Annotated in this window: 57 protein-coding genes and 1 tRNA gene (1 of these 58 only partly in view); 23 read left to right on the plus strand and 35 right to left on the minus strand. The window is 71.2% G+C overall.

The features are described from left to right. Both Aau02nite_RS42955 and Aau02nite_RS42960 read right to left on the minus strand, forming a co-directional pair. Nucleotides 1-364, minus strand: a 364-nt coding sequence (locus tag Aau02nite_RS42955) for a DUF485 domain-containing protein (protein WP_212994446.1), incomplete at its 3' end; no start/stop codon positions are given. Between the two features lie 110 nt (nucleotides 365-474). Beyond that, on the minus strand, nucleotides 475-1,014 hold the full coding sequence (locus Aau02nite_RS42960) for a flavin reductase family protein (RefSeq protein ID WP_212994447.1): 540 nt from the start codon (nucleotides 1,012-1,014) through the stop codon (nucleotides 475-477). A 162-nt stretch (nucleotides 1,015-1,176) separates the two neighbouring features. On the opposite strand from Aau02nite_RS42960, the gene trpS reads away from it, so the two are divergent. After that, nucleotides 1,177-2,202 carry a tryptophan--tRNA ligase gene (gene trpS, locus Aau02nite_RS42965; protein WP_212994448.1) on the plus strand — a complete coding sequence of 342 codons (1,026 nt, stop codon included), beginning with the start codon at nucleotides 1,177-1,179 and terminating at the stop codon, nucleotides 2,200-2,202. On the opposite strand, the gene Aau02nite_RS42970 is transcribed toward trpS, so the two are convergent. The 12 genes from Aau02nite_RS42970 to Aau02nite_RS43025 all read right to left on the minus strand — a co-directional run bounded on the left by Aau02nite_RS42970 (nucleotide 2,196) and on the right by Aau02nite_RS43025 (nucleotide 16,365). Further along, nucleotides 2,196-3,794 (minus strand): ABC transporter permease, encoded by a 1,599-nt coding sequence (locus tag Aau02nite_RS42970; RefSeq protein ID WP_212994449.1) that lies wholly within the window; start codon nucleotides 3,792-3,794, stop codon nucleotides 2,196-2,198. The genes trpS and Aau02nite_RS42970 overlap by 7 nt on opposite strands. Beyond that, on the minus strand, nucleotides 3,785-4,561 hold the full coding sequence (locus Aau02nite_RS42975; protein WP_212994450.1) for an ABC transporter ATP-binding protein: 777 nt from the start codon (nucleotides 4,559-4,561) through the stop codon (nucleotides 3,785-3,787). The genes Aau02nite_RS42970 and Aau02nite_RS42975 overlap by 10 nt, the downstream gene beginning before the upstream one ends. Nucleotides 4,562-4,650: 89 nt before the next feature. Continuing rightward, nucleotides 4,651-5,280 (minus strand): SCO2207 family protein, encoded by a 630-nt coding sequence (locus Aau02nite_RS42980; protein WP_212994451.1) that lies wholly within the window; start codon nucleotides 5,278-5,280, stop codon nucleotides 4,651-4,653. Nucleotides 5,281-5,389: 109 nt separating this feature from the next. Beyond that, on the minus strand, nucleotides 5,390-7,027 hold the full coding sequence (locus tag Aau02nite_RS42985) for a sodium/solute symporter (protein WP_212994452.1): 1,638 nt from the start codon (nucleotides 7,025-7,027) through the stop codon (nucleotides 5,390-5,392). Next, nucleotides 7,024-7,419 carry a DUF485 domain-containing protein gene (locus Aau02nite_RS42990; RefSeq protein WP_212994453.1) on the minus strand — a complete coding sequence of 132 codons (396 nt, stop codon included), beginning with the start codon at nucleotides 7,417-7,419 and terminating at the stop codon, nucleotides 7,024-7,026. The genes Aau02nite_RS42985 and Aau02nite_RS42990 overlap by 4 nt, the downstream gene beginning before the upstream one ends. 73 nt (nucleotides 7,420-7,492) lie before the next feature. Further along, nucleotides 7,493-9,046, minus strand: a complete 1,554-nt coding sequence (locus Aau02nite_RS42995; protein WP_212994454.1) for a DUF4153 domain-containing protein — start codon at nucleotides 9,044-9,046, stop codon at nucleotides 7,493-7,495. A gap of 554 nt (nucleotides 9,047-9,600) precedes the next feature. Next, entirely contained in the window at nucleotides 9,601-10,752 is a 1,152-nt protein-coding gene (locus tag Aau02nite_RS43000) for a sensor histidine kinase (protein WP_212994455.1), read from the minus strand. After that, a complete protein-coding gene (locus tag Aau02nite_RS43005; RefSeq protein ID WP_212994456.1) occupies nucleotides 10,749-11,444 on the minus strand; it encodes a response regulator transcription factor in 696 nt (231 codons plus the stop codon). The genes Aau02nite_RS43000 and Aau02nite_RS43005 overlap by 4 nt, the downstream gene beginning before the upstream one ends. 224 nt (nucleotides 11,445-11,668) lie before the next feature. Continuing rightward, entirely contained in the window at nucleotides 11,669-12,412 is a 744-nt protein-coding gene (locus Aau02nite_RS43010) for a LytR/AlgR family response regulator transcription factor (protein WP_212994457.1), read from the minus strand. A gap of 43 nt (nucleotides 12,413-12,455) precedes the next feature. After that, complete coding sequence (locus tag Aau02nite_RS43015; protein ID WP_212994458.1) at nucleotides 12,456-13,667, minus strand: sensor histidine kinase; 1,212 nt, start codon at nucleotides 13,665-13,667, stop codon at nucleotides 12,456-12,458. Nucleotides 13,668-13,712: 45 nt separating this feature from the next. Then, nucleotides 13,713-15,209 (minus strand): sugar transferase, encoded by a 1,497-nt coding sequence (locus tag Aau02nite_RS43020; protein WP_212994459.1) that lies wholly within the window; start codon nucleotides 15,207-15,209, stop codon nucleotides 13,713-13,715. A 253-nt stretch (nucleotides 15,210-15,462) separates the two neighbouring features. Beyond that, the gene (locus Aau02nite_RS43025) at nucleotides 15,463-16,365 is read right to left on the minus strand and encodes an Fpg/Nei family DNA glycosylase (RefSeq protein ID WP_212994460.1); all 903 of its coding nucleotides are present in this window, start codon (nucleotides 16,363-16,365) and stop codon (nucleotides 15,463-15,465) included. Nucleotides 16,366-16,390: 25 nt separating this feature from the next. Here Aau02nite_RS43025 and Aau02nite_RS43030 point away from each other — a divergent pair, with 25 nt between their 5' ends. After that, the gene (locus Aau02nite_RS43030; RefSeq protein ID WP_212994461.1) at nucleotides 16,391-17,581 is read left to right on the plus strand and encodes a glycosyltransferase family 4 protein; all 1,191 of its coding nucleotides are present in this window, start codon (nucleotides 16,391-16,393) and stop codon (nucleotides 17,579-17,581) included. A gap of 31 nt (nucleotides 17,582-17,612) precedes the next feature. Beyond that, nucleotides 17,613-19,133, plus strand: a complete 1,521-nt coding sequence (locus Aau02nite_RS43035; RefSeq protein WP_246595870.1) for an arylsulfotransferase family protein — start codon at nucleotides 17,613-17,615, stop codon at nucleotides 19,131-19,133. A 1-nt stretch (nucleotide 19,134) separates the two neighbouring features. Here the strand turns inward: Aau02nite_RS43035 and Aau02nite_RS43040 are convergent, their stop codons facing one another. Genes Aau02nite_RS43040 through Aau02nite_RS43055 form a run of 4 tightly spaced genes read right to left on the minus strand, consistent with a single transcriptional unit; the run spans nucleotide 19,135 to nucleotide 22,129 of the window. Next, nucleotides 19,135-19,872, minus strand: a complete 738-nt coding sequence (locus Aau02nite_RS43040) for a CDP-alcohol phosphatidyltransferase family protein (RefSeq protein WP_212994463.1) — start codon at nucleotides 19,870-19,872, stop codon at nucleotides 19,135-19,137. Further along, on the minus strand, nucleotides 19,847-20,908 hold the full coding sequence (locus Aau02nite_RS43045) for an iron-containing alcohol dehydrogenase family protein (protein WP_212994464.1): 1,062 nt from the start codon (nucleotides 20,906-20,908) through the stop codon (nucleotides 19,847-19,849). The genes Aau02nite_RS43040 and Aau02nite_RS43045 overlap by 26 nt, the downstream gene beginning before the upstream one ends. Then, entirely contained in the window at nucleotides 20,896-21,627 is a 732-nt protein-coding gene (locus Aau02nite_RS43050) for a phosphocholine cytidylyltransferase family protein (RefSeq protein WP_212994465.1), read from the minus strand. Before Aau02nite_RS43050 ends, Aau02nite_RS43045 begins: the two co-directional genes overlap by 13 nt. A 52-nt stretch (nucleotides 21,628-21,679) precedes the next feature. Beyond that, entirely contained in the window at nucleotides 21,680-22,129 is a 450-nt protein-coding gene (locus tag Aau02nite_RS43055) for an NUDIX domain-containing protein (protein WP_212994466.1), read from the minus strand. Nucleotides 22,130-22,168: 39 nt separating this feature from the next. On the opposite strand from Aau02nite_RS43055, the gene Aau02nite_RS43060 reads away from it, so the two are divergent. The 3 genes from Aau02nite_RS43060 (at nucleotide 22,169) to eccB (ending at nucleotide 26,235) form a co-directional block, all read left to right on the plus strand. Then, nucleotides 22,169-23,263: an aminotransferase-like domain-containing protein gene (locus tag Aau02nite_RS43060; RefSeq protein ID WP_212994467.1), complete on the plus strand. Its 1,095-nt coding sequence runs from the start codon at nucleotides 22,169-22,171 to the stop codon at nucleotides 23,261-23,263. Nucleotides 23,264-23,576: 313 nt separating this feature from the next. Continuing rightward, nucleotides 23,577-24,716 (plus strand): magnesium/cobalt transporter CorA, encoded by a 1,140-nt coding sequence (gene corA / locus Aau02nite_RS43065; RefSeq protein ID WP_212994468.1) that lies wholly within the window; start codon nucleotides 23,577-23,579, stop codon nucleotides 24,714-24,716. A gap of 64 nt (nucleotides 24,717-24,780) precedes the next feature. Beyond that, the gene (gene eccB / locus Aau02nite_RS43070; RefSeq protein WP_212994469.1) at nucleotides 24,781-26,235 is read left to right on the plus strand and encodes a type VII secretion protein EccB; all 1,455 of its coding nucleotides are present in this window, start codon (nucleotides 24,781-24,783) and stop codon (nucleotides 26,233-26,235) included. Between the two features lie 69 nt (nucleotides 26,236-26,304). Here eccB and Aau02nite_RS43075 read toward each other — a convergent pair whose 3' ends face one another. Further along, nucleotides 26,305-27,027 (minus strand): hypothetical protein, encoded by a 723-nt coding sequence (locus Aau02nite_RS43075; protein ID WP_246595871.1) that lies wholly within the window; start codon nucleotides 27,025-27,027, stop codon nucleotides 26,305-26,307. A 201-nt stretch (nucleotides 27,028-27,228) separates the two neighbouring features. On the opposite strand from Aau02nite_RS43075, the gene Aau02nite_RS43080 reads away from it, so the two are divergent. Both Aau02nite_RS43080 and Aau02nite_RS43085 read left to right on the plus strand, forming a co-directional pair. Next, nucleotides 27,229-27,753: a peptidylprolyl isomerase gene (locus tag Aau02nite_RS43080; protein ID WP_212994471.1), complete on the plus strand. Its 525-nt coding sequence runs from the start codon at nucleotides 27,229-27,231 to the stop codon at nucleotides 27,751-27,753. Nucleotides 27,754-27,785: 32 nt separating this feature from the next. Then, complete coding sequence (locus Aau02nite_RS43085; protein ID WP_212994472.1) at nucleotides 27,786-28,700, plus strand: rhomboid family intramembrane serine protease; 915 nt, start codon at nucleotides 27,786-27,788, stop codon at nucleotides 28,698-28,700. On the opposite strand, the gene Aau02nite_RS43090 is transcribed toward Aau02nite_RS43085, so the two are convergent. Together Aau02nite_RS43090 and Aau02nite_RS43095 are read right to left on the minus strand one after the other, a co-directional pair. Then, entirely contained in the window at nucleotides 28,673-29,359 is a 687-nt protein-coding gene (locus Aau02nite_RS43090) for a PASTA domain-containing protein (RefSeq protein ID WP_212994473.1), read from the minus strand. The genes Aau02nite_RS43085 and Aau02nite_RS43090 overlap by 28 nt on opposite strands. A 91-nt stretch (nucleotides 29,360-29,450) precedes the next feature. Next, entirely contained in the window at nucleotides 29,451-29,873 is a 423-nt protein-coding gene (locus Aau02nite_RS43095; RefSeq protein WP_212994474.1) for a PH domain-containing protein, read from the minus strand. 37 nt (nucleotides 29,874-29,910) lie between these two features. On the opposite strand from Aau02nite_RS43095, the gene Aau02nite_RS43100 reads away from it, so the two are divergent. Both Aau02nite_RS43100 and Aau02nite_RS43105 read left to right on the plus strand, forming a co-directional pair. After that, nucleotides 29,911-31,041, plus strand: a complete 1,131-nt coding sequence (locus tag Aau02nite_RS43100) for a thiolase family protein (RefSeq protein ID WP_212994475.1) — start codon at nucleotides 29,911-29,913, stop codon at nucleotides 31,039-31,041. A gap of 58 nt (nucleotides 31,042-31,099) precedes the next feature. Further along, nucleotides 31,100-31,555 (plus strand): hypothetical protein, encoded by a 456-nt coding sequence (locus Aau02nite_RS43105; protein ID WP_212994476.1) that lies wholly within the window; start codon nucleotides 31,100-31,102, stop codon nucleotides 31,553-31,555. Here Aau02nite_RS43105 and Aau02nite_RS43110 read toward each other — a convergent pair. Both Aau02nite_RS43110 and Aau02nite_RS43115 read right to left on the minus strand, forming a co-directional pair. Next, entirely contained in the window at nucleotides 31,552-32,439 is an 888-nt protein-coding gene (locus tag Aau02nite_RS43110; RefSeq protein ID WP_212994477.1) for a transketolase family protein, read from the minus strand. The genes Aau02nite_RS43105 and Aau02nite_RS43110 overlap by 4 nt on opposite strands. 5 nt (nucleotides 32,440-32,444) lie before the next feature. Further along, complete coding sequence (locus Aau02nite_RS43115; RefSeq protein WP_212994478.1) at nucleotides 32,445-33,125, minus strand: thiamine pyrophosphate-binding protein; 681 nt, start codon at nucleotides 33,123-33,125, stop codon at nucleotides 32,445-32,447. A 40-nt stretch (nucleotides 33,126-33,165) separates the two neighbouring features. Here Aau02nite_RS43115 and soxR (Aau02nite_RS43120) point away from each other — a divergent pair, with 40 nt between their 5' ends. Then, nucleotides 33,166-33,615, plus strand: a complete 450-nt coding sequence (gene soxR / locus Aau02nite_RS43120) for a redox-sensitive transcriptional activator SoxR (RefSeq protein WP_212994479.1) — start codon at nucleotides 33,166-33,168, stop codon at nucleotides 33,613-33,615. Here the strand turns inward: soxR (Aau02nite_RS43120) and Aau02nite_RS43125 are convergent. Both Aau02nite_RS43125 and Aau02nite_RS43130 read right to left on the minus strand, forming a co-directional pair. Further along, nucleotides 33,599-34,174 carry a DinB family protein gene (locus Aau02nite_RS43125; RefSeq protein ID WP_212994480.1) on the minus strand — a complete coding sequence of 192 codons (576 nt, stop codon included), beginning with the start codon at nucleotides 34,172-34,174 and terminating at the stop codon, nucleotides 33,599-33,601. The genes soxR (Aau02nite_RS43120) and Aau02nite_RS43125 overlap by 17 nt on opposite strands. A gap of 32 nt (nucleotides 34,175-34,206) precedes the next feature. After that, nucleotides 34,207-34,506, minus strand: coding sequence for a hypothetical protein (locus Aau02nite_RS43130; protein ID WP_212994537.1), 300 nt, complete (start codon nucleotides 34,504-34,506; stop codon nucleotides 34,207-34,209). A gap of 76 nt (nucleotides 34,507-34,582) precedes the next feature. Between Aau02nite_RS43130 and Aau02nite_RS47100 the strand changes: the two genes are divergently transcribed. After that, nucleotides 34,583-34,714 carry an AraC family transcriptional regulator gene (locus Aau02nite_RS47100; protein ID WP_307857981.1) on the plus strand — a complete coding sequence of 44 codons (132 nt, stop codon included), beginning with the start codon at nucleotides 34,583-34,585 and terminating at the stop codon, nucleotides 34,712-34,714. 147 nt (nucleotides 34,715-34,861) lie between these two features. On the opposite strand, the gene Aau02nite_RS43140 is transcribed toward Aau02nite_RS47100, so the two are convergent. Together Aau02nite_RS43140 and Aau02nite_RS43145 are read right to left on the minus strand one after the other, a co-directional pair. Further along, nucleotides 34,862-36,454, minus strand: coding sequence for a peroxidase family protein (locus Aau02nite_RS43140; RefSeq protein WP_212994482.1), 1,593 nt, complete (start codon nucleotides 36,452-36,454; stop codon nucleotides 34,862-34,864). Between the two features lie 517 nt (nucleotides 36,455-36,971). After that, nucleotides 36,972-37,059 (minus strand) — tRNA-Ser (locus Aau02nite_RS43145). 235 nt (nucleotides 37,060-37,294) lie between these two features. Here Aau02nite_RS43145 and Aau02nite_RS43150 point away from each other — a divergent pair. Then, a complete protein-coding gene (locus tag Aau02nite_RS43150; RefSeq protein ID WP_212994483.1) occupies nucleotides 37,295-38,269 on the plus strand; it encodes an NAD(P)H-quinone oxidoreductase in 975 nt (324 codons plus the stop codon). Nucleotides 38,270-38,533: 264 nt separating this feature from the next. Here the strand turns inward: Aau02nite_RS43150 and Aau02nite_RS43155 are convergent, their stop codons facing one another. After that, nucleotides 38,534-39,229, minus strand: a complete 696-nt coding sequence (locus Aau02nite_RS43155) for a hypothetical protein (protein ID WP_212994484.1) — start codon at nucleotides 39,227-39,229, stop codon at nucleotides 38,534-38,536. 75 nt (nucleotides 39,230-39,304) lie between these two features. Beyond that, nucleotides 39,305-39,730: a redox-sensitive transcriptional activator SoxR gene (gene soxR / locus Aau02nite_RS43160; protein WP_212994485.1), complete on the minus strand. Its 426-nt coding sequence runs from the start codon at nucleotides 39,728-39,730 to the stop codon at nucleotides 39,305-39,307. Nucleotides 39,731-39,819: 89 nt separating this feature from the next. Here soxR (Aau02nite_RS43160) and Aau02nite_RS43165 point away from each other — a divergent pair, with 89 nt between their 5' ends. The 3 genes from Aau02nite_RS43165 to Aau02nite_RS43175 are packed head-to-tail and all read left to right on the plus strand — an operon-like array spanning nucleotide 39,820 to nucleotide 41,880. Next, on the plus strand, nucleotides 39,820-40,353 hold the full coding sequence (locus tag Aau02nite_RS43165) for an NADPH-dependent FMN reductase (protein WP_212994486.1): 534 nt from the start codon (nucleotides 39,820-39,822) through the stop codon (nucleotides 40,351-40,353). Between the two features lie 10 nt (nucleotides 40,354-40,363). Then, nucleotides 40,364-41,044: an antibiotic biosynthesis monooxygenase gene (locus Aau02nite_RS43170; protein WP_212994487.1), complete on the plus strand. Its 681-nt coding sequence runs from the start codon at nucleotides 40,364-40,366 to the stop codon at nucleotides 41,042-41,044. Nucleotides 41,045-41,100: 56 nt separating this feature from the next. After that, nucleotides 41,101-41,880: a TIGR02452 family protein gene (locus tag Aau02nite_RS43175; RefSeq protein WP_212994488.1), complete on the plus strand. Its 780-nt coding sequence runs from the start codon at nucleotides 41,101-41,103 to the stop codon at nucleotides 41,878-41,880. On the opposite strand, the gene lipB is transcribed toward Aau02nite_RS43175, so the two are convergent. Beyond that, entirely contained in the window at nucleotides 41,849-42,481 is a 633-nt protein-coding gene (gene lipB, locus Aau02nite_RS43180; protein ID WP_212994489.1) for a lipoyl(octanoyl) transferase LipB, read from the minus strand. The two genes, Aau02nite_RS43175 and lipB, sit on opposite strands and share 32 nt — an antisense overlap. A 48-nt stretch (nucleotides 42,482-42,529) precedes the next feature. On the opposite strand from lipB, the gene Aau02nite_RS43185 reads away from it, so the two are divergent. Together Aau02nite_RS43185 and Aau02nite_RS43190 are read left to right on the plus strand one after the other, a co-directional pair. Next, nucleotides 42,530-42,823: a hypothetical protein gene (locus Aau02nite_RS43185; RefSeq protein ID WP_212994490.1), complete on the plus strand. Its 294-nt coding sequence runs from the start codon at nucleotides 42,530-42,532 to the stop codon at nucleotides 42,821-42,823. Nucleotides 42,824-42,827: 4 nt separating this feature from the next. Further along, entirely contained in the window at nucleotides 42,828-43,289 is a 462-nt protein-coding gene (locus Aau02nite_RS43190) for a DUF427 domain-containing protein (RefSeq protein ID WP_212994491.1), read from the plus strand. On the opposite strand, the gene Aau02nite_RS43195 is transcribed toward Aau02nite_RS43190, so the two are convergent. Further along, the gene (locus Aau02nite_RS43195) at nucleotides 43,258-44,469 is read right to left on the minus strand and encodes an RNA polymerase sigma factor (RefSeq protein ID WP_212994529.1); all 1,212 of its coding nucleotides are present in this window, start codon (nucleotides 44,467-44,469) and stop codon (nucleotides 43,258-43,260) included. The two genes, Aau02nite_RS43190 and Aau02nite_RS43195, sit on opposite strands and share 32 nt — an antisense overlap. Continuing rightward, nucleotides 44,457-44,798 (minus strand): YciI family protein, encoded by a 342-nt coding sequence (locus tag Aau02nite_RS43200; protein WP_212994492.1) that lies wholly within the window; start codon nucleotides 44,796-44,798, stop codon nucleotides 44,457-44,459. The genes Aau02nite_RS43195 and Aau02nite_RS43200 overlap by 13 nt, the downstream gene beginning before the upstream one ends. A 337-nt stretch (nucleotides 44,799-45,135) precedes the next feature. On the opposite strand from Aau02nite_RS43200, the gene Aau02nite_RS47105 reads away from it, so the two are divergent. Beyond that, the gene (locus Aau02nite_RS47105; RefSeq protein ID WP_246595872.1) at nucleotides 45,136-45,900 is read left to right on the plus strand and encodes a C40 family peptidase; all 765 of its coding nucleotides are present in this window, start codon (nucleotides 45,136-45,138) and stop codon (nucleotides 45,898-45,900) included. A 43-nt stretch (nucleotides 45,901-45,943) separates the two neighbouring features. Further along, nucleotides 45,944-46,585 carry a GNAT family N-acetyltransferase gene (locus tag Aau02nite_RS43210; RefSeq protein ID WP_212994493.1) on the plus strand — a complete coding sequence of 214 codons (642 nt, stop codon included), beginning with the start codon at nucleotides 45,944-45,946 and terminating at the stop codon, nucleotides 46,583-46,585. 338 nt (nucleotides 46,586-46,923) lie between these two features. Here the strand turns inward: Aau02nite_RS43210 and Aau02nite_RS43215 are convergent, their stop codons facing one another. Next, a complete protein-coding gene (locus Aau02nite_RS43215) occupies nucleotides 46,924-48,126 on the minus strand; it encodes a GAF domain-containing sensor histidine kinase (RefSeq protein WP_212994494.1) in 1,203 nt (400 codons plus the stop codon). A 356-nt stretch (nucleotides 48,127-48,482) separates the two neighbouring features. Here Aau02nite_RS43215 and Aau02nite_RS43220 point away from each other — a divergent pair, with 356 nt between their 5' ends. Then, nucleotides 48,483-49,013 carry a YbhB/YbcL family Raf kinase inhibitor-like protein gene (locus Aau02nite_RS43220; protein WP_212994495.1) on the plus strand — a complete coding sequence of 177 codons (531 nt, stop codon included), beginning with the start codon at nucleotides 48,483-48,485 and terminating at the stop codon, nucleotides 49,011-49,013. Between the two features lie 74 nt (nucleotides 49,014-49,087). Here Aau02nite_RS43220 and Aau02nite_RS43225 read toward each other — a convergent pair whose 3' ends face one another. Continuing rightward, nucleotides 49,088-49,801, minus strand: coding sequence for a class I SAM-dependent methyltransferase (locus tag Aau02nite_RS43225; protein WP_212994496.1), 714 nt, complete (start codon nucleotides 49,799-49,801; stop codon nucleotides 49,088-49,090). Between the two features lie 265 nt (nucleotides 49,802-50,066). Here Aau02nite_RS43225 and Aau02nite_RS43230 point away from each other — a divergent pair, with 265 nt between their 5' ends. Beyond that, a complete protein-coding gene (locus Aau02nite_RS43230; protein WP_212994497.1) occupies nucleotides 50,067-52,034 on the plus strand; it encodes a DUF6311 domain-containing protein in 1,968 nt (655 codons plus the stop codon). A 91-nt stretch (nucleotides 52,035-52,125) separates the two neighbouring features. On the opposite strand, the gene Aau02nite_RS43235 is transcribed toward Aau02nite_RS43230, so the two are convergent. Continuing rightward, nucleotides 52,126-52,842 carry a hypothetical protein gene (locus tag Aau02nite_RS43235; RefSeq protein ID WP_212994531.1) on the minus strand — a complete coding sequence of 239 codons (717 nt, stop codon included), beginning with the start codon at nucleotides 52,840-52,842 and terminating at the stop codon, nucleotides 52,126-52,128. A gap of 398 nt (nucleotides 52,843-53,240) precedes the next feature. On the opposite strand from Aau02nite_RS43235, the gene Aau02nite_RS43240 reads away from it, so the two are divergent. Further along, nucleotides 53,241-53,946, plus strand: the beginning of a protein-coding gene (locus tag Aau02nite_RS43240; RefSeq protein ID WP_212994498.1) for a peptide deformylase. It continues 854 nt past the right edge of the window; the window shows 706 of its 1,560 coding nt (coding positions 1-706); it begins with the start codon at nucleotides 53,241-53,243; its stop codon lies beyond the right edge, outside the window.

Below are 53,946 nucleotides of genomic sequence, written 5' to 3' on the forward strand. Positions count from 1 at the left end.
GGGCAGCGGGGGCAGCGGGGGTCGCGGCGGAACGGGCCGCGGCGGCGGCGGTGAGGTCGTCGCGGATCTTGCCGCTGATCGGGTCGATCTGCCGGTCCGCGAACCGGGAGTAGTACCAGGCGATCACGAACGTCGAGACGAACTGCAGCAGGCCGAGCAGCAGCGCGACGTTGATGTTCCCGATGAGCTTCACGGACATGAAGCCCCGGGCGTACGCCGAGAGCAGGACATAGAGCGCGTACCAGAGGAAGAACGCGACGGTCACGGGGAAAATGAAGTTGCGCAGCTTGCGGCGCAACCCGGCGAATTCATCGGATCGCTGGACCTCGAGATACTTCTCGGTCGGGGTCGCTTCGGTTGTCAACGTGGCTCACCACCTTCGTGGGGGCGGGTCTTTTCCGGCACCGTACGAAGCAGTGGTGGCGATCACTGGCTGCCGGTCGCCGGGTGCGCCGAGCGGCGTCCCTGTTGCGCTTACCGGTCGAGCCCGCGGTACCGGCCGCGGAAGTGGAGCAAAGGGACGAGCCCGGCGTCATCGAGCTGAATCGACTCGATCGTGGCCTCGACGAGCAGACCCCAGCCGTACGGCCGCTGCCCGTCGAGCCGGCAGCCCGCCCACGTCCCGGCGCCCGCCGGCACCGGCCCGTACCCGGTCGCGGTCCAGCCGTCGCCGGCGAACAGGCCGCCCGGGGCGGGCATCAGCCCGGCGAAACGATCGGCCAGCTGCTGGTCGCCGGGGCCGAGCGGGGTGACGGCGAAGCGCCCGGCCACCGAGACGGCGTCCCAGAAGTCGCTCTCCTCATCGACCAGCCCCAGGACGCGGCCGGGCTCGCCGTCGGCGACGAGCATGGAGGACACGGTGAGGCCGGCCGGGCCGGGAGCGGTCCAGAGCGTGACGGGCGCGGCCAGCCGTCCCCGCAGCCGCCGGACCGCGGACTTGTCCTGCTCCGGGGTGGCGAACGGGTCACTGGAGTGGATGTGCGCGCCGGGCTCGACAGGGTTCACGGGGAACATTGTGCCGTCCGCGGCGGTACGATCGGCCGCGTGAACACCGCGTGCCCGCAGAACTGGCGTCCGTCCTAGCGACGGCTGCCACCTCCGCACGCGCGGGCCGTCCCATCCGGACGGCCCGTTCTGTGTTTCCCGGGTCGTCCACGACCTCCCCGGGAGACAGAGATGACCACCCAGACCCTGAGCCTCGAGGACCGGATCGCCGCCCGGCCCGGCGACTTCCGCGTGCTGACCGGTGACCGGCCCACCGGGCCCCTGCACCTCGGCCACTACTTCGGCACCCTGCGCAACCGGGCCCGGCTGCAGCACAGCGGCGTCGACCTGGTCGTGGTCGTCGCCGACTACCAGGTGCTGACCGACCGCGACGTCGCTGAACGGCTGGTCCCGACGGTGGAGGGGTTGATCCTCGACTACCTCGCCGCGGGGCTCGACCCGGACCGGGCCACGATCTTCACGCACAGCGCGGTGCCGGCGCTCAACCAGCTCGTCCTGCCGTTCCTGAGCCTGGTCAGCGTGCCCGAGCTGCAGCGCAACCCGACCGTCAAGGACGAGATCGCCCACTCGCGGCAGAGCTCGGTCAGCGGGCTGATGTTCACCTATCCGGTGCACCAGGCCGCCGACATCCTCTTCTGCAAGGGCAACCTGGTGCCGGTCGGCCAGGACCAGCTGCCGCACGTCGAGGTCACCCGCACGGTGGCCCGGCGGTTCAACGAGCGCTACGGACCGGTCTTCCCGGTGCCGGAGGCGTTGCTGGGTGCCGCACCGCTGCTGCTGGGCACCGACGGGACGAAGATGAGCAAGAGCCGCGGCAACGCGATCGCCCTGTCCGCCACCGCGGACGAGACCGCCCGGCTGATCCGCGGCGCCAGGACCGATGCCGACCGGCACATCACCTTCGACCCGCAGACCCGGCCGGAAGTGTCCGGGCTGGTGCAGCTCGCCGCGCTCTGCCTGGACGAGGACCCGCATCAGGTGGCCGCGACGATCGGTGCCGCCGGGGCCGCCGCCCTGAAACGGACGGTCACCGAGGCGGTCAACGAGTTCCTGGCGCCGATGCGGGCGCGGCGGGCCGCGTACGCGCAGGAACCGGGGCTGGTGCGGGATGTGCAGCGGGCCGGCAACGCGCGGGCCAACGCCGTCGCGGACCAGACCCTGTTGGAGGTACGGGAGGCGATGGGCACCCGTTACTGACGGGCGGTCACCGTGGCCAGCAGCTCGGGCATCCGCCTGTCCAGCATCGGGCCGGCCAGGCGGAGCCCGAGCAGCAGTGCGCCGCCGCCGTAGAGCAGGCCCAGCGGGAGACCGGCCCACAGCCAGACGTCGTGGGCCAGGAACGCGACGAGCTGCATCGGCACGGTGATCAGCGCCGCACCGAACAGCGCCGCGAAGGTCAGCAGCCCTTTGGCCATGCCCCCGCCCGAGGACAGGGCGAACGGGTTGGCCGTGTCGGGCAGCGCGTAGGCGACCCGGACCGAGATCGGCAGGACCAGGGCGAGGCCCACGCCGTACGCCGCGGCCAGCATGCCGACCAGGGCCGGGATCGTCTCCGGGCGGCCCACGGCGAGACCGACCACGATCGCGATCACCAGCAGCGACGGGACCACGTACACGGAGAAGCCGGCGACCCGCGAGGTCAGCTCCAGCCGGCCGGGGACGCCGGCCACGACGTTGGCCGCGTAGGCGCTGCCCTCGAAGCCGAACTGGTTGGCCAGGCTCACCGCGGCCAGCGCGCCGACGAAGACCAGCATGCCGGTCGGGGCGCCGACGGTGCCGCTGCTCACGCCGATGAAGACGGGCAGGAAGATCCCCACCACGCTGAACGTGATCAGGCTGGCCCGCCGCCGCGTCTCACGCCACCAGTACCGCATCTCCCGCGCGGTCAGCGCGCCGAACCGGGTGCGCGGCAGCCAGCCGGGCACGAGCTGGGCGACCGGCTTGCGCGCCGAGGCCGCCCGCTCCCGCGGGCCGGACCGGCCGACCGAGCCCAGCATCGCGCGCTCGAGAGTCGCGGACCACCACCACAGCAACAGGCCGATCGTGGCCAGGACCAGAGCCAGCTTCACCGGTACGGCCCACAACCGTCCCGCGGCCACATCCTGGCCCATGCTGTACGGCGCCCCGAACGGCGTCCACGCGATGACGTCGGCCACCCGGGCGATGCCGGTCCAGTCGGCGTTCTCGGCTCCGGCCAGCGCGGCCAGTTGCAGCGGCCCGAGCAGCGCGGCGACACAGGCCAGCAGCACGGTCGCCAGATCGCGGGCCCGCCGAGACCGCAACGCCGTCGCGAAGGCGCTGGTCAGCGACCGGCTGACCGCCGCGCAGAGCAGGATGCCGGTGACCACGCCGACGAACTGGACCAGTGCGGCAGCCGGCCCGCCGAGTCGCGCCGCCGAGTCGACCATGCCCAGCGTCCCGGCGAACGTCGCCAGCGCGGGTACCCCGGCCAGCGATGCGACGAACAGGCCCCGGATCAGCGTGCGCCGGGGCAGTGGCAGCAGGGCGAAGCGGGCGGGGTCCAGCGATTCGTCCACGCCGAAGAAGACCAGCGGCAGGAACAGCCAGCCCAGCACGACCAGACCACCGGCCAGGGGCAGCGCCACCTCGGCGGCGCGCTGCTCATCGAGCAGGCCGGGCAGGCTGAACAGGGCGTACCCGCCGACCGCGGCGCAGGCGGCCAGCACCGCGCCGAGCACGAACAGAGCCACCCGCCAGGTCTGACCCCGCAGGCCGTTCGCGGTGATGCGCAGCTTGAGCTTGACGAAGTGCCGGACGCCTACAGCCACGCGAGTTCCGACCCGGTCGCTGTGCGGCCGCCGACGACCTCGACGAAGACGTCCTCCAGCGAGCGCCCGCCGCGGACCTCGGCGAGCGTGCCGCGCATCCGGATAGTGCCGTCGGCCAGGATCGCGACGTGGCTGCACAGCCGCTCGACCACGGCCATGACGTGGCTGGAGAAGACGACCGTCCCGCCGCCGGAGACGTAGCGCTGCAGGATGTCGCGGATCAGCGCCGCCGACACCGGATCGACCGCCTCGAACGGCTCGTCGAGCACCAGCAGCCGGGGCGCGTGCAGCATCGCGCAGGCCAGGCCGATCTTCTTCTTCATGCCCGCGGAGTAGTCGACGACCAGGGTGCGGTTGTCGGCGCCCAGGGCCAGGACGTCCAGCAGCTCGGCGGAGCGCTGGTCGACGACCTCGGCGTCCATGCCGCGCAACAGCCCGTGGTACGCCAGCAGTTCGGTGCCGGTGAGCCGGTCGAAGAGGCGGACACCGTCGGGCAGCACGCCGATCCGGGCCTTCGCCGCGGCCGGGTCGGCCCAGACGTCGTACCCCAAAATCCGGGCCTGGCCCGCGTCGGGCCGCAGCAGGCCGACGGCCATCGACAGGGTGGTGGTCTTGCCGGCCCCGTTGGGGCCGAGCAGGCCGAAGAACGAGCCGGCCGGGACGTCCAGGTCGATGCCGGCGACCGCCGGCTTGGCGTCGAAACTCTTGACGAGACCACGCAGCGCGAGCGCCGGATCCGGGCTCAGGCGCTGGTGGGGAACCGTCATGCCCAGAACCTAACGGTTGGTGAGCGGCCCGGGCCACCCCTGCGGATGGTCCGGGCCACTTGTCACACCCTTCAAAGGGCGGACCCCCGTCATCCCACCCGTTCGATCACGGCGCGCCTGATGAGGAACTTGCCCGCCTCGCGGACCTCCTCGAAGGCGGCGTTGTTGAGCAGGATGCAACTGCCCGACGGGGTCGCCACCTTGACGGTGATGCTCTTGTTGTTGTCGAGGTTCGTCACCTTGAGCGTGGTGCCGACCGGGAACGTGCCGCTGGACGCGGCGGGCGCGCCACCCTCACCGGACAGAGTCACGGTCGAGCCCTGGCAGACGACGTCGCCGGTGGCCCCGCCGGTCGCCCCTCCGCCGGCCGGAGCCTTGGTGGGTGCCTTGGTCGGCGCCTTCGTGGGGGCCTTGGTCGGGGCCTTGATCGGCGCGGCCTGCACGTCGCCGGTGCAGCCGGCGGTCGCGCGCCGCTGGTTGATCAGGTCGACGACGGCCTGCCGGTTGGCGATGCGCGCGGCCGAGAGGGCGTCCGGGTCGGCCCGCTGCGCGGCGATGAAGTCCAGGTTGTTGCGCAGGGCCCCGTCCAGGCCCGCGCAGTTCTCACCCGCGCTGCTCATGCCGGTGCTCACCGCGAAGGCACCGCCGGCCAGTGTCGCGGCCGCCACGCCGATCAGCAGTTTCCGGGCCCGGCCGCTCATCCTGTTCCTGCGGTACATGCAGCGCTCCTTCGCGTTCGTCCGGCTGCCCCGTTGCAGCATCGTTAGCTACGGGGCCGGCACCGCGAAGAGTTCAGACAAGTTTCTTAAATATTGTTAAGGGTCACCGTCAGAGCCGGAGCGATTCCGGGGCGTGCAGCCGCAGCATGGTCGCCCCGATGTCCCCCGGCACCCGGCGCTTGGTCAGCAGCGAACCGACCACCATGACCAGGAACGCCAGCGGCACCGTCCAGGCCGCCGGTTGCTCGATCAGCTGCGCCGGCCAGCCCGACAGCGGCGGGCCGAGCACCGTGATCAGCACCGCGGCCATCGCGGCGCCGCCGCCGGCCAGGATCCCGGCCACCGCGCCGGCGTCGGTGAGCCCCCGCCACCAGATGCCGAGCACCAGCAGCGGACAGAAGCTCGACGCGGCCACGGCGAACGCCAGCCCGACCACCTGCGAGACGTCCATGTTCGCCACGTAGATGGACAACGCCATCGGCGCGACCGCGGCCAGCACGGTGGCCAGCCGGAAGTCCCGGACCGAGCCACCCCGGTCGGCGTGCAGGACGTCGGTGAAGATCACCCCGGCGACGCTGGTGAGCAGACCCGACGAGGTGGACATGAAGGCGGCCAGGGCGCCGGCGGTGACCAGGGCGCCGAGGAACTGGCCCAGATGCCCGCCGCCGAGGGCCGCCTCCGGCAACAGCAGGACCACCGCGTCGGTGCGGCCGGTCATCAGCAACTGCGGGGTGTAGATGCGGCCGAGGACCCCGTACAGGGTGGGCAGCAGGTAGAAGAGGCCGACCAGGGCCAGGACCACCAGGGTCGTGCGGCGGGCCGAGGCGCCGTCGGGGTTGGTGTAGAAGCGGACCAGCACGTGCGGCAACCCCATGGTGCCCAGGAACGTGGCGAGGATCAGCGAATAGGTCGCGAACAGCGTGGTGTCGCCGCCGGGCAGCAGCCAGTCGGCGCCGCGGTGGTCGTCGACGGTGCTGACCTCCGGCACGGCCTCGCCGGCGGCGAACGTGCGCTCCTCGCCCTCGGCGACCCGGCTCTGCGAGCCGTCCGGCAGCGTGAGGGTCGCCGCGTCGGTGAAGGTCACGGTCGTGGTGGCCGTGAAGGCCGGGCCGGCCGGGGGCGTCACGGCCGGGCGGCCGTCCGACTGCCACTGCATGACCAGGAAGATCACAGGTACGGCCAGAGCGGTCAGCTTCAGCCAGTACTGGAACGCCTGCACGAAGGTGATCGCCCGCATCCCGCCCAGCGCCACGTTGGCGGTGACGACCAGACCGACGAGCAGCGCCCCCCACTCGTACCGGCCGCCGGTGACCGTGGTGAACGTCAGGCCCGCACCCTGTAGCTGCGGCACCAGATAGAGACAGCCGATGAAGACGACGAAGACGGTGGCGAGCCGGCGCAGCACGGGCGAGCGCAGCCGCACCTGGCAGAAGTCGGGCAGGGTGAACGCCCCCGAGCGGCGCAGCGGCGCGGCGACGAACAGCAACAGGGCGAGATAGCCGGCCGCGAAGCCGACGGGATACCAGAGGACGTCGACGCCGTAGCGCAGCACCAGTCCGGCGACGCCGAGGAAGGACGCGGCGGAGAGGTACTCGCCACTGATCGCGGCGGCGTTCCAGCTGGGGCTGACCGAGCGGGAGGCGACCAGGAAGTCCGAGGTGGTACGGGCGAAGCGCAGCCCGTACGCGCCGATCCCGACCGTGACGAGCACGACCAGGATCAGCCCCGGGACGACGTACGGGTTCACCCTTCCGGCCTGTTGATCACGGCGGTGAAGTCCTGCTCGTTGCGCTCGGCCCAGCGCACGTAGGCCCAGCCGACCCCGATCAGGAACGGGAAGGAGAGCAACCCGAGCAGCAGCCACGGCAGGTTGACGCCGAGCAGTTTGGCCTCACCGACCGCGGGCGCCACGGCGAAGAGCAGCGGCAGGGCGCCGAGCCCGGCCGCCACCACCAGCGAGAGCCGCAGGGCGAGGGCCAGCTGGGCCCGTACCAGCCCCTTGACCAGCGCCTCACCCACCGGGGTCTGCTCGGCGAGGTCGGCCCGCGCGGGATCGGGAGAGGGCCGGCGCGCGGCAGCCTCACCCAGGACGACGCGGGTACGCCGTACCTTGGCGCCGCCCGTCTGGTCGCCGTCCATGCCCGGCAGTCTTGCCGCCGCTGCGCCGATGTCAAGACACGGCGGCGGCACGGCGTGCCCGGCTGCCCTCGTGTCAGGAGGAGGGATAGTCCCCCGGGCAACTCCGCGGGGCCGGCGCCGGATCGTGGGCGAGCAGATCGCGGGCCTGGTACCGGCCGAGATTCCAGCCGCGCCAGTCGTCCTCGTCCCGCTTCAGGTCGGCGGCGATCGGGGCCAGGACGCAGTCGCGGTCGACCCCGGTCAGGCGGTCCAGGGCCGGCACCGCGTCGGCCGAGAGGTTCGACAGGTAGCGCGTGTCGATGCGGTCGGTCTGCTCGTAGCGGGTGACGTTGTGGTCGGCGATCAGCCGGTCCGGGTTGGCCCCGGCCAGGCCGAGCAGCGCCAGCACCCCGGCAGCGACCACGGCCCGGGGCAGCCAGCGCGCGGTGAGCCGGATGCCCGCGATCAGGATGAGCACGAAGACCAGGCCCAGCCACAGTTCGCAGAGGGAGACCAGCAGCCGCAGCCGGGTCAGGCCGTAGGTGTCGGCGTAGAGGTCCATGCGGTGGGTGGCCGAGGCGACCACGACCAGGGTCAGCACGGCGAGGGCGCCCAGGATCACGCGGATCAGGACGCGGTCGGTGCCGGTGTCCCGGGGAGCCCACCGGGCCGCCCCGGCGAGGACCACCAGCGTCAGGCCGGTGACGATCAGGAGCTGCCAGAAGCCGCCGCGGGCGTACTCGGCGTAGGTCAGGCCGTCGGTGTCCAGGACGTGCGCCGACCCTCCGAACAGGACGGTGAGCTGCACGGCGACGAACATCGCGAACAGCAGCACCAGCAAAGTCAACGGCACCGCCCACTCCAGCCGGGCCACCCGCCGGGTGCCGGGCCGCTCCAGCCCGCCGAGATCCGGCGGCGCGGCCCGCAGGTACGCGGCACCGCCGAGCACGAACGCGGCCACGACGAAAACGAAGATCCAGCGGGCCACCGTGCCGCCGTCGATGTCGGGTACCGCCCGGCCGACCAGGTCGGCGAACGCGGCATCGGCCGAGGCGAACAACGACCCGAAGACAACGAGCAGCACGGCCGAGACGGAGACGGTGGCGGTGATCCGCAGGCCCCTGCCACCACCGTTGTGCCGGACCGCGGCGAATCCCCGCCTGATCCAGGGCAGGGCCCGGAAACTCGCGAGTGGAGCCATGAGCACGGCGATGACCATCGCCCGCACCGACCGCCCCCCGGCCACGGCGAGCGCGGCGGTGATCACGGCGGTGCACAGGCACAGGAGGAAGAGCCAGCCCGCGGCCCGGAGAGTGCCGACCCCGAGCAGGGCCACTGTGGCTGCCGACCAGAAGAAACGGGCTCTGCTAAGGGCGAGGGGGCCCCGACGGACCAGCGGCGCCGGACCGGCCGTGCGCGGTGCGGGGTCGGGCACCACGCGGGCCACGATGAGCGCGGCGACGCCCGCGATCGCGGTGACGAACCAGCCGACACCGGCCCGGTCGAGCGGCACGCTGAGCGCGGCCACGGCCGCGGCGACCAGCAGGGCGACGATGGTCGCGCGGGTGGCGGGCCGGGTGGGGCCGGGCCAGCGGTGACCGAACAGCGGGGCGTCGGCCCACGGTCCGTGCAGTGGCGCTACCTGCACGGCGGCCTGCGGCGCGCCGGGAAGGCGTTGTTGTGGGCGGTTGTCCGGCGCGGGCGCCACGGTGGTCCCGGTTGCGGGCCCGGCGGGTTGATCGGTGGTCCGGGCCCGGATCCATTCCGGCGTTGCGACCCGCTTCGCGTGGGGCGGCGGCGCGGCCGTCGACCAGGCTTCGGTTGCCGAGGCCGGGGGCTGAGCAGGAACCGGGGGTGTGGCGGCCCGGTCGCCCGCAGCACTGCCGCCGGTCGGCGGGACCACCGCTCGCGGTGCCGGAGACGCGGTGCCGGGGTGGCTTTCCGCCGAACTGGTCTCCGTCGGCGAGGCCGGTGGTTGAGCGGCAGGCGGGGGTGTGGCGGGTCGGGTGGGCGCTTGCGGCGGTCTCGCCTGGTCATTTGCAGCGGGCGGTGCTTCGGTGGGTTCGTTGTCGGGAGCCGGGGTCGGGTCGGATGTGGGCATGGCGGGTCCTCCTCCAGGAGGTTGAGAGCACGGTTGGATAGCGGGCTGCCCAAGAAAGCGGGAGTCCGGTCGGCTGAGAGAGGTGGGGCTGGTCCGGCGCCTCAGGAAGGGGCCGGGCGGGCCGGTTGCAAGGGCAGGGTCACGTGGATCAGGCAGCCCGGGCGCTGCGCCTGCACCGTTGTGCCCGGCGGAGTGGCGGTCGGCGGGCGGGCCGGGTCGACCACGGCGATCGTGCCCTGGTGGAGCTGGACCACCCAGTGGGCGATGGCCAGGCCCAGGCCGGTGCCGCCGCCGGTCGCGCGTTCGCCGCGGGTGAAGCGTTCGAAGACCCGGTCGCGCTCGGCCGGGGGAATGCCTTCGCCCTCGTCCGCCACCGCCACCACCACGTGGTCGTCGTGGCGTTCCGCGCGGACGGTGACCGTGCCGCCCGGTGGGCTGTGCCGGGCCGCGTTGTCCAGCAGGTTCGCGAAGACCTGGTGGAGGCGTTCGCGGTCGCCCTCGATGCGCAGGGCCGGGGCCGAGACGGCGAAGCGGACGTCGTGACCCGCGCCGTCCGCGTTCACCGTTGCCTCGCGGACCACGTCGCCCAGGAAGGCCCGGACGTCGATCGGGTCGCTGGCCATCGGCATCACGCCGGCGTCCAGGCGGGAGAGGTCGAGCAGCTCCGTGACCAGGCGGCCCAGGCGTTCGGTCTGGGTCAGGGCGGTGCGCATCGTCTCCGGCTCCGCGTCGGAGACGCCGTCGACGATGTTCTCCAGCAGGCCGCGCAGGGCGGTGATCGGTGTGCGCAGCTCGTGCGAGACGTTGGCGATCAGCTCGCGGCGCTGCCGGTCCGCCGCCGCCAGGTCCGCGGCCATCTGGTTGAACGCTGCCGCCAGCTCGCCGATCTCGTCGCGGGACGTGGCGCGGACCCGGCGGGTGTAGTCGCCGCGGGCCATCGCCCGGGCCGCGTCGGTCATCTCCCGCAGCGGAACCGTGGTGCCGTGCGCCGCCACCTGCAGCGTGACCAGCCCCAGGGCGACGGCGATCGCGAACCAGGACAGCTCCACGCGCATGAAGTCCAGGCTCCACCAGAAGATCAGCAGGCCGACGCCGCCGGCCAGGCCGAGCGCCACCGAAAGCTTGGCCTTGATCGAGCGGACCGGATCGAGCGGGCGGGGCAGCAAGCCGAGCGCGGGGGCCAGCCAGCCCAGGGCCAGGCTCAGCGGCAGGGAGACCCAGCGCAGCAGCCGTCCCAGTAGCCGCGATCTCATCGTTCCACTTCCAGGGCGTACCCGACGCCGTGGACCGTGCGGATCAGGTCGGCGCCCAGCTTGCGGCGCAGGCCCTTGATGTGGCTGTCGACCGTCCTGGTGCCCGAGGCGTCCGCCCAGCCCCACACGTCGGCCAGCAGCCGCTCCCGGGGCAGCACCGTGCGGGGCCGGCCGGCCAGGTGCACGAGCAGGTCGAACTCGGTCGGGGTGAGCCTGGCCTCGACCCCGGCCCGCAGCACCCGGCGCTCGGCCAGATTGATCTCCAGGTCGCCGAACCGCAGCATCGCGTTCTCGGCCGGGACGGGCTCCTCCGGGGCGGAGCTGCGGCCGGCCCGCCGGAGCAGGGCGTGCACCCGCGCGGTGAGCTCGCGCATCGAGAACGGCTTGGTGAGGTAGTCGTCCGCGCCGACCGCCAGGCCGACCAGCAGGTCGGTCTCGTCGTCACGGGCGGTGAGCATCAGCACCGGCACGCCGCGGTCGGCCTGGATGCGCCGGCACACCTCGAGACCGTCGAAGCCGGGCAGCATGACGTCGAGGACGATCGCGTCCGGCCGGGTGCGCCGGGCGGTCTCGACCGCGCTCGGGCCGTCGCCGGCGATGTCGACCTCGAAGCCCTCGGCGCGTAGCCGGGCGGCCACCGCCTCGGCGATGGTGCGTTCGTCCTCGACCACGAGGACTCTCTTTGCCGTCACAGCGCCCCCTCTGCTCCGCCCCGCATCATGCGTTGCCGGGACAAGACCGGCACGCCCCCGTGACCGCCGATCCGACCCGCGCTGAGCAGCCTATTGATCAGTCGTGCAGGGGCGGGGGTGGCTTTGTGGACAACCTGTGAAGATGATCGGCCTGTGGATAACTCTGGGGATAACGCTGTGGGGTTGTGGATAACCCTGTGGATCGGGTGGGGGTGACGGGGGATTCAGCGGGTCCAGTCGTGCTTCGCGGCCCGGATCAGCTTGTCCTTCAGCTCCCGGGTGTGCCGGCGGCTGACCGGCAGCTCCGCGCCGTCGATCGTCACCACGTAACCCGACTGGGTGAGCCGCAGCTCCGCGACCAGGCGCAACTGCACCAGGTAGGAGCGGTGGATGCGGACGAAACCGGCGTCCGCCCAGCGCTCGGCCAGCGTCGCCAGCGACACCCGCACCAGGTGGGACGCGTCGACCGTGTGCAGCCGGGCGTAGTCACCCTGGGCCTCGACCCAGCGCACCGACGACCGGGGCAGCATCCGGGTCGTGCCGGCCAGCTCGACCGGGATGCTCGGCTCGTCCTGCTGCTTGGCGGGCTGCGGGGGTGGCGTGACGCGCAGGCCGGTGACGCGGCGCAGGGACTCGCCCAGCCGCTCGGACCGGACCGGCTTGCGGACGTAGTCGGTCACGCCCAGGTCGAACGCGTCCACCGCGCCGTCGTCGTACGCGGTCACGAACACGATCGCCGGGGGCCGGGCGAACCGGTGCAGGATGCGGGCCAGCTCCATGCCGTCCAGCCCGGGCATCCGGATGTCCAGGAACACCGCGTCGACCTCGGTGTCCCGCAGCACCCGCAGTGCCTCGGTGGCGTCGCCGGCCCGGTGCACGAACGCGACCCGGTCGTCGGCGTTGAGCAGGTACGCGAGCTCGTCCAGGGCCGGCGGCTCGTCGTCCACCGCGAGCACGACCAGGCTCATACCGTCACCTCCGCCGGCTCGTCCACAGCGGGCGTCACGCGGCTCATGCCCGTACCCCGGGATGGAATTTCGGCACCCGCATGCTCACTTTCGTCCCCGCGCCCGGCGCGGTCTCCACGACGAGCCCGAAGTGGTCTCCGAACACCGAGCGCAGCCGCTCATCCACATTCGAGAGGCCGACGTGCTGTCCGGCGTCGTCGTCGCGGGCGTTGACCGCCTCGGCGATGCCCGCCGCCAGGACCGCGGGATCCATGCCGACCCCGTCGTCCTCGACCGTGATGTGGCATTCGGCACCCGCGTCCCGGGCCTCGATGCTCACCATACCGACGCCGGGCTTGCGGGACAGTCCGTGCCGGACCGCGTTCTCCACCAGCGGCTGCAGGCACAGGAACGGCAGGCCGACCGGCAGCACCTCGGGCGCGATCTGCAGGCGGACCTGCAACCGGTCGCCGAAGCGGGCGCGTTCGATGGTCAGGTAACGGTCGATCGAGCGCAGTTCCTCGGCGAGCGTGGTGAAGTCGCCGTGGGCCCGGAACGAGTAACGGGTGAACTCGGCGAACTCCAGGATCAGCTCGCGGGCGCGTTCCGGGTCGGTGCGCACGAAGGAGGCGATGGCGGTCAGCGCGTTGTAGATGAAGTGCGGGCTGATCTGGGCGCGCAGGGCGCGTACCTCGGCGCGGGCCAGCCGTTCGCGGGAGGAGTCCAGCTCGGCCAGGGCGAGCTGGGAGCTGGCCCAGCGGGCGGTCTCCATGGTCGCCTGGACCAGGCCCGGCGCGGGCTGATCGTCGGCCACCGCCACCAGCGCGGCCACGGCCTGCCCGTCGGCGCCGGTCAGCGGCGCCACGACCGCGCCGCGCACCACGCAGTCCATCCGGTCGCAGGGCAGGTCGGTGCCGCTCAGCACGATCGACCGGTTGGCCCGTACGGCCCGGTCGGCCGCCGCAGTGAACTGGGCGCTGTGATGCCCGCCCCGGCCGTCGAAGGCCAGGCACCGCTCACCGTCGGCGACGGTGAGCCCGGGCGCGCCGACCAGCCGCCGCAGATGCCGCGTGGCCTTGGCGGCCGACGCCGGGGTCAGGCCGGTACGCAGCGGCTCGGCGGCCAGCGAGGCGGTGTGCAGGACGTCGTACGTGGCCCGCTGTCCCGCCGTGGCGATCCCGCGCCGGGCCCGTAGCCGCAGCACGGCGACCACCGCACCGACCAGGGCGGCCAGCACGGCAAGAACCGCCAGCACACTGCCGACCTGACCAGCCACGCACGCATCTTGACCGGAAAGTTCCGGAAAAACCAGCTCAGGGAGTTAATACGCGCCCTTGCGCTTCAGCACTACCCAGATGGTCCGCCACAGGATGCCCAGGTCGTACGTGAGCGACCAGTTGTCGACGTAGTAGAGGTCCAGCCGGACCGCCTCGTCCCAGGACAGGTCGGAGCGCCCCGACACCTGCCACAGGCCGGTGATGCCCGGGCGCACCAGCAGCCGCCGCCGGACGTCGCCCAGGTAGTCACCGTCGTCGGCGGGCAGCGGGCGCGGCCCGACCAGCGACATCTCGCCCTTCAGCACGTTGATCAGCTGCGGCAGCTCGTCGAGCGAGGTGGCCCGCAGCTTGCTCCCGAAGCGGAAGATCCGGGGATCCTCCTTCATCTTGAAGAGCATGCCGTCGGCCTCGTTGAGCTCCTCCAGCGTCGCCTTGCGTTCCTCGGCGTCCACGTCCATGGTCCGGAACTTCCACACCCGGAAGGTGTGGCCCTCGTGGCCGACCCTGGGCTGGCGGAAGAAGACCGGTCCGGGGCTGGCCATCTTGATGCCGACGGCGATCACGGCGAGGACCGGGCTGAGGAACAGCAGGCCGAAGAAGGCGGCGACCCGGTCGAGCAGGTTCTTGGCCAGCCAGCCGGGGCCGGACAGCGTCGGCTCCTCGACGTGCAGCAGCGGCAGGCCCTCGATCGGGCGGATGTGCACGCGCGGGCCGGCGATGTCGGTGAGCTGCGGGGCGACCACCAGGTCGACGCCGGTGCCCTCGAGGGCCCAGGCGAGCCGGCGCAGCTCGCCGGGCTCGGCGCTGGCCGAGCCGCAGACCGCGATGGTGTCGCCGCCGACCTCGCGGACCAGGGCGAGCACGTCGCGGCCCGCGTACACGGGCACGGGTGTCTCGATGCCTCTGGCTGCTGAGTAACCGTCGGTGAGATGGATGGCCACGGGTATCAGGCCGGCGGCCGGGCTGCGGGTGACGGCCGTGTAGACCTCGAGGGCCTCGGGCAGGGTGCCCATCAGGATCATCCGGTGCGCGCCGTGGCCGGTGCGCCGGCGGGCCACGTGCAGCACCTGGCGGGCCGAGTAGCGGCAGAACAGGATGAAGATCAACGCAGCGACGCAGACGTAGGCCACCGTCACGCGGGAGAGCTGGGTGCGCGTGCCGAAGGCCAGCAGGGACACCGCGGCCACCACCGTGATGGAGGAGCGGAAGACCCGTTTGAACTCCTCGCTGCCCAGCCCGAGGTAGCGGCGGTCGTAGCTGCCGTTGGCCCAGAGGGTGAAGATCCAGCCCAGCGGCAGGCCGACGAAGGCGACGAAGTAGAAGATGTTCTCCCGGTCCTGGAAACCCGAGCTGGCCTTCTGGATGAAGGTCACGGCCAGGGCACTGGCCAGAATCGCCGAGACGAAATCCAGGATGATCAGGATCAACGTGTACGGCCGGTGCCAGCGCGACAGGCGGCGGTGCGAGCGGGTCCAGGCGGATCTGGGTACGCCGTTACTCGGCGGCGGCTCCTGCTGCCACTCGAAACTGTCGTACGGCATGCCGCTCCGGCTCTTGCTGGTTCCCGGGCGTTGGAGGCTTGTGGTCACCTCGCCTACGTCCTCCCGCATCACGTACCGCCCACACCGAGAACATTACGCACCGCCACGGCCCTGGGGGCTCCGGCGGGGCCGCCGGTCCCTGACGCGCCGCGCACGAAGCGTGGGACCGGGCCACTATACCGATGGAACGGTCCAGAAGAAGGGGACGTTGTGCCCGCTTTCCCCCAAGGAATGGCTTGTGCACGCTGAGTGACTATCGGATCAACTTGGACAACCGCCGGTCGGCGAGCGGCTTTCCCCCGGTCTGGCAGGTCGGGCAGTACTGCAGGCTCTTGTCGGCGAAGGAGACCTCGCGGACCGTGTCCCCGCACACCGGGCAGGGCAGGCCGGTGCGGGCGTGCACCCGCATCCCGGCGCGCTTCTCGCCCTTGAGCTCGGCCGCCTTCTGTCCCACCGAGCGGGTCACGGCGTCGGTCTCCACCTGGCGCATGGCCTCGAACAGGGTGGTGATCTGCTCGTCGGTCAGCTTGTGGGTCAGCGCGAAGGGCGACATCCTGGCCACGTGCAGGATCTCGTCGGAGTAGGCGTTGCCGATGCCGGCCAGCACCTCCTGGTCGGTGAGCACGCCCTTGACCTGGCCGCGGCGGCTGCGTAGCCGTTCGGCGAACTGATCACGGTCGACCTCCAGCGCGTCGGGGCCCAGCCGCGACACGCCGGGCACCTCGGCGGGGTCACGCACCAGGTAGGCCGCCAGCGACTTCTGGGTGCCGGCCTCGGTCAGGTCGAAGCCGGACTCGTCGTCGAGGCGTACCCGGATCGCGATCGGCCCGCTGCCCGGCTTGAGCGGCGCGGGCGACTTGAACGACTCGCGGTAGTGCAGCCAGCCCGCCCGGGCCAGGTGCACGACCAGGTGCAGCCCGTCCGACCGCCCCGCCACCGCCGCTGACCCGACTGAAGACTGCCCACCGAGGGTGAGATCCAGGAACTTGCCGTGCCGGCCGGCGGCGGTGACGACCAGGCCGGCGACGGCGGAGGCGGGCGGATCGTAGGTCTTCAGCGCGCTGAAGGACGAGACCTCGAAACGCTGGACTGTACGGCCGACCGCACGCTCCCGCAGGTACGCAGCGAGCGCCTCGACCTCGGGAAGCTCCGGCACACCCTCAACGGTAGCGTTTCCCGGCGTGAAGGTCGTCGTAGCGCACAACAGATATCGCGAGGCCATCCCGTCCGGCGAGAACGTCATCGTCGACACGGAGATCGCGCAGCTCACGGCGGCCGGGATCGAGGTGCTGCCGTTCCAGCGCGCCTCCGACTCGATCGGGGAGCTGCCGCTCGCGCAGAAGGCCCTGCTGCCGCTGTCGCCGATCTTCGGCCGGGCGGCGCAGCGGGACCTCGCCGACCTGCTCCGGCGGGAGCGCCCGGATCTGCTGCACCTGCACAACCCGTACCCGTTGCTGTCGCCGTCGGTCGTGCGGACCGCGCACGCGCACGGCGTGCCGGTCGTGCAGACCGTGCACAACTACCGGCAGGTCTGCTCGTCCGGTCTCTACTTCCGGGACGGGCACAACTGCCACGACTGCCGGGGCAAGGTGGTGGGCTGGCCGGCCGTCGTGCACAAGTGCTATCGCGGTTCGGCGGCGCAGAGCGCTCTGATGGCGACCACGCTGGCGGTGCACCGGCCGACCTGGAAGTCGGTGGACCGCTACATCGCGCTGACCGGACGGATCGCCGACCACCTGCGGAACTACGGCATTCCGGACGACCGCATCGTGATCAAGCCCAACGGCCTGCCGGATCCCGGCGACCCGGAGCCGCTGGGTGACGGTTTCCTGTACGCGGCCCGGCTCTCCCCGGAGAAGGGCCTGGCGTTGCTGCTCGACGCGTGGCGCCGGCACCCCGACGGGGCACTGGGGCAGCTGCGCATCGCGGGCGACGGCGAACTGCGTCCCCTCGCCGAGCAGGCCGCAGCCGAGCGGGCCGACGTCACCTATCTCGGCGCGCTGGATCAGGCCGGCATGGTCGCCGCCCGCCGGGCCGCCTCGGTGATCGTGGCCGTGCCGACCTGGGACGACGTACTGCCCACAGTGATCCTGGAGGCGATGGCCGCGGGCCGGCCGGTGCTCGGCACCGACGTCGGCGGGATCCCGTACCTGGTCGGGATCGGCGAGACCGTGACGCCGGCCGGCTGGGCGGTCGGGCCGGACCCGGAGAAGCTGGCCACCGCGCTGCCGATCGCCCGCGCCGACGCCGCGGCGGTCGCCCCGGCCGCTCGCGACCGCTACCTGCGCGCCTTCCATCCGGACGTGGTGACCCGGCGGCTCATCGACATCTATGCCGATCTCACAGGTAATTCCCACCCGGCATCGAGGTAGATCACCATCGAAATGGGGAAAGCTGGCCCCCGTGACCGAAGCCAAACTTTCGCGCCGCAACCTCCTGCTCGGCGTCGGCGGTGCCGTGGTGTTCACCGCGGCCGGTGCCGGGGCCGGCTATGCGATCGCCGACAGCAAGGACGACGCCGAAACCCCGCAGGCCGCCCCGCAGGCCGGCCCCGCGAAGTACCGGTCCCGCCCCGACCTGCGCACGCTGCCCGACGTCACGATCACGACGCCGGCCAACGCGACCGCCCCCGGCTACATCTTCCTGACGCCGGCGTCCGGCGCCGGCCTGTGGGGCCCGCTGATCGTCGACGACAAGGGCTCGCCGGTCTGGTTCCGCAAGGTGCCCGACCCCGCCACGGTGGCGATCGACTTCAAGGTCCAGCAGTACCAGAACAAACCCGTCCTGACCTGGTGGGAGGGGACGATCGGCGGCACCGGCGGGCAGGGTGTCGGGCAGGGCGAGTTCGTCATCGCGGACATGTCCTACCGGGAGATCACCCGGGTCCGGGCGGCCGGCTCCGAGCAGGCCGATCAGCACGACTTCGTGATCACGCCGGACGACACCGCGATCTTCTGGGTCTACGACCCGGTCCCGTACGACCTGTCGGCCGTGGGTGGACCGGCCGACGGCGTGCTGCACGACGGTGTCATCCAGGAGATCGACATCCGGACCGGCAAGCGCGTCTTCGAGTGGCGGGCGCGCGACCACGTCGCCCTGTCCGAGTCGTACGCGCCGCTGCCCCAGGGCGACTCCGCGCACCTGCCGTACGACTACTTCCACGCCAACTCGGTCGGGCTCGACGCGGACGGCCACATCCTCGTCTCGGCCCGGCACACCTGGGCGAACTACAAGATCGATCGCAGGTCGGGCGAGGTGCGCTGGCGCCTCGGCGGCAAGAAGTCGGACTTCACCCTCGACGAGAAGTCCAAGTTCAGCTGGCAGCACGACTTCCGGCGCCGGCGGGACGGGTCGTACAGCATCTTCGACAACGGCGCCGGCATCACCAAGGAGCGCGAGGAGTCCCGCGGCCTGGTCTTCAAGGTCGACGAGGCGGCCAAGACGGTCACCTTCGTGCAGGAGTTCCTGCACCCGAAGAAGCTCTCCGCGCCGACGCAGGGCAACTTCCGCGAGCTGGCCGACGGCGGCTCGTTCATCGGCTGGGGCCAGCAGCCCTACTTCACCGAGTACGCCCCGGACGGCACCGTACGGCTGGACGGGCACCTGCCGCTCGACAACCAGTCGTATCGCGCGTACAAGGCCGAGTGGGCCGGTGCGCCGCTGGATCAGCCCGCCCTGGGTCTGCACGTCGACGGCGGCAACGTGGTCGTCAGCACGAGCTGGAACGGCAGCACCAAGGTCGCCAAGTGGCGGGCCCGGGCCGGCGGCCAGCCGCAGGCGCTGACCCAGACCGCCGAGGCCGCCCGCACCGGCTTCGAGACCACGCTGCAGCTGCCGGGCACGCCGGAGTACGTCGTCGCCGAAGCGCTCGACAGCAGCGGGAAGGTGCTGGGGACCTCGTCGGCGATCCCCGTCCGCGTCTGAGTCAGCCCTTGAGGGCGGCCCGCCCGGAGAACGCGATGCTGGCGGCCAGGAAGGCCCCGTTGACCAGGGTGAACGCGCCGATCACGAAGATCGTCCACTGTGGCGCCAGGGTCAGCACCAGGCCGGCCAGGGCGATCACCGCACCGTAGTCGCGGACCAGCTTGACCACGCGGACCGGCAGCGAGCGGCTCGTCACCATGCTCGACGCCTGGCTGCCCGTCTGCATCACCGAGGTGACCAGGTTGACCATCCAGGTGCCGGCGAAGGCGGCCACCAGCCACGCGGGAGTCTCCGGCACCTGGGCCTCGGCCACCGCGGACAGGGCTGCCACCAGCGCGATCTGGCCGGCCACGTCGCACAGCACGTCGACCCGGCCACCGGCCGCGCTGGTCTGGCCGGTGACCCGGGCCAGCTGGCCGTCGGAGCAGTCCAGCGCGTACGCGAACTGCCAGCCGAGCAGCGCGAGCAGACCGACCGGCCAGGCCCACACCTGGCCCTCGGCGACGGGTCCGGCCGCCGCCACGACGACGAACGAGACCAGGCAGCTGAGGCCCAGATTGGCCACGGTCAGCACCGTGGGAGCCAGCCGGTGCTTGTGGGCGAAGACGGCGATCCGGGCACCCACCCGCTGGCTGACCGCCTCGCTGAACAGCCCGCCGCCCCGGTTCACGCCGTAGTAGTCGGCGGCGGTGGGTGGGCGGTCCACTGTCGGCTCAGAGGCCGGCGACGGCGTCGTCATACTCGGCCAGCTTCCTGCGGATCTCGTCCGTCGACATCGCGAGGTGTTCCAGGATGGTGTAACGGTCCGGCCGGGTCCGCGGGGCGAACTCGACGACCTCGACGAGCTGCTCGCGGGTCAGGCCCACGTCACTCGCCGTGCGGGGCAGGCTGTGCCGCACCAGGCAGTCGGACATCTGGGCGAAGCGGCGCTCGTCGCCGCGCAGGAACGTGCAGAACAACGCCCCGAGGCCGGCGAGCTCGCCGTGCGAGGCCGTGCCGGGGAACAGCGTGTCCGTGGCGTGGATGATCTCGTGGCAGCCGCCGCTGCACGGCCGGCTGCTGCCGCAGACGGCCATGGCCAGACCGCTCGAGATCAGGGCCTCGGCGAGGATGGTGACGAAGGCGTCGTCCTGCATGTCGCCCGGCATGTTCAGGATGGCCTCGGCACCGACCCGCGACAGCGACGCCGCCAGGCCGTCGACCGGCTCGCCGCGGATCTCCCGGCCCAGGTCCCAGTCGGCCAGCGCGCTGATGTTGCTGATCACGTCGCCGATGCCGGCCCGGTTGACCCGCTCCGGGCCGTTCTCCACGAAGTCCAGGTCGACGATCACCGCGTACGGGATGTGCACGCCGTAGGAGCCCTTGACGCCGTCGTTGATCAGGCTGGCCACCGGGGACGCGATGCCGTCGTTGGCCAGGCTGGTCGCCACCGACACCATCGGCATGCCCCAGCGGTTGGCCGCGTACTTGGCCGCGTCGACGGTCTTGCCACCGCCGATGCCGACCACCGCGTCGTACGAGCGGGAGCGCAGCTTCGCCGCCAGCTCCAGCGCGGCGTCGAGGGTGCCGCCGGTGGTCGTGTAGACGTCGGCCGAGCCCAGCGACGGCCGGATCATCTCGGCGATCCGCTCGCCCTGACCCGGGCCGACCACCACGGCCACGTCACCGCCAGCCGAGATCCGGCCGTCGGCCAGGATGCGGCCCAGGTCCGCGACCGCGCCGCGGCGGACGTCGATGTGCAGCGGGGTCTGGACGCTGCGGGCTAGTAACGGCATGCGATGTCCCGCGCCTTGGCGAGGTCGTCGTGGTTGTCCACCTCGACCCAGGGGATGTCGCCGATCGCCGCACCGCGGATCTCGCCGCCGCGGTCGGCGTACTCCTGGTAGCCGTCCTCGTAGTACAGGTCCGGGTTGCGCTCGAAGGTCGCCTGCAGCGCGTCGGCCAGGCCGGCGGCCGCCTCGGCCTCGATGATCGTGGCGCCGATGTACTCGCCCGAGGCCTCGGCCGGCTCCATCAGTTTCGTAATCTTGGTGAGCCGGCCATCTGCCGAGAAGACTGCCTTCATCTCCTCGTCAGCAAGCTTCTTCACATTGTCAATGGCGAGCAGGATGCCGGGGCCGCGGTTGGCCAGCAGGGTCTGCTCCACGCTCACCGGGTGCACGGTGTCGCCGTTGACGAGCAGTGCGCCCTGGGCGAAGTGGTCCCGCGCCAGCCACAGCGAGTAGGCGTTGTTCCACTCCTCCGCCTTGTCGTTGTGCACGAGGGAGATCTTCACGCCGTACTTCCGCTCGAACGCGTCCTTGCGCTCCTCGACCGCGCCGGCCTGGTAGCCGACCACGATCGTCACGTCCGTCAGCCCGGCCGCCGCGAGGTTGCGCAGGGAGATGTCCATGATCGTGGTCTCCCCGTCCACGGGGACCAGCGCCTTCGGCAGCGTGTCCGTGTAGGGACGCAGCCTGCGTCCGGCGCCGGCGGCGAGTACCAAGCCGATCATGGGTGGTTCCTTCCGGAAGTGAGGGGCGTGCCAGCCGAGGATAGCGGTGGGTTCACATACCGAGATTGTGCAGGACCGCGAAGCCGTCCTCGGCGATCCGCCGGATCATCCCGTCGTTGATCTCGCGGCTCTCGTCCAGCACCGCCAGGTCGCCGGGGCCCAGCCAGCGGAACTCCGTGTGCTTGCCCACCTCCAGCCGCGGCCGGGACAGGTCGCCGTCCACCCGGACCAGGAAGTCGCTTTCGTGCCGGTCCAGACCGTCGTCACCGGTGTAGGTGTATTCGCCGACCGGGGCTAGCACCACCGACACCTGCCAGCCGGTCTCCTCGAGCACCTCACGGCGTAACGCCTCGTCGACCGTTTCGCCCGGTTCGAGGTGGCCGCCGACGATGTCCCACGTGTTCGGGAAAAGCTTGCGTGCCGGCGACCGGCGCTGGAAGAAAATGCGGCCGTCGTCGTCCACGACGAGAGCTCCGGCGACGAACAGCGGGTCGGGGGACACGGGAAAAATGATATAGAGCCTGCTCGTAAGCTTGGGGGTATGACCGCTGAGCAGCTGATCTCGTTCGCAAGAGGGGCTCCGTCCCTGGACATCATCGACGTGCAGGGCCTCAAGGCCGCCGCCGCCCGGGCCTTCGACGCCGATCCGGCCGGGGTGACCGCCTACGGCACCTCCGTCGGTTACGTCCCGCTGCGCAAGTGGATCGCCGACAAGCACGGTGTCGACGCGGATCAGGTCATCGTGACCAACGGTTCGCTGCAGGCCGACGCGTTCCTCTTCAACCACCTGGTCAACGCCGGCGACGACGTGATCGTGGAGAAGCCCACCTACGACCGCACCCTGCTGAACCTGCAGAACCTGGGCGGCAAGGTGCACCAGGTGACGATCGAGCCGGACGGCATCGACGTCGCCGAGCTCAAGGGGATGCTCGAGGCGGGCCTGCGCCCGAAGCTCGCGCACATCATCCCGAACTACCAGAACCCGGCCGGCGTCACGCTCTCGCTGGAGAAGCGGCAGGCGCTGCTGAGCCTGGCCGTCGAGTACGGCTTCACGATCTTCGAGGACGACCCGTACGTGGACATCCGTTTCCGCGGCGAGGCCCTGCCGTCGATGCTGTCGATGGACACGGAGAACGTGGTCGTGCACGCCTCCAGCTTCACCAAGACGGTGTGCCCCGGGGTGCGCGTCGGCTACCTGGTCGGCCCGGCCGCCCTGATCGACGCCATCGCGAAGAAGGCCACCAACCTCTACATCTCGCCCGGCATGGTGTCCGAGGCGATCGTGCACCAGTTCTGCGTCTCCGGCGACATCGAGCGGTCGGTGCAGACCGTCAGCACGGCCCTCGCCGAGCGGGCGCGGGTCCTCGCCGCGTCCCTGCGCGAGCACATCCCGGGCGCCACCTTCACCGAGCCCGACGGCGGCTACTTCCTCTGGGTGGACCTGCCGTCCTCTGTGGACGTCGACAAGCTCTTCCCGGCGGCCATGAAGAAGGGCGTCGCCGTCGTCAAGGGCAGCGACTTCCTGCTGGACGGCGGTAAGTCGTCGGTGCGGCTGGCCTTCTCCGCGGTCACCGTGGACCAGATCGACGAGGGTGTCCGGCGGCTCGCCGCGGCCATCGCCGAGGTCTCCGCCTGATACCTGCCCGACTGTCGGGTTTCCGACACTGCCCTCCTGACGCCGGTCCCGGGTTTGGCCGGGACCGGCGTTCGGCTCACAATGCTGCTGCACCGGCTGCATGACCATGCGACCCGGTGCGTCGACACCCACCCCCGCCCCCCGGCGCCGGGCGGGCCGATCGCACCTTCACCCCCCGAAATGCGGCCGGTCCGTCCGGCGCCACCCGGCCGACCGGCATGTGCGTGGCGCGGCCGGGGCAAGGTAACGGGCGTAGCCTCGTGCAGGCCTCACCGCGAGGGCCCGGCCGACATCACCCCTGGGGGAGGCAGCCATGAGCGAGCACATGAACCGCAGCCGGACCACCGGCGTCAACCGGTCATTGTCCCGGGCCTGGACCGCCCCGGTCCGGGCGATGAACCGGTTCCTCGGCGCCGACGACGGCCGCCCCGACGAGCCCGGCCGGCCCTACCACGGCACGGCGGTCGTGGACTGCGGTGTCTACGTCGACGGCAAGCGCGAGCCCGGTGACTTCACTCCGGACGAGGCGCTGCGCGAGGCCTGCAGCCGGGAGAACGCCTTCGTCTGGCTGGGCCTGCACGAGCCCACCGCGGGCGAGATGGCGGCCATCGCGCGCACCTACGACCTGCACGAGCTCGCCGTCGAGGACGCGGTCAAGGCGGAGCAGCGGCCCAAGCTGGAGCAGTTCAACTCGGTGCACTTCCTGGTGCTGCGCACCGCGCGCTACGTGCCGCACGGCGAGCTGACCGAGACGTCCCAGGTGGTCGAGACCGGTCAGATGATGATCTTCGTCGGCGAGCGCTTCGTCATCACGGTCCGGCACGGCGACGCGTCCCGGCTGGCGCCGGTGCGGGCCGACATGGAGGCGCGGGGCGAGCTGCTCGCGCAGGGGCCGTGGGCGGTCGCGTACGCGGTGACCGACCGGGTGGTGGACGCGTACGTCGAGGTGGCCGACCAGGTGGAGACCGACCTCGACATCATCGAGGAGGGCGCCTTCTCCCGGGACAGCGGCAGCCCGGTGCAGCAGATCTACCAGATGAAGCGCGAGATCGTGGAGTTCCGCCGGGCGGTGGTGCCGTTGCAGCGGCCGCTGGCCACGATCACCTCCCCGCAGAGCCGGCAGGTGCCCAAGGAGATCCGGCGTTACTTCCGCGACGTGCAGGACCACCTGACCCGGACGGTGGAGCAGGTCGCCTCGTACGACGATCTGCTCAACTCGATCCTGCAGGCCCGGCTGGCGCAGGTCACCGTGGACCAGAACAACGACATGCGCAAGATCGCCGCCTGGGCCGGTATCGCCACGGTCTGGACCGCGATCGCCGGGGTGTACGGCATGAACTTCGACCACATGCCGGAGCTCGCCTGGCAGTACAGCTACCCGGCGCTGATCACGTTGATGCTCGGCATCTCGGTGCTGCTCTACCGGGCGTTCCGCCGCAACGGCTGGCTCTGACCCGCCCCCCACCGCCCCCGGCCGCCCTTTACAGTGACGGAGTCGCCCTGGGGAGGGAAGTCGCGTGCCGTCACGCCAGGATCAGCTGCACTCGTACCAGTACTCGCAGCAGCGGGTGGTGGCCGCGCTGGTCACCCACGACCCCGATCCGCACCGCTCGCCGCTGCGCCGGGCCGGCAGCGCGGCCCTGATCAGCCTGGTCGTGGCCTCGCTGGCCGTCGGTGGCGCCGCCGTCTACGGCATGCTCAAGGGGCGCAGCTCGGTCGATCCGCGCAACGAGGCCGTGGTGTTCCTGGAGAAGGGTTCGGGCGCCCGCTTCGTCTACCTCAAGTCCGACGACCGGATGCACCCGGTGCTCAACTACAGCTCGGCGCTGCTGATCGCCAACGCCACCGAGCCCAAGATGGTCGACGCCTCGTCGCAGAGCCTGGCCAAGGTGCCGCTCGGCGATCCGCTCGGCATCCCGGACGCCCCCGACTCGCTGCCGGCGGCCAAGGGCGGGATGGCCGCGCGGGTGTGGACGGTCTGCTCGCGGACGCCGGCCGATTCCGGCTCCGGCACGCCGGCGCAGAGCCTGCTGGCGGTCGGCGTGCGGCTCTCCGACGGCACCGTGCTGCCCGTGCCGCGGGCTGACACCCCCGCCGCCGATCTGCGCGGGCTGCTCGTCGCCGATCCGTCCGGCCGAACCTATCTGGTCTACAACAACAAGCGGTTCCTGATCCCGGCCGGCCGGCTGCAACGCACCCAGTCCTTCCTGGGCTGGACCCAGCAGCCGCTGCCGGTCGCGGCGGCCTGGATCAACGCGGTGCCGATCGGCCCCGACCTCAAGCCGCCGGCGATCCAGGACTTCGGTGACCCGTCGCCGGCGATCGACGACTTCGAGATCGGTCAGCTGCTGCGGATCCGCGGCGATGCCAGTGGCACGGACAAATGGGGCGTGGTGCTGGGCGACGGCGTGGCCGACATCACCGACGTGCAGGCGCGGCTGCTGCAGGTCGACCCGGAGGCGTACGACCGCCGCGACATCGATCTCAATCTGTACAGCAGCTTGCCGCACTCCCGGACCCAGCTGATCGGCGAGGCCGCTGCCGCGGGCCTGCCGCCGGCGGTCCCGGTGCTGCTCAACGGCCCTGAGCAGGTGTGTCTCAGCTACGACGGCGAGGACCCCAAGGGTGTGATCAGCATCCGGATCGGTCCGACGGCGCCGAGCGGCAGCCCGGTCGCCGGCGCACCGGCCGTCGCGGGCGGCGTGCAGGCTGACTTGGTGCACGTGCCGCGCGGCAAGGGGGCGCTGGTCGTCGCGGCCGCATCACCCACGGCACCGGCCGGCAGCGGCACGGTCAGCATCGTGACGGACACCGGCCGCCGCTACCCGGTCGCCAGCCGTGACGTGCTGCCCCGCCTCGGCTACGCCGGCGTCGAGCCCGTCCCGATCCCGGGCCAGCTCGTTTCGCTACTGCCCCAGGGACCGGCGCTCGACCCGGTGCGAGCCCGCCGGGGCGACTCCACCCAGGGCTGAACGCAGCGAGGCGGGCGGACGGCTCCGGTCCGGAGCGTCCACCCGCCTGCACGATCTGCGCTACCGGGGTCAGTTCTTCTTCTGGCCACCGCTGGCCAGCCGGGCCACCTTCTCGCTGTGCTGCGCCGACTGGGTCTGGTCGACCGGGTCGGCGTCCACCAGCTCGATGGCCGGCTCCGTCGTGCCGGCACCGACCGTCGGGTCGACGCCCGCACCGCCCGCCGGGTCCGAGCCGACAGCGCCGACGACGGGGCCGGTCTCGCCCTTCGGCGTGACGAACCCCGACGGACCGGACAGGTCGGCCGGCTTCGCGAGGGCCTCGTCGGAGCCGGTGATCCGCGTCGTGACGGGGCTCGGGTCGTACTCGTCCCACTGCTCCTGACGACGCTTGCGGAGCACGTAGGCACCCGCGGCGCCCACCGCGGCGCCGGCCAGCAGCAGACCGCCGAGCTTGGAGCTCTTGCTGCTCTCCTTGCCCTTCAGCGCCTTGTTGGCCCGCTTCTGGATCTTCATGGCGTCCTTCTTGCTCGCCTTGAGGTCCTTCTTGCTCGCCGTAGCCGTCGACTTGCTGACCCGCTGCGCCTTGTCGGTCGCGGCAGTGACCAGCGGGGTCAGCGTCGCTACGGCGCTGCCCCAGCTGCTCGACGCGGCATCCTTGGCCTTGCTGGCCGTCGGCTGCACGCGGTCACGGGCGGCGTAGAAACGGGGACCCACGGTCGCGCTGGTCTCCTGTGCGGCGAGCGATGCCGCACGCTTGAAGTGATCAACGCTCTGACCGAGCTCGCTCTTCATCTTTGCGCTGCGGTTCTTCCGTCGCATCGTTGCGAACACCAGTGCCCACCTCCTGTGGTTCTCTCCCACGTCATGTTGCCCTCTTGGGTACCCCCGCGTAGCCGGATCAGACACATGGGGGAGGATCCGAACTGCAAAGAACTGTCCAGCGCCGGTCCTCCACCTGACGAATCGGCGACCGCGACACTGATGGGAGTACCCGTGGCCGAGACTCTTTACGCCACCCTGCACACCAATCACGGCCCGATCCGGCTCCAGCTCTTCCCGGACCACGCGCCGGCGACCGTGCGCAACTTCGTGGAGCTCGCGGAAGGCACCAAGGACTACGTCGACCCGCGGACCGGCCAGAAGGGCAGCGGGCCGTACTACGACGGGACGATCTCGCACCGCGTCATCGCCGGCTTCATGATCCAGCTGGGCGACCCGACCGGCACCGGCCGCGGCGGCCCCGGCTTCCAGTTCGCCGACGAGTTCCACCCGGAGCTGCAGTTCGACCGCCCGTACCTGCTCGCCATGGCGAACGCCGGCCCGGGCACGAACGGCTCGCAGTTCTTCATCACCGTCGGCGCCACCCCGCACCTCAACCGCCGGCACACGATCTTCGGCCAGGTCGCCGACGAGCAGTCGGCCAAGGTCGTCGACTCGATCGCGGCCACGCCGACCGGTCCGGGCGACCGTCCGCGCGAGGACGTCGTGGTGGAGCGCGTGGAGATCGAGCGCGCGTAGTTCGTTTACCCCGTCCGGGTACCGTGGTGGGTATGAGTGAGTCTCCGGTGACGGCGCCGGTCTGCTACCGACACCCGTCGAAAGAGACCTACGTCCGTTGCACCCGCTGCGAGCGGCCGATCTGCCCGGACTGCATGAACGAGGCCTCGGTCGGCCACCAGTGCCCGGAGTGCGTTGCCCAGGGCAGGCGCACGCAGCGGCCGGTGCGCACCGCTTTCGGCGGTAGCGTCGCCGGCCGCGCCGGGACGGCCACCAAGGCACTGATCGGCATCAACGTCGTCGTGATGCTCGTCTCCATCCTCAGCGGCGGCGCGAACGCGGTCGCCGGTGGCGGCTGGGGCGGCCTGCTGGGCGGCAGCACGCCGCTCACCGAGTTCGGCGCGGTGCTCGGCTCGGCCGTCTACGGCCCGGCCGGCGACGTGGTCCCGCACGGCATCGTGCACGGTGAGTGGTACCGCCTCTTCACCGCGATGTTCCTGCACTACGGCGTCCTGCACCTGCTGATGAACATGTACGCGCTCTGGTTCCTCGGGCGCGAGGTCGAACGGGTGCTCGGCCCGGTCCGCTTCGTCGGGCTCTACCTGCTGGCCGGCTTCGGCGGCAACGTGGCGGCGTACCTGTTCTCCGCGCCGAACAGCATGACGGCGGGCGCATCGACGGCGGTCTTCGGCATGATGTCGGCGATCTTCGTGCTGCTCAAGCGGCTCAACCTGAGCGTCCAGCCGATCCTGCCGATCATCGTGATCAACGTGGTCTTCACCCTGGTGATCTCCAACATCTCGGTCGCGGGTCACTTCGGCGGCCTGGTCGTGGGCGCGGTGGTGGCCGCGATCCTGGCCTATGCGCCCCAGCAGAGACGCACCCTGGTGCAGGGGGTGGGTTGCGCGGCGGTGCTGGTGATCTTGCTGGCGCTGGCGATCTACCGCACGGCGTCCCTGATGCTGTGATCTGCCGGTATCTCGGTGGCTGACAAGCAGATCCGCCGGTCCGCGCTGATCCGTGTCCCGGCCGCGACGTCCTGAGCGGTGACTCGCCAATCGGACGACCGGGACGCGATGTCGTGCTCCGGCGTGCCGCAGACGGTGACGCCGGTCAGCCCGGCCCGTTCCGCCGCGTCCAGCGCGCCGGCCGGCCCGAGGCCGACGAGGGCGGGCATGGCGACGATCTCCCGGTCGGCGCGTTGCTGCTCAGCGGCCTTCGCCTCGGCGGCCCTCGCGGCCGCGGCCCGGGCATCGGCGGCCTTCGCGGCGAGCACCTTCGCCGCCGCGGCCCGGTCCTCCGCGGCCCGCTGAGCCGCAGCCTCGTCCTCCCGGGCGCGGGCGGCAGCGGCTCTGTCCCCGGTCGCCTTGTCGGCTGCCGTACCGCTGATGCCGAGCGCCCCGGATCCCCGGCCCAGGCTCCGCTGGTCGGCGTTGGTGCCCCAGCCGACGCCGAAGCAGGCCAGCACGACGGCCGCTCCCGCCGCCACCAGCCCGGCCGATGCCTTGTGGCGGCGCGACAACATCAGCCGGCGTGCCGGCTGCCGCAGCTCACCCGGTAGTTCCGGCGGTTCACTCGGCGGGGACGGTTGCCGCGGACGCGGCAGCGACGGCAGGGTCAAGCGCATGCGGGTTCCTCAGCACAGATACGGGCGATGACGACCAGAAACGATCATCGCCGCCATCGGCGCCGTACGGTGACGGATCCCCGCAATTACCCTAGAGCGGGGCGTTCGCTCGCATGGCGTTCAGGGCCTCGGCGACCTTTTCGGGATCCGTGCCCAGCTCGTGCTCGCTGAACAGGTGCAGGCTGTCGCCCGCGTCGATCTCCAGCAGCCGGTTGCGCAGGCCCATGCGTTCGCGGCTGTCCACCCGTACCCGCTCGATCTGCGGCCAGGCCACATGCCGGCGCCGGATGAAACCGACCACCATGGTGACTCCGCTCGTGTCCGCGCTGAGCCGGACCGGCGCGACCAGGTCCCGGACAGCCCAGCCGGTCAGCGTGGCGGCGACCACGATCGCGACGAACCACTGCACCGGGTCCTCGCCGCCGAACGCCACGACCAGCACCACCAGGGCCACCGCGCCGAGCAGTTTGACGATCGGCAGGACGGGCCGCACCCGCCACTGAAGAGGCGACATGGACACCACTATGGCAGTCCGGCGTACCGTCGGCAGTATGCGAGACGCGGTGATCGTGGGGGCGGTACGCACACCTGTCGGACGACGCAACGGCGGGCTGGCGCAGGTGCATCCGGTCGACCTGTCGGCGGTGGTGCTGCGGGCGCTGGCCGAGCGCACGGGCATCGACCCGGCGGACGTCGAGGACGTGCTGTGGGGCTGTGTGTCCCAGGTGGGTGAGCAGTCGTGGAACATCGGCCGCAACGCCGTGCTGGCGGCCGGCTGGCCCGAGTCGGTGCCCGGCACGACGATGGACCGGCAGTGCGGCTCCAGTCAGCAGGCGCTGCACTTCGCGGCGGCGACCGTGCTGTCCGGGCAGGCCGATCTGGTGGTGGCCGGGGGCGTCGAGTCGATGAGCCGGGTGCCGATGGGCTCCAGCGCGGCCGGCGCCGACCCGTACGGTCCGGCCGTTGCCGAGCGCTACGGCACGACCGTGTTCAACCAGGGCGTCGGCGCCGAGATGATGGCTGAGCGGTGGGGCCTGTCCCGGTCGCAGCTGGACGAGTACGCGCTGGCCAGCCACGAGGCGGCGGCGAAGGCGCAGGATGCCGGCGAGTTCGACGCCGAGGTGGTCGCGGCCGGCGGCGTCACCCGCGACGAGGGCATCCGGCGCGACACCACCCTGGAGAAGCTGGGTGGGCTCAAGACGCCGTTCAAGGCCGACGGCGTGGTCACCGCCGGCTCCGCTTCGCAGATCTCCGACGGCGCGGCTGCTCTGGCCGTCACCAGCTCACGCTGGGCGGCGGCGCACGGCCTGCGGCCGCTCGCCCGCGTGCACACGGCGGTGGTGGCGGCGGCCGATCCGGTCATCATGCTGACCGCGCCGATCCCGGCCACCGCGAAGGTGCTGGCCAAGGCGGGCCTCACCCTGGACGACATCGGGGTGTACGAGGTGAACGAGGCGTTCGCGCCCGTACCGCTGGCCTGGCTGGCGGAGACCGGCGGCGACCCGTCCCGGCTCAACCCGCGCGGCGGGGCGATCGCCCTGGGACACCCGCTCGGAGCCTCCGGCGCCCGGATCACGACGACGATGATCCACCACATGCGACAGACGAAGATCCGCTACGGCCTGCAGACGATGTGCGAGGGCGGCGGAATGGCCAACGCCACGGTGCTGGAACTCCTGTAATTCGATATTCATCGGGTGTTCCCCGCTGCTTCCCCGTTCCCCGGCCGTTAAACGCCACATGGACGTGTTCTCCCGTACGTTCCTGCCCGCCGCCGCCGAAGCCGGGGTCGCGATCCCCACCGTGAGCCGGCACATGCCCATCTTCCGCCGCTGCGTGGAGCCCGACGACGCCACGGTGCTGGTCACCCGGTGCGTCAGCCCGGACCGGCCGCTCGCCGGTGACTTCCTGCTGCTACTCACGTACCGCCGGATGGTCGTGATCCAGGAGACCCGGGTGTTGCACCGGTTGCGGCTGCACCTGAACGCCAACCTGCGCCACCTGAGCGACGTCACCTGGCACCCCGACCTGCGCACTTCCGTGGTGGATGTCGCCGCGACCGCGGTGGACGGGGTGCGCGAGCGGTTCCGCATGCGCCTGGCCGAGCCGGCGCAGGTGTGGCACGTCGACGCGCTGCTCAAGCACGTGTTCCGCGAGCGCCGCACACCTGCGTTCCCGGCCACGGTCGCCGCTTAGCTCCCTGCTCGGAGGAAGGCGCTGATCGAGGCGCGCAGACCGGTCGCGTCCAGGCCGTGCCAGCGCGCATGGTCGGCGGGGGTGCCATAACGCCGCTGCTCCGCGCGGCCCACCCCGAGATGCAGACCGCGATGCGGTACGTCGGACAGCGCCGCCGCCACCAGCCGGCTCGACGTGCCGGCCAGGTAGGGCTCCACCACGACCACCTCACGGCTGACCAGCTCCCGCAGCCCCCGGGTGTCGAGCGGCCTCGGCGTCAACGTGTACGCGACCGTGACATCCAGGTCCGCGGTGGCGGCGAGCACCGGATCGAGCATCGGCCCGACCGCCAGCACCACCGGCGCCCCGGCCCAGCCCTGCCGCACGACCTGCAGCTTGTCGGTCGCCGCGTACGCCCGGCTGTTCTGCTGCGACGAGAGCCGCACGTAGATCCGGTCGTCGTTGCGCGCGGCCGCCCGCAGCAGGGCCGGCACCTCGTTCGGGTGACCCGGCACGTGCACGGTCCAGCCCTCGAGCGTGTCCAGCAGCGCCACGTCGCCGGGTGACTGGTGGGTGTAACCCTCGCTGGACGCGTCGTACGAGGCACCGATGCTGACCAGGACGGCGCCCACGTCCTGGTGGCCGAGGTCCAGCTTGATCTGCTCGTAGGCGCGGTCGATCACGAACGGCGCGTACGAGTGCACGTACGGCCGCAGCCCGGTCAGCGCGAGCCCGCCGGCGACCCCGGCCATGAGCTGCTCGCGGATGCCGACGTTGATCACCCGGTCCGGATGCCGGCGCTGGGCCGGCGCGAACGCGTCGCCGGAGATGTCGGCGAGCACCACGGCGGTCCGCGGATCCTCCTCGAGGAGAGCGGTGGTGGTGGCGACGAAGGTCTCTCGCATGATCCTCAGCCTTTCTTCTCGACGGCGGCGACGACGACGTGCGGACGGTCGCGGTCACGCTGCCGCAAGGCGATCTCGATGGCCTCGTGGTCGCGGCCATCCACTGTGGAGGCGGTCCAGCCCGGGAACCGGCTGGCGATCCCGCCGGGCCAGCCGTGGGTGGACGACTGGTTGTCGATGACGATCGCGGTGAGCTTGTCGAGCCGGGCGGCGGCCGCGTACGCGATCGCCTCATGGTTGGAACCCTCGTCCAGCTCGGCGTCGCCGAGCAGTACGAACGTCCGGGCGTCGAGTCCCTGCGCCCGCAGTCCCAGGGCGGTGCCCACGCCGAGGCCGAGCCCGTGCCCCAGCGAGCCGGTGCCGATCTCGACGCCGGGGATCAGCACCCGGTCGGGGTGGTGGCCGAGCGGGCTCTCCGGCCCGCCGAGATCGTCGAGCCAGTCGACGGGGATGAACCCCTTGGCGGCGAGCACGGCGTAGTAGCCGGCCGGCCCGTGCCCCTTGGAGAGCAGGAACCGGTCGCGGTCCGGATCGTCAACGGTGTCGGGCGACACCCGAAGCACCCGGTCGTAGAGCACCCAGAGCACGTCGAGCGTCGAGTAAGCGCTGGGTGCGTGCTTCTCATCACCGGTCAGCCGGGTCAGCAGAGTGCCCAGCAGGTCTGGATTTACCGCTGTCGTGGTCATATCCTCAGCCTGCAAGTTAAACTTCACTTCAACTCAAGGGATGTCGGCAGTGGAGCTCCTCACCATCGGCGACATGGCAGTCCGCAGCGGGGTGGCGCAGTCGGCTCTGCGCTACTACGAGCGCGAAGGACTGATCCGGTCGACGCGCACGGGCGGAAACCAGCGACGGTACGAGCGGCACGAGCTGCGCCGGATCGCGTTCATCCGGATCGCCCAGCAGGTCGGGGTGTCGCTGGAGGAGATCCGCGAGGCGCTGGCCGAGCTGCCGGAGAACCGGACGCCGACGAAGGCCGACTGGGCCCGGCTGTCGGCGCGCTGGCGGCGCAAGCTGGAGGCCCGCATCGCGATGATGGAACGGCTGCGCGATCAGCTGACCGGGTGTATCGGATGCGGGTGCCTGAGCCTGAGCCGCTGCAAACTGATCAATCCCGAGGACCGCCTGGCCGCCCGCGGCACAGGCCCCCAGATGATCATCAATCCGCCGGGCTGAAGTCCTGAGCCGCTTTCTCGACCCTCGCCCAGTGGGCCGCCCGGGCGGCCGTGTCGATCTGCTCCTCGTACCCGGCCGCCACCCCGGTCCGGCCGTCGAGCTGCTCCCGCAGGATGTCGGCATGCCCGGCGTGCCGGGTGGTGTCGTTGAGAACGTGTACGACGATGGTGAACAGCGTCACGTGCGGGCGCGGCCACCAGGGCACGTGACCGGGTGCGTCAAGAGGAAGTTCCGTGATCGTGGCGTCGGCGTGCTCCCAGGCGCGCTGGTAGAAGCTGATGATCTCGTCGCGGGTCTCGTCCGGGGTCACCCACAGGTCACCGCCGTCGGAGTCCTGCCAGCGGGGCAGCGGCTCCGGGAACGGCCGGCCGAAGATCTCACCGAGGTAGCGGGCCTCCCAGGTCGCCAGGTGTTTGACCAGGCCGAGCAGGTTGGTCCCGGTCGCGGTGAGCGGGCGGCGGATGTCGTACTCGGAGAGGCCGTCGAGCTTCCAGACGAGCGCCTGGCGGGTGAACTGGAGCTCTTCCTGCAGGGTCGCTTTGGCGAGTTCGTCGATCATGGGCGCGAGCCTGCCACGCCGGCCTCGTGCCGTCAGGCGACCCGGGGGACCGCGCTCATCCTGACGTCGCCTGTCTGCTCGGGCGAGGGGGCCGGCTGGGCTTCGGGTGCCGTTTCGGCCGCCGGAGACGGCGTCGCCCCGGGGGGTGACGCTATGTCGGAGAGGAGTGCAGCCAGTCGGCCGACGTCTTCGGTGGCCAGGCGGAAGGAGCCTCGGCATACTGTGCCGGCCCACAGCGACACGACGGTGATGCCGCGGTCCTGGTGGTAGCTGACGCGCATGGTGCGGTCGTCGCCGCGTACATCCTGGAAGACGTCACCGACGGTCGGCATCGGAAGTACCTCGCCCATAGGGCCAGCTTGCCGGAAGAACGATCCTCAAGGGAAGACCATGGGCGGGAGCGGCGGCGTGGGATTCGCACTCAGCGAAGTCGCCACCCGCATCGGCTACACCTCGGAGTTCGCCTTCGCCAACGCCTTCAAACGCCAGTACGGCACCGCACCCGGCAAATACCGGCGCCACAAAGCCACGGTTCGTTAGCGAGGTCGCTCCCCACTGCGCTCAACGGCACTGGGCTACGCGGAACCGTGTCCGACGATCGCCCGGCGCAGCCGGATCGGGTGACCCGGTCTGACGCCGCACGATCTGCCGAAATCGCTGATCCGGCCCACGTTCCCGGTCAGCGCACTAGCTGAGTGCCTGGGCGAACTTGATGAAGTCGCCCATCCGGAACTGCCCCCGGGTCGCCGCAATCGGGGCGACGGGCACGAAGCCGGGCTTCGCGTGCAGGTAGGAGGCCTTGTCGGTGTCGAGGATGCCCAGGATGACCTCGGCGACGATCCGGCCGCCGACGGCACCGAGCCGTTCGCCGTTGGCCTGCAGCTCCGACTCGCGCAGCAGGTAGAACCACAACGGTGCCTTGCCCTGCCAGCCCGGGTTGTTCGGGTCGGGCAGCCCGAGCTGGGTGTTGCTGAGCGCGGCCACGCCCATTCGCGCGGCGACGTCCTGGCCGGCCGGCAGCCCGAGGCGCTTACCGCGGATCAGGTTGCGCTCGGCGAGCGAGGTCATGGCGTCGGCCACCACCGTCGGGGGCAGATCGAACAACGGGCGGGACAGCTTGGCGTCGATCCGGCGGGCCTGGTTGCGCGGAGCGTCCGGCTGCCCGGGAACGGCGAAGAAGTGCCGCCAGTCGATCTCCAGGCGTGCCGGCAGCGGCCGCGACCCACGCAGGTCGGCGCCTTCGGCACCGAAAATGGGCGCGATCACCGGTGGCGTGCTGCGGGCGTTCATCAGGTACGTCGCCCGGATCATGCTGTGCCCGAACCGGTAGCCGGCCACCGAGTACTCGATCGGCATCATCGGGCGGTTCGGGTTCTTCGGCTTGTAGAACTCCCGGCTGACCCGGCCGCGTACGCCGAGGAACCGGTTGACCACATCGGCGCCGACCACCCGCTCCAGGAAGTCGTGCACGATGATCCACTGGAAGTGCCAGCGGGTGAGCCGCTGCGCCTCGGCCAGGTTGCGGGCCAGTCCGGTGTCCAGGCACCTGTTGTGAAACTTGGCGAACAGCAGGTGCAGCTGGCTGATGATGAGGTTCTCGTCGTTGCGCCCGTCTCCCACGAAGGCCGTACCGTCCGCACGCCGGGGCAGATCCTCGACACCCTCCGCGGTGCGGACCACCCGCATCCGGCCGGTCCCGCCGGCCTGATACAGGTCGGGGTCGCGCTCGGGCCCCCGGCCGTAGAGCGACCCCAGGTCGAACTGCGGCGTGTCGAAGTTCGTCAGCGCCAGGGGATCGACCTGCTGCTCGGGGATCGGGGTGCGGTCGAGCGTCATGTCATGGTCGATGAACTGACCGAGGAACGTGAACCCGGCCGGGATACGCGGGTTGTCCAGATCGAACGGGTTGGGGCCGGCGGGCTCGCCCATCTGGGCGGCGAGCGACTTCAGCAACTCGTCCGGCGGTGCGAACCCGTTCGCGTCCTTGAACATGACGCCGAACCGGCCCTCTTTGGCCCGTCCGGCCCGCACCGCGATGTCTGTGCCGCGCTGGACGCCGGCCGCGTGGGTCCAGCGTGCCGCCCGCTCGACGGTCGGCGCGGTCTGCCCGGCCGCCTGTGCTGCACCGGCCTCGGCCGGCAGGGCGACCTCACAGATCGACGCGGCGACCACGCCTGTCGCTCCGCCCAGCACGGTCCGCCGGGCCACCCCGGTCCGCCCCGCCGGGCATCCGGACGGCTCCTTCTCGTCGGTCGGGTACGCATCGTTGTTGCTGGCCATCATCGGCTCCTCTTGTCACTGCCGAGCAGCATCCCCGCCGCTTCGCCTACGCAAGGTAGGCGCGACCGAGCCCATCGCAAATGCGACGCGACGGACAAACAGCGCTTTACTCCTTAACCAACCGAAAGATCCATGTCGCGGTCATCCCAACGGTTCCTTGACGCTGACGACCAGGGCCGTCCGGCGATGACAGCCGCGGTACGCCGCCGAACGTCCCGGTCAGACCTGCCGCCGACAAGGCGCGCGGGTCCACCTGACGTCACGAACGCAGCGTTAGGACGTCGCTATCGCCGTAGTCCCTGGGTGGGGGCTGGTTGGAGGCGTCCGGGTGGCCCGCCCAGCTGTCATGTCACCAGGGCGACGCAGCTTGATCCCGCTGCCGAACTCCAGGCCGTATGGGGGCAGCGGCGCCGGTCCGAGATAGACCAAGTGGGACTGAGGGAGACCGGCACCTGGTAGGCGAGACTTCCTCTTGCGAGCGTTCCGCTGAGCAGAGGCATCGTTCGTGTGTTGAGAGCGGAGGGCGTGGGATTCGAACCCACGGAGACGCGTAACGCCTCACCGGTTTTCAAGACCGGCGCCATCGGCCACTAGGCGAGCCCTCCCGTACGGCGGCACTCAGTCTGCCAGATCGCCGCACCCGGCACGGAAGGGACGGGCGGCCAGGCGCGCCGCCGCCCGCCGAGCGCCGCCGGCTAGAGGTGGACGGGGGCCGGCGTAAGGCGCCGCGATCGGGGTACCACGCCTGCACCCCCACAGACGGAAGGCCCGCGGGTGGCGGTGGGTGCCACCCGCGGGCCTTCTCCGGTTTTTGTCGTACGCCTCGGGCAAGCTGTTTCCATGCACGCGATCACGATCGATGACCCCGGCGGCCCCGACGCCCTCGTCTGGGCCGAGGTGCCGGACCCCTCCCCGGCTGCCGGTGAGGTGGTCGTCGAGGTGACGGCCGCGGCGGTCAATCGGGCCGACGTGATGCAGCGCCAAGGCCATTACCCACCCCCGCCCGGCGCGCCGCCCTATCCCGGTCTCGAGTGCTCCGGCGTGATCAGCGCGATCGGCGCCGGCGTGACCGGCCACCACGTGGGCGAGCGGGTCTGTGCCCTGCTGTCCGGTGGCGGCTATGCCGAGCAGGTGGCGGTGCCCGCGGGCCAGCTCCTGCCGATCCCGCAGCAGATGTCCGTGCAGGAGGCGGCGGCTCTGCCCGAGGTCGCCTGCACCGTCTGGTCGAACGTGGTGGACATCGCCCGCCTGCGCAAGGGCGAGACGCTGCTCGTGCACGGCGGGGGCGGCGGCATCGGCACCTTTGCGATCCAGTTGGGCAAGGCGCTGGGTGCCACGGTGCTGGTCACCGCCCGCGAGGCCAAGCACGATCAGCTGCGCGTGCTCGGTGCCGACCTGACGATCGACTACACGGCCGCTGATTTCGTCACGGAGACGCAGCGGGCCACCGACGGCCGGGGCGTCGATGTGATTCTCGACATCATCGGCGCGAAGTACCTCGACCGGAATGTGGCCGCCCTGGCCCCGGACGGTCGCATCGCGATCATCGGCCTGCAGGGCGGGCGCCGCGGGGAGCTCGACCTCGGCGCCCTCATGGCCAAGCGTGGCTCGGTGTCCGCGACGACCTTGCGCGCCCGCCCGGCAGCCGACAAAGCCCGCATCGTCAAGGGGGTGCGCGAGCGGGTCTGGCCGCTGGTCGACGCGGGAGCGATCCGCCCGATCATCGACCGCACGTTCCCGATGGCGCAGGCTCCGGCGGCCCACCGTCTCATGGAGAGCAGCGACCACCTCGGCAAGATCCTGCTGCTTCCCTGACCGAGCCCAACCCGGACGGTGACAAACGGGTCGGACTGGACGGCGACAAAAACGGCTCGAATCCGGATGGCTCGGACCCGGACGGGCGACCGTGCGGGCACGGGCCGGCAAGGCGGCCGACAAGGCTCGGACCGGGAAGGGGCGACCGTGCGGGCACGGGCCGGCAAGGCGGCCGACAAGGCTTGAACCCGGAAGGGCAACCATGTGGGCTCAGACCCGCACGGCGGCCATCAAGGCTCCAACTCCGACAGCGACGATGCGGGCTCAGACCTGGAAGGCGGCGATCCCGGAGAAGACGCGCACCCGCCAGGTGCAGCCGGCCGACGTGCTCACTTTGAAGAAGCCACTACGAGCCCCCGCGTGACCGTTGAGCGTCAGCGTCCCGGCCGGCTTGGCGCCGTGGACGTATTCGGACCCGCCGCCCTGACCCGTCCACGTCAGGTAGAGGAACGGCGAACCCTCCTCCGGGCACGTCCAGGACACGATCGCCTTGTAGTCCTGGGTCGGGATTCGCAGTGTCGGGCTCTGCCACGAGCTCGTCTCGTGCGACCAGCCGGCGATCTCCCGCGAACGACGCTGGAACACCTGCACCGCGTCCAGCCGCGCAGCGTTGCGGCGGCTCGTCGAGCCCGCGTAGACCGCCTTCCACGTGCCGGTGGTCTGCGCGATGGCGTCACGGCGAAAGGTGCCAGCGTCCGTCGTCGTCGCGAAGCCCTGGTAGGTGTACGAGTTCGCCGGCGTTCCGTTGGCGTGGAAGTAGAAGTCCACCCGGGCCCGGTTTCCTCGCGCGGCCCGCCACACCCGGCCGGTCAGGGTCAGGGTTGCGCCCTTGGCGACCGGCTCAGGGGCCGCGTCGAAGGTCATCTTGACCGCCGCCGGCGCGGCCTGGGCGGGCAGCGCCTGGCCCGGCAGCAACGAGGCCCCGACGGTCAGGGCGGTGAGCAGGGCGGAACGGCGCATCGGGGGGAACTGCCTCTCGGACGATTGGGGATATGTCCGATTTTGGCAGGTCCGGATCCGGGAAGCAATCACCGCTCAGAGCAGGCGGCGGGGGCCCGGTCCCTGGCGTCCGAGCTGGTCGTCCGGGTTGATCAGCGGGCAGCGGTCGATCGACATGCACCCGCAGCCGACGCAGCCGGTGAAGTCGTTGCGCAGCTGTTCCAGGTGGCGCATCCGCTGGTCCAACTCCTCCTGCCAGCACTGCGACACCCGGGCCCAGTCCTCGCGGTTCGGCGTGCGGTTGTCCGGCAGCAACGCCAGGATCGCGCCCACCTCCTTGAGCGGGATGCCCACCCGCTGGGCGATCCGGATGAACGCCACCCGGCGCAGCGCGTCGCGGCGGTACCGGCGCTGGTTGCCGGCCGTGCGCCGGCTGGTGATCAGGCCCTGGCGCTCGAAGAAGTGCAAGGCCGACACCGCGACCCCGCTGCGGGCCGCCAGTTCCCCGACGGTCAGCTCCATACGACGGCACCTCCTGCTCGCGGCTTGACCTCAACATTAGTTGGGGTTCTAGCGTCGGTCCCGTCATCGCACCGACCGAGGAGGACACCATGTCCGCATCACCACTCCGCGTGGCCGTCATCGTCGCCAGCACCCGGGACGGGCGTTTCGGGCCCACCGTCGCCGCCTGGTTCGCCGGGGAGGCCGCTGGGCGTACCGACCTGGCCGCCGAGATCATCGACCTGGCCGAGGCGGGTTCGGTCACCGCGCGGCTCGCGGCGGCCGACGCGTTCGTGGTCGTCACGCCCGAGTACAACCACAGCTATCCCGCCCCGCTCAAGGCCGTGATCGACAGCCACTCCCGGGAGTGGCACGCCAAACCCGTGGGCTTCGTCTCCTACGGCGGGCTGTCCGGCGGGTTGCGGGCCGTCGAGCACCTGCGGCCGGTCTTCGCCGAGCTGCACGCCGTCACCGTGCGCGACACCGTCAGCTTCCACGGCGGGCGGTCCTGCTTCGGCCCGGACGGCCGGCCGCTCGATCTGCGCGAGCCCGGCGCCGCGGCGCGCCGGCTCCTGGACCGCCTCACCTGGTGGGGCGTCACGCTTCGCGATGCTCACCAGGCTCGCCCGTACGTGACGGCCTGAGGTGGCGACCATGCGGATCACCCAGGGTCATCCCGATCCGGCCCGGTCCGACGCCGGCCTGATGCTGTCGAGCGAATGGGCGGTGGGCCGCGGGGACCGGCTGGTGACCACGGCCGACGCCGTCATCGCCGCGTGGGAGGACTTTCCCTGGCCGGACGGGCTGCTGGCCTACTCCCTCTTCCTCGATGCGGACGGCGATCTCATCCGCCACTACTCACAGTGGACCGGTGAGGCGGCCGTCGCCGATTTCCACCGCACCGGACGGCAGCCTCGCGTAGACCTCATCGACGCCGCTGTTCCGGGCATCGTCCGCCGCGACTACGCCGAGTACCGCCTGTACCGCAGCGGCCGGGCGCCGGAGCGCTCCGTCCCGGGGGCGATCGTCGCCGTGCGTGTCGACACGGACGACGACGTGGTCGCCCGGACCTGGGTGGACGCGGTCTTCGAAGCCCTGGACCAGGACGGGGATCTGCCCGCCGGCGGGCTGGGGGCGCACTTCCACGTCAGCACCGACGGCCGGCGCGTGCTCAACTACGCCGAGTGGGAAAGCGCTGACGCGCATCGCAGAGCCCTGGCGGCCACCGGCCGCGGGATCGCGCAAGGTCCGCTGTGGGACGAGGTCCAGACCATGCCGGGGGTACGCCACCAGAGCGTCACCCGCTACCACCTGCACCGGACGCTGACCGCCTAGCCGCCCCGGGAATCTCGGATGCCCCCGCCCGGCTCGGCGATCATCATGGACTCATCATGAGCGCACGATTGAGAGCCATCGCCCGCGAGACCGTGGAGATCGCCGAGCGGGGCTGGTACCGCGATCCGCAAGGCGCCGAGGTGCGTGTCGACGCCGGGCCCGCGATCGCCGGCACCCGGCTCTACCTGCCCACCGACGAACTCCCCGAGGACGCGCCCGCGGTGGCCGGGCGCGTCGAGGTCACCGGTGAGTCCACTCTGGCCGCCGCGCGTCGTCTCGGCGGTGATGTGGCGGCGCTGGTCTTCGCCTCGGCCCGTAACCCGGGCGGCGGTTTCCTCAACGGCGCCCAGGCCCAGGAGGAGAGCGTCGCCCGCAGTTCGGCGTTGTACCCGTGCCTGCGCGCGGCCGGTGAGTTCTACGCGTACCACCGGGCGCACGCCGAGCTCACGTACACCGACCGGGTCATCTACTCACCGGGCGTGCCGGTCTTCCGCGACGACAAGGCGACGCTGCTGACGCCGTACCCGGTCACGTTTCTCACCTCGGCTGCGCCGAATCTCTCCGCGATCCGGCGCAATCAGCCGGAGCTGGTCGCCGAGGTCCCGGCGGTCCTGCGCCGCCGGGCGCGGCGGATCCTCGCGGTCGCCGCCGCGCACGGCCATCGCCGGCTCGTGCTGGGCGCGTGGGGCTGCGGGGTCTTCGGCAACGACCCGGCGACGGTGGCGGACGCTTTCGCGGCGGCTCTGACCGTGTACCCGATGGAGCACGTGGTGTTCGCGGTCCTGGGCCCGAACCGCGACGAGTTCACGGCTGCTTTTCCAGCTGCCGGGCGATAGCGTCGCGGACCTCCGCCTCGGCCGGCATCGGCACCCTCTCGGTGGCCGAGAGCTGCCGCAGTGAGGTCATCGACACGTCGGCCAGGCGGCACGCCACGAACGAGTCGAAGACCGACAGGTCCGGGTCGATGTTGAGGGCGAAGCCGTGGCTGGTCACGCCGCCGCGGATGCGCATGCCGATGGACGCGAGCTTGCGGCCGTCCGGGGTCCACACGCCGACCAGGCTGGGCGAGCCCTTCGGGGTGTCGCGGCGGACAGTGCTGAAGCCGAGCTCCCCCAGGGCCGCGATCAGTCCGTTCTCCAGCCAGCGGACGACGTCGCCGGGTCCGCGCTCGTGCAGGTCGATGACCAGGTAACCGACCAGCTGGCCGGGCCCGTGGTAGGTGGCGTGGCCACCGCGGTCGGCGAGCACGGTGGGGATCCGGGCCAGGCCGCCGGGCAGGTCGGTGACCGGGGTGGTGTGCCCGTAGGTGATCACGGCCGGATGGCTGAGCAGGAACAACCGGTCGGGAGCGGTGCCGGCCCGGCGCTCGGCCGTCCAGTCCGCCATCCACTGCATCGCCTGCTCGTACGGCACCTCGCCGAGGTCCACTCGCTGCATGTCCTCCAGTCTGCGTCGCGGGACGGCATCGCTGCGATACTCGCCGGCATGACGGATCAGGGACCCTTGCGGATCGTGGCGCTGGTCGAGATGGCCGCCGGTCACGCCGAGGCCGGCGGCCGGTACGAGGACGAGGTGCTGGCCCTGCTCGGCCGGTACGGCGGCACGGTGGAACGCCGGCTGCGCACCGCGGACGGCCGCTCGGAGGTGCAGATCCTGGCCTTCGAGTCCCGGGCCGGCTACGAGGCCGTGCTGACCGACCCGCACCGGCTGGCGCTGCGGGACGCCCTCGGTGACACCGCGCCGACGACCCGGGTGCTCGAGGTGAGCGACGTACCGTGACGGTGTGGAATCCGTCTGGGACTACCCGCGCCCGCCGCGGCTGGAACGCAGTACCGCCCGCGTCACCGTGGTGCACGCCGGAGTGACGCTGGTCGACAGCGACCGCTGCCGGCGGGTGCTGGAGACCTCGCACCCGCCGGTCTACTACGTGCCCGCCGACGACGTCGCCCCGGGCACGCTGCAACCGGCCCGGCGCCGCTCGTTCTGCGAGTTCAAGGGCACCGCCGGCTACTGGGACCTGGTCGTCGGGGAGAGCCGGGTGGCCGACGCCGCCTGGTCGTACGCACAGCCGACCGCCGCGTACGCGGACCTGGCCGGAGCCGTCGCCTTCTACCCGAGCCGGGTGGACGAGTGCCGGGTCGACGGCGAGCTGGTCCGCCCGCAGGAGGGTGACTTCTACGGCGGGTGGATCACCTCGGACATCACCGGACCGTTCAAGGGCGGTCCGGCGACGATGGGCTGGTGAGCTCCTGGGCCTGGCGCAGGAAGGCCAGCTCCGCCGCGTTGCCGGTCAGCTCGGCCGCGCGGGTGTAGGCCGTTGCGGCCTCCTCGCCGCGGCCCAGGCGTCTGAGCAGGTCCGCCCGCACCGCGTGGAACAGGTGGTAGCGCTCGAGATCGAGGGCCTCCACGATGGGCAGTGCGGCCGCGGGACCGGAGACCTCGGCCACCGCCACCGCGCGGTTCAATGCCGCCACCGGGCTGGGTGCAAGGGCCATGAGCTGGTCGTACAGGCGCACGACGGCCGGCCAGTCGGTCGCCGCCAACGTCGGTGCGGCGCTGTGCACGGCGTTGATCGCCGCCTGCACCTGGTACGGCCCGGGCTGACCGTTGCGGACGCATTCCCGGACGATCTGCTGCCCCTCGGCGATGAGCTGCGCGTCCCAGCGGGACCGGTCCTGGTCGGCGAGCCGGATCATCGAACCGTCCACTGTGGTGCGGGCGGGGCGCCGGGCCAGGATGAGCAGCTGCAACGCCAGCAGACCCCGTACCTCGGGCTCCGCGGGCATCAACCCGGCCAGCAGCCGGGTGAGCCGGACGGCCTCGGCGCACAGGTCGTCCCGGGTGAGCGTGGGGCCGGTGGCGGCAGCGTACCCCTCGTTGAAGATCAGGTAGAGGACGGCCAGGACCGGGCGCAGCCGGCCCGGCAATTCGGCGTCGCCGGGCACCCGGTACGGGATGCCCGCGTCGCGGATCTTGCCCTTCGCCCGGACGATGCGTTGCGCCATGGTCGGTTCCGGCACCAGGAACGCCCGGGCGATCTCCGGTGTGCTCAGTCCACCGAGCAGTCGTAGCGTGAGAGCGACCTGCGCTTTCTGCGCCAGCGCGGGATGGCAGCAGGTGAAGATGAGCCGGAGTTGGTCCGTCTCCTCCTCGGCCGGTGACGACGGAGCCGGCAGGGCGGCCTCGGCCTCCCTGGCGGCCCGCACGGACTCGCGCCGCAGCCGGTCGACGGCCCGGTTGCGGGCGGTCGTGATGATCCAGCCGGCCGGGCTCGGCGGCACACCGTCGGCCGGCCACTTCGCACTGGCCACCGTGAACGCGTCCTGCACCGCCTCCTCGGCAAGGTCGAGATCGCCGAGGACCCGGGTCAGGACCGCGACCGCGCGGCCGTACTCGGCCCGGAAGACGTCGGTCAGGTCTGAAATGGCCGCACCTCCACCGGCAGCGTGGTGGCCGCGGCCATCCGCTCGCCCCACTTCAGGGCGGCGTCCAGGTCCGGCGCGGTGATGACGGTGAACCCGCCGACGAATTCCTTGCTCTCCAGGAACGGCCCGTCAGTGAGCAGCACGTCGCCCTCGCGGGCCCGGATCACCGTGGCCGAGCTCGGCGGGCACAGCCCGGCGGAGAACACGAAAGCGCCGGCGTCCTGCATGTCCTGAGCGATCGCGGCCAGCTCCCGCATCACCGGTTCCAGGACCTCCGGCCCGGGTGGCGGTCCGGCCGGCTGATAGATGCTGAGCAGGTAGGTCTTCATGTTTTTCCTCCTCACGACGGATGACATATACACGTTCGGGTCACGCTCAGTTCGACACTCCGGGAGCATTTTTTTTCGGTTCTTCGTCACGTGGCGCCGAATGTGTGTTGGCATGGTCGACGGAATTACCTATATCGCCTGGGTTCCCATTGTCGTCCTTTCCGGGACGACAACCGGCACGGCGGCACCATCCGTCGCACCGAATTGGGATTCGCGTGAGAGCCCCGGGCCGAACTCGGAGGCTTCGCTGTCCCGTCCGTCCACCGGCCGCGTCCTGGCCGCCGGCGCCCTCGCGCTCGCCGTGAGCACGCCGGTTCTCGAATCCGTCGAAACCCCCATGGAAAGCCTGCCGAACCCCGCGCCGGCCGCCGCGCCGGCGGTGGTGGTGGAGAGCCAACCGGCCCTGGCGGCCCGCACTGCGCTGCGAGCCTCCCGCTCGGCAGTGCGCCGGTCCGCCGCGCGGCCGGCGGCGATCGCGCTCCGGGCGGCGCAGCGGTCCGCTCAGCGGGAGACGAAAAAGATCCACGAGGTACGCCGGGCCGCGGAGGCCCGCCGCGTGGCCGAGGTCAGGGCGGCTGCCCAGCGCCGGGTCGCGGCGCGGCGGGCCGTCGTCGCCCGCCGGGCCGTCGTCGCCCGCCGGGCCGCCGCTGCCCGGCAGGCCGAAGCCGTGGTCAGGCCCCGTGCCGTGGCGCGGCCCGCGGTCAAACAACGGGCCACATCCCAGCGCCGGGCGGTGCCCAAGCGCCGGGCGGTGACCCGGGTGCGCACGTCGATGCGGATGTCCTCGGTGATCGCGTACGCGCGTTCGCAGCTCGGCAAGACGTACCGGCGCGGCGGCGAGGGGCCGCACGCGTTCGACTGCTCGGGATTCACCAAGCGCGCGTATGCCCAGATCGGGCTGAGGCTGCCGCACTCCTCGGGCGGCCAGGCGGCTCGCGCCCGGACGGTCTCCCGGGCCGCGGCGCAGCCCGGTGACCTGGTCGTGGGACCGGGGCACGTGGGGATCTACATGGGCGGCGGAATGATGATCGACGCCGGCAACTCGCGGACCGGTGTCGTCTACCGGCGGCTCTACCGGGGGTTGCACATCGAACGGTTCTGAAAGGGTTGGCGCCGGCCGGTGATCGGCCGCGAGAATCCCTCGCATGATCACCGATCACTGGCCACTGTTCGGGCTGCGGCTGCACACGCCGCGGCTCGAACTGCGCGTTCCGGACCTGGCCGATCTCGCGCAACTCGCCGAGGTGGCCGCCGCGGGGGTGCACGACCCCGGCCGTCAGCCGTTCGTGGTGCCGTGGACCGACGGCACCGCCGAGGAAGTTGCCCGCAGCACGCTGCAGTTCCAGTGGCGGATGTGGGGTCAGTGGACGCCCGGCAACTGGTCGCTGCACTTCGTGACGGTGCACGACGGCCGGATCATCGGCACCCAGGCCCTCGACGCCCGGGAGTTCGCCACGCTGCGCGAGGTCGGCACGGGATCGTGGCTGGGACGCGCCCACCACGGCCGGGGCTTCGGCACCGAGATGCGGGCGGCCGTGCTGGACCTGGCGTTCACCGGGCTGGGCGCGCAGTGGGCGGTCTCGGAGGCGTTCGCGGACAACGCGGCCTCGTACGGCGTCTCGCGCAAGCTCGGCTACACCGACGACGGCATCGCCCGGCACGTGGTCCGCGGCGAGGCGGTGGTGGGCCGGCGGCTGCGCCTGGACCGGGCCGGCTGGGCGGCGGCCCGCACGGTCGGCGTACGCATCGAAGGTCTGGCCCCCTGCCTGCCCCTGTTCGGCTGCTGAATCCTGCACTCCGGCCCACGCCTGCCGATCGAGGGGTGTGAGGAAGAAGTCCGACGCGGGCTTCACCATGATCGACGTGCTGGTCTCGATGAGCGTGATGGTCGTGGTGCTGGCCGCGGCCACCGCCGGATCTCGTCGATGTACCGCACGGCGAACGCCGTCGACGCCAAGTCGAACGCCCAGGCCCAGCTCGGCCTGGCGCTGCAGCCGCCCTCGGACCTGATCGGCTATCAGCGCCTCGCTCTCGACCTGCGCTCCGGTGGCGACGCCAACCAGGCGACTTTCACCGCCCTCAACACCACCCGGACCAGCCGCAACGACTACTGCGTCCTGGGGCGTCAGGCGCGGGGCAGCGTCAACCGGACCGTGGTCCCCACGCCGGGCTCGCTGTCCAGGTGGACGCTGCCGTGGTGGGCCTCGATGATCAGATTGACGATGGACAGCCCGAGGCCCGGGCCGGGCGCCGCCATCCGGTCGGCGGCGGTGCTGCGGAAGAAGCGGTCGAAGACGTGCGGCAGCTCGGCGGCCGGGATGCCCACCCCGGTGTCGACGATCACCAGCTCCGGTTCGTCGCCGGCCGTACCCCGGACGATGATCTCGCCGCCCGGCGAGGTGAACTTGATCGCGTTCACCACCAGGTGGTTCAGTGCCTGCCCGAGCCGCCGGCCGTCGCCGCGGGCGAGCACCGGGTGGTCCATCAGATTGTGCAGCGCCACGTCCCGGTGCTCGGCCAGCGGCCGGCACGCGGTGGTGACCTGATGCGCCAGCTCGGCCAGGTCGAGCTCGGCCAGGTGCAGCTCCATCCCGCCTTCGTTGAGCCGGGCCACGGTGAGCAGGTCGTCGATGAGCCGCAGCAGCCGGTCGGAGTTGCGCTGCATGACGGCCAGGAAACGCTGCGAGGTCTCAGGGTCGAAGCCGTCGGCCAGCAGGATCTCCAGGTAACCGCGGATCGAGGTCAGCGGGGTCCGGAGCTCGTGGCTCACCCCGGCCAGGAACGAGTCCCTCATCCGGTCGAGCTGACGCATGCGGTCGGCGACGTTCCCGGCGTGCCGGGCGTAGCGGCGCAGTTCGAGCTGGACGGCGGTGTGCCGGGCCAGGCAGCGCAGGGCCCGGCGCTGGGACGCGGTCAGCTCGCGGGGCATGCGGTCGAGGACACAGATGGTCCCGACGGCGTGGGCGCCGTCGAGGACGACCGGGGCGCCCGCGTAGAAGCGGAACTTGTGGTCGCCGGCGACGAACATACTGTCCGCGAAGCGGGGGTCCGCCCCGGCGTCCGGAACCTCCAGCACGTCGTGGTCCTGGATGGTGTGCGCGCAGAACGATTCGTCGCGAGACGTCTCCTCGTAGTCGACCCCGACCTTGGCCTTGATCCATTGCCGCTCGGCGTCGACCAGGCTGACCATGCCGACCGGGGTGCCGCAGATCTCCGAGGCCAGCAGCGCGATGTCGTCGAAGTCACCCTCCGGCGGGGTGTCGAGTACCTGGGCCTCGTGAAGGGCGGCCAGACGGCCTTCCTCGTCGGGCGGCAGAAGGACTCTCACGTGGTGATGCTCTCACCGCTTTACGGCGTATGTGAGGGTTTCTCGCGTCGGCCGGGTCGCAGTCCCACATAGCAGTCGGCACCCGTCACGGTGGGCGGGTGCCGACTTGCTGGGCGCCGGAGGGCGACCGATCACAACCGAGCACGGGGATCTCTGCCCTGCGTACCCGGTCGGATGTCTGACACCACTATCGCCCGGCGCAAGCCCGGACCCGCGCACCACCTGTGCGTTCCTGCATCCGCGGTGGATATCACGACGAAAGATGTGTGACACCTCACCCGGTTACCGTCGGCAAACGGGGGAAGTCAGCAACCGGCGCCATCTGGGTGCCGGACGACGTGGAAGGACACCCGAGCATGAGCCTGGAGCGAGCCGAAGCGCCGGATCCGTACGACATCCTGCCGCCGGTCCCGGCCTTCACGCTGACCAGCGCGGACGTGGCGGACGGACGCCCGCTCGACGAGCTGTACGCGCACACCAGCGTCGGTGGCAAGAACCTGTCCCCGCAGCTGTCCTGGTCCGGCTTCCCGGCGGAGACCCGTGGCTTCGTCGTGACCTGCTTCGACCCCGACGCCCCCACCGGCAGCGGCTTCTGGCACTGGGTCGCGGTGAACCTGCCGGCGTCGGTGACCGAGCTCGACCGCGGCGTCGACCCCCTGCCCGAAGACGCCTTCACCGTGCGCAACGACTACGGCGAGAGCGGTTACGGCGGCGCGGCCCCGCCGCCCGGCGACCGCCCGCACCGCTACGTCTTCGCGGTGCACGCCATCGACGTCGACCGGCTCGAGGTGGGCGCGGACGCCACCCCGGCCTACGTCGGCTTCAACCTGGCGTTCCACACGCTGGCCCGGGCCACGATCCGGCCCACGTACCAGGTCAAGGGCTGACGCCCGGCCCCGGACACGCAGAAGCCCGCCGGGTCACGGATCCGGCGGGCTTCGTCGAGCAGAGTGCGGTGCGGTCAGCCGGGAACCTTGGCGACCACGAAGACCGACTGGCCGAACGGCGGCTTCACGATGCTCTCGGCGGCCTTGGTGATCGGCAGCACGACGCTGTCGTAGACCTTGACCATCGGGCCCTCCTTCGGCGCCAGCTTGAAGATGCTGGTCGCGCCGTAGTAGCCGATGAGGCCCAGGGCGTTCGCGTAGTGCAGCTTCTCGATGGTGAGGCCGGCCTCGGTCATGGCGGCGCGCATCGTCTTCTTGGTGTAGCGGCGGATGTGGCCGGTCGCGATGTCGACCTGGCTCATCGCGAACATGAAGGCCGGCACGATCAGGATGATCCGGCCGCCCGGGCGGACCAGATCGGCCATGCTGCGCAGCGCGCCGACGTGGTCCTCGATGTGCTCGAGGACGTTGTACGACACGGCGGCGCTGTACTCACCATTCGCGTCGGCCGAGGGCAGCAGCATCTGCCGCACGTCGATGTTGGTGTGGTCGGCCAGGCGCTCCTTGAGCTGCACCAGCCGGTCGGGGTCGGCCTCCGTCGCGGTGAAGCGGGGCAGGTGCTCTGCCCACTCCAGTGCGTAGTCGCCCAGGCCACTGCCGATCTCGATCGGGTTGTCGCCCAGGTACGGGAGAGCGAGCTCCACGAACCACCGGCGGTGGTTCACGGCCGTGGCGAGGCCTTCGAGCACTTCGGACTGGATCCGCTGGTCTCCAGTGATGTCTGCCATAAGTAAGGTTCCCTCGTCTTGCCGATCCGAGCTGACAGCGGGACCGGAAGAGTTAATCATCCGCTGCGCGCAACCGAAAGTTGAGCGGGGGGCACCCGCTCATTTTTTGCCTGATTGAGACATTGACCTGTGGGTACCCACCGGCCTTACCCATCATGCACTGTGCGGGCCAACGACCGGTAATACACGGTTAGATATCGGCTCGATCACGCCTGCGCCGCCCGTCACAACACTGTTACCAACCTCGGTTAGGCTCGCCGATGCTATGACGATTACGGGTATTGACTCGACAGGCCAGTCGGCCGGCGGGAACGTTCTGCCGCCCGACCCCGCCGCCGACGCCGACGACCTGGACGCGGAGCTGCGCGCGCTGGAGAGCGAGGTCGCCGCCGCGCCGATCTCGGTCATACCCGCTGTTGACACCGAGGACGCCGAGCAGGCCGCGCCGGACCCGCGGCCCCGGTGGTGGCGCACTCTCACCTGGCGAGATGTTCTCGCAATAGTCACCTTCATTGCGGTAGCTGTCTTCGTCACGGCCCCGTTGTGGCTCAATCTTGATCATGAGTTGCGCGATGATCCCCAGGATCAGGCATTCTTTGAGTGGATGTTGGCGCACGGTGCACGCGTGCTCACGGATGGCGTTTATCCGTTCTTCTCGGATCGCATGAATTACCCCGATGGGGTGAACATGATGGCCAACACGTCGGTGTTGGCCGTTTCGCTGCCGATGACGCCCGTCACTGCCGTCTTCGGGCCGCATGTGGCGTTCAACGCGTTTCTTACGCTGGCCTTGGCAGCTACCGGTATTTCGTGGTATTTCGTGCTGTCCCGCCAGTTCGTCAGCTCCCGGCTGGCGGCCTGGGTCGGCGCGCTGTTCGCCACGTTCGCGCCGAGCATGATCTCGCACGCCGGCGGCCACCCGAACATCGTCTCGCAGTTCCTGGTGCCGCTGATCATCTGGCGCACGCTCGCGCTGCGGGTGCCGGGCCGCGCGGTCCGCAACGGGCTGCTGCTCGCCGGCCTGCTGGTCTGGCAGGCGTTCATCAACCTCGAGATCCTTTTCATGACCGCGGTCGGTCTGGGCATCTTCTGCCTGGTCTCGGCGATCGCGCGGCGCCGGAGCCGGCCGGGCGAGACCACGACGTTCCTGCGCGGGCTCGGTGTGGCGGGTGGCACGACGCTGGTGCTGCTGGCGTACCCGCTGTACGTGCAGTTCTTCGGGCCGCAGAGCTACCACGGGCTCCCCGAGTTCGTCCGGTACTTCGGGGCCGACCTGGGATCCTTCACCGCGTACGCGCAGCGCTCGATCGCCGGCAACAGCATCACCGCGGGCCGCCTCGCCCAGAACGCCGCCGAGGAGAACGCGTTCTTCGGCTGGGGCCTGGTCATCCTCTTCTTCGGCCTGGTGGCCTGGATGCGCCGCAATGTGACCATCGTGACACTGGCCGGCATCGCCCTGTTCTTCGGCGCGATGTCTCTCGGCCCGAGCATCCGGCTCAACGGCGTCGACACCGGCGTCCCCGGCCTGTGGTCGCTGCTGCACAGCGTCCCGATCCTGAACTCGGCCGTGCCGACCCGGTGGGCCCTGGCGATCGCACCGATCGTCGCCATCATGCTGGCGCTGGGTTGCCAGCGCGCCTCGGACCTGATGAAGGCCCAGCCGGCCGCCCGCGGCCCGGTCCGGGTGGCGATGATCACGGCGGTGGCCATGGCGCTCGTCCCGCTCACGCCCACCCCGCTGCGCACCACCCCGATGGACCCGGTGCCGGCCTTCGTGACCTCGGGCGAGTGGAAGCAGTACGTGGACGAGAACCACACGCTGGTCGCCCTGCCGCTGCCGGACAGTTCCTACCCCGATCCGCTGCGCTGGAGCGCCTACACGGGCCAGGACATGCGGATCGTCAGCGCGTACGCCCTGCTGCCGAGCCGCAACCCGCTCGACCCGACGGACCGCTCGGCCCAGTTTGCACCGCCGTGGCGCCCGACGAGCGGCCTGATGGCGTCGATCAAGCAGGGCAACCCGATCCCGGAGATCACCGAGACCCGCCGCGAGATGACGCTGGCCGACCTGCGCTACTGGAAGGCGGGGGTGGTGGTGCTGACGCCGCAGGTCCGCGACATCGAGATGCTGCGGGCGATGACGCAGCTGCTGGGCTTCCAGCCGACGTGGACGGGTGGGGCCTGGGTCTGGGACGTCCGCAATCTCGTGGACTCGGAGAAGACGAACCAGTAGCGGCGCCTCTACAGTCCGGGTCGGTGCCCTGCCCCGGCTGGCTGCGCGTCGAAGCCGCGCAACCCGGGTAACAAAACCTCAGCCGCCGCCGCTACTTGATGCAGCAGCCCACGCAGACCTTGGGCTTCGGCAGGGTGAAGGCCAGGCAACACGTCTTGCGCTGCACGTCCAGATTGCCACCGCGGCCCGGGACCAGCTCGATCAGGTCTTCGACCCCGAGCGTCCCCAGCAGCGTCGCGATCGTCTCCGCCGACGAGCCCGGCAGCACGTCCGCCGAGCGCAGCACCGCATAAGCCACCCCGGACGACAGCGACCCGAGCAGCGTGCGCTGGCCCAGCCGGACCTTGGTGTGGATCGCGTCGAGCAGCGGCGTCAGGTGCTCGTCCAGCAGCGATCGCCGCAGCTCTTCCAGCAGCGCCGTCTCGTCGGCGACGACCCGGACGTGGGCCAGGCCGCTGAGTGCCAGCGGGTCGGACGGGAGCACCGCCACCGTGATGTCGCGGTGCAGGCCGAGGGTGACCAGCGGGCGCGGGTCGTTGAAGTGCATCAGCACGTCGGTGCCGGTCAGCAGCGGCACCCGGCGCGCGGAGGCCCAGCCCAGCACGGCCGGCAGAGCCAGCCAGTAGGTGTAGGCCTTCCAGGCCAGCGCGGCGGCGGCATGCGGCTGGGCCTGCCAGCGCTCGCGGGAGGAGTCGAGCAGAGTGTCGAGGCTGGCGCCGGCCAGGTCGGAGGTGGGCTGCCAGCCGGTCGGGTCCTGGACCGTCAGGTCCGGCGCCAGGCCGGGCAGCTCGGTGCTCGTGCCGAACATGGCGCGCAGGGTTGCGGTCACCGGCGCGAGGGGCTGCGCGGGGGAGGCGGAGTGATCGGAGACGACACGATCCAACGCGGTGGTCACCACTGGGCGCCGCTCGGGCGGAGGCAGCGCGGCTTCATCCGCTGGATCACCACTGTCACCTCGCCACGCTCCGCTGATCAGGACGGCCCACCATACCTTGTTAAGGCTAACCTAACCACGCCAGCAAAACCCCCACATACCCGGCCCCGGACAGGTGTTCTTCGGGTAAATACCCCCAGCAAGGGTGACCTAACCGAGCGTTGTGCCGTTGCCGGTTTCGTCAAGGTATCTGTCGGCAACGCGCTACTAGCCCCATGCGGACACCGGAAGACATGGACACTGAAATTCCTGTCGCAAAGGGGACATCCGTGATGACCACCTCGCCTGTCGAGAGGGCTGCCGACCACTTCGTGTCGGCGCTCGCGCAATGGCGGGTCGAGCGCGGGATGACGAAGAAGCAGCTCGCCGCGCGCATGGGGTTCGATCCGTCGTACGTCAGCCACGTCGAGGGCCGGCGGCACAAGCCGACCGAGGACTTCGCCCGGCGGGCCGAGGCGGTGCTGGCCGCCGGCGGTGCCATCTGGCAGAGATTCCAGGAGTACGACGAACTGCGGCACGCCCGCGGTCCCGTCCTGCACCGCGACCCTCCCGTGCCCGCGCAGTGGATGCCGCCGGGCACCGGGCTGATCGTCGAGCAGGAGGTCGCCGAGCTCACGTACACCGACGGGGCCTACCGGTGTGTGATCCGGCGCGCGCTCTACAACGCCGGGGTCGAGCCGGTCACCCGTTATCTGGTGAAGATCGCCGTCGACCGGTACCCGCACGACCCGCAGGGCTCCAACCGGCACCACCGGCAGCACCCGCTCAGCTTCGAGGAGATGGACCTGCGTGCGGTGGCCGGCGAGGGTGCCGCCACCGAGCCGATGCAGTGGCGGCTCAAGCTGGACCGGGACGCGGCCAAGGAGGTCTGGCTGCTCTTCGCCAACGACCACGGCCAGTTCCCGCTCTACCCCGGCGAGCGCACCACCATCGAGTACGCGTACACGGTCGGCGAGGAGAAGTGGGGGCAGTGGTTCC

It is taken from the genome of Actinoplanes auranticolor (assembly GCF_018332655.1).
GTDB lineage: Bacteria > Actinomycetota > Actinomycetes > Mycobacteriales > Micromonosporaceae > Actinoplanes > Actinoplanes auranticolor.

What these genes read in the sequence shown, in the direction of transcription:
- Aau02nite_RS42960 (WP_212994447.1), bottom strand. Translation starts at nt 1,014, where the DNA reads ATGTTCCCCGTGAACCCTGTCGAGCCCGGCGCGCACATCCACTCCAGT.
- trpS (WP_212994448.1), top strand. Translation starts at nt 1,177, where the DNA reads ATGACCACCCAGACCCTGAGCCTCGAGGACCGGATCGCCGCCCGGCCC.
- Aau02nite_RS42975 (WP_212994450.1), bottom strand. Translation starts at nt 4,561, where the DNA reads ATGACGGTTCCCCACCAGCGCCTGAGCCCGGATCCGGCGCTCGCGCTG.
- Aau02nite_RS42980 (WP_212994451.1), bottom strand. Translation starts at nt 5,280, where the DNA reads ATGTACCGCAGGAACAGGATGAGCGGCCGGGCCCGGAAACTGCTGATC.
- Aau02nite_RS42990 (WP_212994453.1), bottom strand. Translation starts at nt 7,419, where the DNA reads ATGGACGGCGACCAGACGGGCGGCGCCAAGGTACGGCGTACCCGCGTC.
- Aau02nite_RS43000 (WP_212994455.1), bottom strand. Translation starts at nt 10,752, where the DNA reads ATGAGATCGCGGCTACTGGGACGGCTGCTGCGCTGGGTCTCCCTGCCG.
- Aau02nite_RS43010 (WP_212994457.1), bottom strand. Translation starts at nt 12,412, where the DNA reads ATGAGCCTGGTCGTGCTCGCGGTGGACGACGAGCCGCCGGCCCTGGAC.
- Aau02nite_RS43020 (WP_212994459.1), bottom strand. Translation starts at nt 15,209, where the DNA reads ATGCCGTACGACAGTTTCGAGTGGCAGCAGGAGCCGCCGCCGAGTAAC.
- Aau02nite_RS43040 (WP_212994463.1), bottom strand. Translation starts at nt 19,872, where the DNA reads ATGACGACGCCGTCGCCGGCCTCTGAGCCGACAGTGGACCGCCCACCC.
- Aau02nite_RS43045 (WP_212994464.1), bottom strand. Translation starts at nt 20,908, where the DNA reads ATGCCGTTACTAGCCCGCAGCGTCCAGACCCCGCTGCACATCGACGTC.
- Aau02nite_RS43050 (WP_212994465.1), bottom strand. Translation starts at nt 21,627, where the DNA reads ATGATCGGCTTGGTACTCGCCGCCGGCGCCGGACGCAGGCTGCGTCCC.
- Aau02nite_RS43060 (WP_212994467.1), top strand. Translation starts at nt 22,169, where the DNA reads ATGACCGCTGAGCAGCTGATCTCGTTCGCAAGAGGGGCTCCGTCCCTG.
- corA (WP_212994468.1), top strand. Translation starts at nt 23,577, where the DNA reads ATGAGCGAGCACATGAACCGCAGCCGGACCACCGGCGTCAACCGGTCA.
- Aau02nite_RS43075 (WP_246595871.1), bottom strand. Translation starts at nt 27,027, where the DNA reads ATGAAGAGCGAGCTCGGTCAGAGCGTTGATCACTTCAAGCGTGCGGCA.
- Aau02nite_RS43085 (WP_212994472.1), top strand. Translation starts at nt 27,786, where the DNA reads ATGAGTGAGTCTCCGGTGACGGCGCCGGTCTGCTACCGACACCCGTCG.
- Aau02nite_RS43090 (WP_212994473.1), bottom strand. Translation starts at nt 29,359, where the DNA reads ATGCGCTTGACCCTGCCGTCGCTGCCGCGTCCGCGGCAACCGTCCCCG.
- Aau02nite_RS43095 (WP_212994474.1), bottom strand. Translation starts at nt 29,873, where the DNA reads ATGTCGCCTCTTCAGTGGCGGGTGCGGCCCGTCCTGCCGATCGTCAAA.
- Aau02nite_RS43100 (WP_212994475.1), top strand. Translation starts at nt 29,911, where the DNA reads ATGCGAGACGCGGTGATCGTGGGGGCGGTACGCACACCTGTCGGACGA.
- Aau02nite_RS43105 (WP_212994476.1), top strand. Translation starts at nt 31,100, where the DNA reads ATGGACGTGTTCTCCCGTACGTTCCTGCCCGCCGCCGCCGAAGCCGGG.
- Aau02nite_RS43110 (WP_212994477.1), bottom strand. Translation starts at nt 32,439, where the DNA reads ATGCGAGAGACCTTCGTCGCCACCACCACCGCTCTCCTCGAGGAGGAT.
- Aau02nite_RS43115 (WP_212994478.1), bottom strand. Translation starts at nt 33,125, where the DNA reads ATGACCACGACAGCGGTAAATCCAGACCTGCTGGGCACTCTGCTGACC.
- soxR (WP_212994479.1), top strand. Translation starts at nt 33,166, where the DNA reads ATGTCGGCAGTGGAGCTCCTCACCATCGGCGACATGGCAGTCCGCAGC.
- Aau02nite_RS43125 (WP_212994480.1), bottom strand. Translation starts at nt 34,174, where the DNA reads ATGATCGACGAACTCGCCAAAGCGACCCTGCAGGAAGAGCTCCAGTTC.
- Aau02nite_RS43130 (WP_212994537.1), bottom strand. Translation starts at nt 34,506, where the DNA reads ATGCCGACCGTCGGTGACGTCTTCCAGGATGTACGCGGCGACGACCGC.
- Aau02nite_RS43140 (WP_212994482.1), bottom strand. Translation starts at nt 36,454, where the DNA reads ATGGCCAGCAACAACGATGCGTACCCGACCGACGAGAAGGAGCCGTCC.
- Aau02nite_RS43150 (WP_212994483.1), top strand. Translation starts at nt 37,295, where the DNA reads ATGCACGCGATCACGATCGATGACCCCGGCGGCCCCGACGCCCTCGTC.
- Aau02nite_RS43155 (WP_212994484.1), bottom strand. Translation starts at nt 39,229, where the DNA reads ATGCGCCGTTCCGCCCTGCTCACCGCCCTGACCGTCGGGGCCTCGTTG.
- soxR (WP_212994485.1), bottom strand. Translation starts at nt 39,730, where the DNA reads ATGGAGCTGACCGTCGGGGAACTGGCGGCCCGCAGCGGGGTCGCGGTG.
- Aau02nite_RS43165 (WP_212994486.1), top strand. Translation starts at nt 39,820, where the DNA reads ATGTCCGCATCACCACTCCGCGTGGCCGTCATCGTCGCCAGCACCCGG.
- Aau02nite_RS43170 (WP_212994487.1), top strand. Translation starts at nt 40,364, where the DNA reads ATGCGGATCACCCAGGGTCATCCCGATCCGGCCCGGTCCGACGCCGGC.
- Aau02nite_RS43175 (WP_212994488.1), top strand. Translation starts at nt 41,101, where the DNA reads ATGAGCGCACGATTGAGAGCCATCGCCCGCGAGACCGTGGAGATCGCC.
- lipB (WP_212994489.1), bottom strand. Translation starts at nt 42,481, where the DNA reads ATGCAGCGAGTGGACCTCGGCGAGGTGCCGTACGAGCAGGCGATGCAG.
- Aau02nite_RS43185 (WP_212994490.1), top strand. Translation starts at nt 42,530, where the DNA reads ATGACGGATCAGGGACCCTTGCGGATCGTGGCGCTGGTCGAGATGGCC.
- Aau02nite_RS43200 (WP_212994492.1), bottom strand. Translation starts at nt 44,798, where the DNA reads ATGAAGACCTACCTGCTCAGCATCTATCAGCCGGCCGGACCGCCACCC.
- Aau02nite_RS47105 (WP_246595872.1), top strand. Translation starts at nt 45,136, where the DNA reads ATGGAAAGCCTGCCGAACCCCGCGCCGGCCGCCGCGCCGGCGGTGGTG.
- Aau02nite_RS43210 (WP_212994493.1), top strand. Translation starts at nt 45,944, where the DNA reads ATGATCACCGATCACTGGCCACTGTTCGGGCTGCGGCTGCACACGCCG.
- Aau02nite_RS43220 (WP_212994495.1), top strand. Translation starts at nt 48,483, where the DNA reads ATGAGCCTGGAGCGAGCCGAAGCGCCGGATCCGTACGACATCCTGCCG.
- Aau02nite_RS43225 (WP_212994496.1), bottom strand. Translation starts at nt 49,801, where the DNA reads ATGGCAGACATCACTGGAGACCAGCGGATCCAGTCCGAAGTGCTCGAA.
- Aau02nite_RS43230 (WP_212994497.1), top strand. Translation starts at nt 50,067, where the DNA reads ATGACGATTACGGGTATTGACTCGACAGGCCAGTCGGCCGGCGGGAAC.
- Aau02nite_RS43235 (WP_212994531.1), bottom strand. Translation starts at nt 52,842, where the DNA reads ATGTTCGGCACGAGCACCGAGCTGCCCGGCCTGGCGCCGGACCTGACG.